This is a genomic window from Oceaniglobus ichthyenteri (assembly GCF_003057885.1).
In the GTDB taxonomy this organism is placed as follows: Bacteria; Pseudomonadota; Alphaproteobacteria; order Rhodobacterales; family Rhodobacteraceae; genus Oceaniglobus; species Oceaniglobus ichthyenteri.
In genome coordinates this window covers 1-56,378 of the sequence record NZ_QAGK01000004.1, presented here as the reverse complement: position 1 = coordinate 56,378, position 56,378 = coordinate 1, and the positions used below count along the sequence as shown (strand labels likewise).

Here is a 56,378-nt window from a genome sequence, read left to right as displayed (position 1 = left end):
GCGCTTGATCCCGATGGAAACACCTCTACTGAAATCGGCGCGAAATGGGGCGCGGCCCTGCTTGATCCGTCGTTTCGCCCCGTGACCCAAGGGTTGGTTGACGCGGGAAAGGTGGACCCCACGTTTGACAATCGCCCCTTCGATTATAATCATCCCAACAGCATGAAAGTGTTGGTGTTGATGACCGATGGCGCCAACACCACCCAATACGAATTGCGCGATGAATTCAGCGGCGGCCTGTCAGATGTCTGGGGTTATCAGGATTCGCGCGGGCGCTGGCGGTTTAGCGTGGATCACCCGGAAAACGGTTGGGAAGACGGCGATTGGACCGCCAATGAACGCTGGTACCTGCCTGCCTCCGACAGCTGGAACAATACCCGCGATGGCGGTGACGCAAACACAAAACAACTGACATATCCCGAACTTTGGGCATCGGCGTCAACGCAATATAACGCTTATTACATGTGGTACCGACAGAACAACAACAGCCAGGTTTATTACGACTGGTACTATGCGCCCTATCGAACAATCAGCGCCCGGACCAAAGATAATCGTCTGGTCGAAATCTGTAACGCGGCCAAGGCCAACGGCATTCTGATCTTTACCGTCGCTTTTGAAATCACCGACGAGGATGCGCGCCTGATGAAACAATGCGCCTCTTCGCCCAATCATTATTTCGACGTCGAAGGTGATGAAATCATCTATGCATTCTCTGCCATCGCCTCGACCATCAACCAACTGAGGCTGATCCAATGATCCAGCGTATGAAAAGGTTTCTGGCCCGCGAAGATGGCATTGCCTCACTCGAATTTTCGCTGATGTTTCCGATTGTCATGGGGATCTTCATGATGTCGGCGGAAATGGGCTCTATCCAACTGCGCCAAGCGATGTTGGAACGTTCAATGGATATCGTGGTGCGTGATCTGCGTCTTGGCAAACCGGAATACCGCGATCCGATCGTGTTGAAACAGGCGGTCTGTGATGAGGCGCTGCTTTTGGGCGATTGCATGGACAACATGAAATTGGAAATGGGCCCGGTCAAAACCCGCGGTTTCAGTTATTGGGAAGGCAACGGCGATTGCGTCGAGCGCAATCAGGTTTCCAACCCGGTGATCAATTTCACCTCGGGGTCAAAAAACGAAATCATGCTGATCCGATTTTGTTACCTGCACGATCCGATCTTTCCGGCAATTGGCCTTGGCGCGATTTTGCCGCCGGTTGTCAATGGCGGGTACAGAATGATGGCATCCACCTTTTTTGTGAATGAGCCGACATGAAAACTCTCACATATATCCAAAAAAAGCTGCGCCTTTTTACTGGCGATGAAAACGGCAGTTATGCGATTGAAACCGCTCTTATTGTTCCGATGTTGTTATGGGGCATGCTGGCCACATATACCTTTGTCGATGGCTACCGCATGCAGGCGCTTAACCTGCGCGCGACCTATACAATCAGCGATCTGCTGACCCGGCAATGGAATCCGGTGGATCAGGATTTCATGACCGGGCTGGGCCGCTATCACGAATTTCTGACCAACGACAGCCATGACACGAAAATGCGCATCACCGTGGTGTATTATCTTTCGGATACGGATGAGCACAAATTGGTCTGGTCCTACAGCAACGATGCGTCAAAACCCAAAACGACCAAGGCCAATCTCAAGCAGTTGAAAGATGCCATTCCGGTTCTGGCCAATGCGGATACGGCAATCATCGTGGAAACCTGGATGGATTATAAACCACCCTTTGCGATTGGTCTGTCGGAAACCGAATTTGCCAACCGTGTCATCACCTCGCCAAGGTTCGTGCCACAGCTGTTGTGGACAGGCAGCACCACATCCTAGGGTTTTTGGCCTCGCGCGGCGATCCGTTCTGTCAACAACTCGGCCATGAATTTCGCCTCGCCCGCGCCGGTCACACCGCCCACCCCGATCCGGCGCGGTGTGCGCCACCACAGCCCCGGTGCCCAGCCCGGTTTGTGCCGGTGCGCCAATTTCAAAACGAATCCGCTTGACGGTTTGGCGGCAAATGTTCCGCGGTCGATGCCGGTGATGTCATCGATCCGGGCCAACAAGATACCGTCGGATGTGCGCAATTCGGTGTCGGTCAGTTCAATCCGGTTCAGGGTCGATTGCCACAGGTGCACCGCCCCCCACAGCGCCACCGTGGCAAACACCAGCAACGCCACCCGCCCCCCAAACGACGCCGCCGAAACCACGCCCATGTAAATCATCACGCCGCCCAGCGCCGTCATGATCCCAACGCCAACCACCCGGCGCATCGGAGAGGGCGAAACAACGGCGATGATATCTGACATGGGCGGGCCTCTGAATTGGGTTCCCCTGCGCCTATCCCATACCAAACCTGAAATCGAGCCGTTTCGCCAGCCACCGCAGTTTCAAAGATATCTGCGCCGCTACGTTTGGCCCTTTTCAAGGCTCAGGCACTTTTCAACCGCGCGCAAAAGATCCGCGCGCGACACGGGTTTCATCAGCCGGATATCGTCGGGCAACAACCCGTTGCCATGCACCGTCGCCTCGGAGGCATAGCCCGACAGAAAAATAAACGGCGTGTCTGGCCGCAAATCCCGGCATTCCCTGGCCAGATCCGGCCCCTGCAACCGCCCCGGCATGACGATATCGGTCACCACAAGATCAAAATCCGGGTCGGCCTGAAACTGCGCAAATGCGATATCGCCCGTGCTGGCGCTGACAATGTCATACCCGGCAGCCAATAACGTGCGCTCAAGCACCATCATCACTTCGGGTTTGTCTTCGGCCAACAATATCCGGGCGCGAGAATCCTTGCCACCTGGGGTCTTTGCCCGTTTTCTGGCGATGGCTGGCTGGGGGGATTCACCGGGCATCTCGGCCTTGAAATACAGTTTGAAACTGGTGCCTTTGCCCGGTTCTGAATACACCCGGATCGTGCCGCCTGACTGCTTCACGAACCCTTCGACCATCGACAACCCCAATCCGGTGCCTTTGCCCACCGTTTTTGTGGTGAAGAACGGATCGTAAATCTGTTCAATCACATCCGGCGCGATGCCATCGCCCGTGTCCGACACGGCCACCATTACATAACGCCCAACAGAAATGGTCTCTGATCTGGTTTCCAGATAGGTATCATCAATGCGCAAATTGGCGGTTTCAATGGTCAGTTTGCCGCCATTTTCCATCGCATCGCGGGCATTTACGATCAGATTGACCAACGTACTTTGTAACGAGCTTTGATCGACACGGATCGGCCAGATGCCAGCCTGAAGCACCGTTTCGATTTCAATATTCGAAGGAATGGTGCGCCGCATCCAGCGTTCGGTTTCGCGCACGGTCTGGTTTGGGTCCAGAACCGAGGGGGCCAGACGGGCCTTGCGGGCATAGGCCAACATGCTGTTGGTCAGATCGGCGCCGTGTTTCACCGCCTGTATCGCCGCACCGATGAAGGAATTGGCATCCTCCATATTCAGCACACCGGTTTCCGCCTCAAGTTGCAGCAGTTCAAGATTGCCCATGATCACGGCAAGAAGATTGTTGAAATCATGGGCGACACCGCCGGTCAGTTGGCCGATCGCCTCCATTTTCTGGGCTTGCTGAAGCAACTTCTGGCGCGCCCGTTCTTCGGTGATATCTTCGATCAGGGAAATGACGCCATTGCCGCTGGTGGGTACTTCGGTGGCTTTTACAATGCGCCCGTCAGGTTGGCTGTGAATCCAGGTGCGCGGCGCAACCCGGGCAGATTGCAACCGATCCTGAATGAAATCCTCTGGATTATCATAGCCAAGTTCGGCCGCAATTTCCGGGGCCGCGTTGCGCAGGATGTCTTCGAACCGGACACCGGGCACCAAAATATGCGCGCTGCGCGGCAACATGTCCTTGTAGCGCGTATTGTGCATCACCAATCTGAAATCCTGATTGTAATAAGCCAGCGCCAATGGCAACGCCGCGCTGCCTTCAAACAGGATTTCCTTTAACCGGCGCAGGGCGCGCTCGTGACGTTTGCGTTCGGAAATATCGACATGGGTGCCAACCATCCGCGCCACCTTGCCATCCCGCACCACCACGAAGGCGCGCGATAAAACATCGACCCAATGACCCAGTTTGTGTCGGATGCGAAATTCAATTTCCCGGGTAACGGATTCATCGGGCGGGGCGTGCAACATTTCCTGTTCAACCTGCGCGCGATCCTCGGGGTGGACCCGTGCCAGGATCGTCGGTTGATCCAGATCTGCGCCACTCTTTTCGTCATAGCCCAGCATTTCCAGCCAGCGCGGCGAAAGATAGGTTTCGCCGGTTTCAAAATCATGATCCCACAGCCCGTCATTGGCCCCGCGCATCGCCAATGAAAACCGTTCCTCGCTGATTCTCAGGCTCTCATTGCGCTCCGACACGCGCCGCTCAAGATCAGAGTTCAACCCTGACAATTCGTTGCGCAACCGGATGATATCTGAAATGTCGTCTTCGCTGACAACGGCCACAACCTCGCCGGTGATCGGATCGCGCCCGCGATGGGCCCGAACCCGGTGCATCCGTTTGCCCGCCAGCGTTGCAACTTCGATTTCGGCGTCGAACACATGGGATTGCGCAATGGCGCCCAACAGATCGATTGCGCTTTCCTGACTGCCAAGGCGTTCAATGATGGCGTCATTGCCGGGGCTGCCGCCGTAACAATCGAAGGCCGGGGCGTTTTGCACCAGCAACGTGCCAGACATCGAATACATGCTGAGCATCACGCCGGAATAGCGCATCGTTTCGCGCAGGCGCACAGAGGCGGCATCGGGGCCGGTGTCATGGGTCTTGATGATTTCGATCAGCATCGCATCGCGGCCATCTTCGATCTTGATCGGTTGATAATGCAGGGCCACGGTCACCGGCTCTTCTCCGGGGTACAATGTCCAGGTTTGCGATGTCATCTGGTCACGCTCGGCCAACCACGCGATCTGGCGCAACCTGCGGCGCACGGTGGTGCTGTCCGATGAAAAATCCCGGGCTTTCAGATCGGCAAGGCTGTCAGCCTTCCAAAACGTCAGGCCAGCCGCGTTGGCCCACCACATGGAATGGCGATCCAGATCGAATATCCAGATCGGGGCGGCGAGCGCCTGAAGAATGGCAAGGTTTGAAAGATCGCCCGCGTTCAATTCCGTCATCAAGTCGCCTTATCGCAATACCAGAAGCGTACAAATCAGTCTTGCCCACCGGGCGCTGCGCCACAAGCCAAAGTTGATTCGAAGATCAAGTTGAATGAGGCGGTGTTCCACTCGCCCTTAACGGCAGCATCCGGTCACATGCAATGGTTGGGGGGCATCGGCCCTTGCCGGGCATACCAACAGGCGGTTAAATGGCACAAAGCCGCGCAAAGGATCACCATGCCCCGCCTTGCCGTTTTTCTGTTGTTGATGGCCTGTTCGGGCTATCCCGATCTTGGGCCGTCGCCATCCGCCACCGCGCGGGCCGATTACCCTCGGTTGATCCCACTGACACCCATTGTGGATGGCGCAAAATCTGGTTGGCTGGCCGATCCGACCCAGTCGCGCGATCTGGTGGCGCGCGCGCAACGGTTGCGCGCCCGCGCTTTGGCCATGCGCGCCAGTGCCGTCAGTCCCGCCGACAAGGCGCGCATGCGCGCCGCCGTCGCGCGCCATTCCCGTTAGCCCCAAACAACCTGCGTTGAAGCGGGGCGCGAAACACGGTAAGCCGCGCCAAACGCCATCAGCCACGGAGCATCCCCATGACGAACCCCACTGGCCCTGGGCCCTTGCGCCTTGGCATTGCCGGTCTTGGCACCGTTGGCACCGGTGTTGTGAAAATCATCCAGCGTCAGGCGGCCCGCCTGACGGCGCGCACCGGGCGTGACATCGTGATCACCGCCGTCGGCGCGCGCAGCCGCGACAAGGATCGCGGTGTGCGGTTGGGTGAATATGAATGGGAAAATGACCCTGTCGCGCTGGCCACACGCGATGATGTGGATGTGTTTGTCGAACTGGTGGGCGGCGATACCGGCCCGGCATTGGAGGCCACCCGCGCAGCGTTGAAAGCGGGCAAGGATGTGGTGACAGCGAACAAGGCAATGCTGGCACATCACGGTCAGGAATTGGCCGAACTGGCAGAATCCAAAGGCAGCGTATTGCGGTTTGAGGCGGCGGTCGCGGGCGGTATTCCGGTGGTCAAGGCCCTGACCGAAGGGTTGGCCGGCAATGAAATGAGCCGGGTCATGGGGGTGATGAACGGCACCTGCAATTACATCCTGACCCGGATGGAAAGTGGCGGCATCGGGTATAACGCGGTCTTTGCCGAAGCGGCGGATCTGGGGTATCTTGAGGCCGATCCAAACCTGGATGTGGGGGGCATTGATGCGGGCCATAAATTGGCGCTGCTGGCCGCCATCGCCTTTGGCACCCGGGTGGATTTTGACAATGTGACGCTTGAGGGCATTCAGCGGATCAGCATTGATGACATCACCCAAGCCGCCGATATGGGATATCGGATCAAACTGTTGGGTGTGGCGCAAATGACAGCCCGCGGGTTGGAACAACGCATGACCCCCTGCCTTGTGCCTACCGCCTCGCCCTTGGGGCAACTTGAGGGTGGCACCAACATGGTCGTGCTGGAAGGCGACAGTGTGGGCCAGACCGTGTTGCGCGGCGCCGGCGCAGGGATGGGCCCCACCGCCAGTGCCGTGTTGTCCGACGTTATCGATATTGCGCGCGGCACCCGTCTGAGCACCTTTGGTCAGCCAGCCCACACATTGACCGTTGCAAAACCCGCAAACGCCCCCACCCCGGCGCCATTCTATCTGCGGATACGGTTACAGGACAAACCCGGCGCGCTGGCTAAAATTGCCACTGTTCTGGGGGATGCGGGCATTTCCATCGACCGGATGCGCCAGTACGATCACAAGGACAGTAGCGCACCCGTGCTGATCGTCACCCACAAAACCACCCGCGATGCGCTGGATGTGGCGTTGGCGGGGATGGCGGGCACCGGCGTCCTGGTGGGTGATCCGGTCGCGTTGCGCATCGAAGAGGTGTAATCGCGGCCCGGCATCGGCGGTTGGTTTGCGCTAACTGCCTTGTCAGGCATGGGCCAACCCATTAGGCCCATGCCAGATGCATTTCACACCGTGACAAGGATTTTCCGATGAACCAGACCACCGAATTTCATGACCGCATGCTGTCCCTCGGCCTGGCCCGTGTATCGGAAGCGGCGGCACTGGCCAGTGCGCGCCTGATTGGGCGCGGCGATGAAAAGGCCGCGGATCAGGCCGCCGTAAACGCCATGCGCGATCAGTTGAACATGCTGGATATTGCCGGCGTCGTGGTCATCGGCGAAGGCGAGCGCGACGAGGCCCCGATGCTGTTCATCGGCGAAGAAGTCGGCACCGGCAACGGGCCCGCCGTCGATATCGCCCTTGACCCGCTTGAGGGCACGACCCTCACCGCCAAAGACATGCCCAACGCGTTAACCGTGATCGCCATGGGCCCGCGCGGTTCCATGTTGCACGCGCCCGATGTGTATATGGATAAGCTGGCCGTTGGACCGGGGTATAAGCGCGGCGTTGTGACGATGGATATGTCGCCCAGCGAACGTGTGTCGGCCCTGGCCGCCGCCAAAGGGTGCAGCACCGAAGACATTACCGTTTGCGTGCTGGAACGTGAACGCCACGAAGAGATGATCGCCGAAATCCGCACCACAGGTGCCGCGATCCGGCTGATCACCGATGGCGACGTGGCCGGCATCATTCATTGCGCCGAGGCCGAAGAAACCGGCATCGACATGTATATGGGCAGCGGCGGCGCGCCCGAAGGCGTATTGGCCGCAGCAGCGCTGAAATGCATGGGCGGGCAGATTTACGGCAGGCTCCTGTTTCGCAATGACGATGAAAAAGCCCGCGCCAAAAAGGCCGGAATCACCAACCTTGATCGGGTATATACCTTGAACGATATGGTGACGGCCGATGTAATTTTCGCCGCAACCGGCGTCACCGATGGCTCGATCCTGGCCGGAATCAAACGCGAACCCGGGATGCTGACCGCCGAAACGATCCTGATGCGCAGCAAAACCGGATCGGTGCGGCGCATGACGTATCGCAATCCCGTGAAATAGCGCCGCTCGCGCCTGCGGCCGACCATCGGATTTGGATATTTTCAGCAAGAAAAAACAGGGGGCGTGGCCCCTTGGATGGTCTGTGACTGCGCGATAGGGTATCGGTTTCTTGACCAATACAGATAATGGACAATAGGCCCGGTGATCCAATGACAACCGCGTTTTTAGGTGTGGAACAGTCAATTCTTGGGCGCCCTTGGGTGGGGCCCAGCGTCGATGAAACCCGTCTGGCCGAAGCGATGGCACAGGAAACCGGGCTGCCGCCCGCGCTGTCGGCGGTTTTGGCGCGGCGCGGCATCGCCCCCACAGATGCCGCCGCGTTTCTTGCCCCTGCCCTGCGCGATCTGCTGCCCGATCCCATGATTCTGCGCGATATGGCCCCCGCGGCCGAGCGGTTTCTGGCAGCCGTAAAACACAAACAACAGATCGCCGTGTTTGCCGATTACGATGTGGATGGCGGCGCTTCGGCGGCGCTTTTGATCACGTGGTTACGGCAGATGAACCTGAGCGCGACCCTTTATATCCCCGACCGGATCGACGAAGGCTACGGCCCGAACGACGCCGCGATGGCCGATCTGGCCCGAACCCACGATCTGATCATCTGTGTCGATTGCGGCACCCTGTCCCATGGTCCGATTGCGGCGGCCAAGGGGGCCGATGTCATCGTGCTTGACCATCACCAGGGCGGCGAAACCCTGCCCGATTGTGTGGCGGTGGTGAACCCCAACCGCCAGGACGAGTCGGGCGATCTGGGCCACCTTTGCGCGGCGGGCGTGGTATTTTTGATGTTGGTCGAGGCAAACCGCAGATTGCGCCAGGACAACATCAAAGGGCCCGACCTGATGGCGATGCTGGATCTTGTTGCCCTGGCGACGGTGGCCGATGTGGCCCCTTTGATCGGCGTGAACCGCGCACTGGTGCGCCAGGGGCTGAAAGTGATGGCGCGGCGCGCCCGCCCCGGTCTGGTTGCCCTGGCCGATGTGGCGCGGATGGACGGTGCGCCAACGCCCTATCACCTGGGGTTTTTGTTGGGTCCGCGGGTCAATGCCGGTGGGCGCATCGGTGCCGCCGATCTGGGCGCGCGGTTGTTGACCACCGACAACCTGACCGAGGCGCAGGCCTTCGCCGAGCGGCTTGATCTGCTGAACACCGAGCGGCGCGATATCGAATCCGCCGTGCGCGCCGCCGCCATGGCCCAGGTTGAGGCCCGCGGCAGTGATGGCCCGTTGGTCTGGGCCGCCGGGGCCGGTTGGCACCCCGGTGTCGTCGGCATTGTCGCCGCCCGTCTGAAAGAAACCTTTGGTCGCCCGGCAGTCGTGATCGGGTTCGACGCCGATGGCATGGGCAAAGGTTCCGGCCGGTCGGTATCGGGTGTCGATCTGGGCGCGGCGATCCAACGCCTGGCCAGCGAAGGAGTGCTGTTAAAAGGCGGCGGGCACAAGATGGCGGCCGGGCTGAGCGTGACCGCCGAGCAATTGGAACCGGCCATGGCCCGACTGGGCGATTTATTGGCCCGGCAAGGCGCCGGAACCGGTGGCCCCGCGGCATTGCGTCTTGATGCGCTTTTGATGCCCGGTGCCGCAACGCCCGAGCTGATTGAACAGATCGAACAGGCCGGCCCCTTTGGTATGGGCGCCCCTGCGCCGCGATTCGCCTTTCCCGATTGCCAGATTCACGCCGCGCGCCGCGTTGGTGACAGCCACCTCAAGGTGACCTTCGGCGACGGCCTGGGCGCCCGAATCGACGCAATCTGTTTTGGCGCATTTGACGGCCCCCTCGGCCCGGCCCTCGAATCGCACGGGGGCGCACGTTTTCACATGGCCGGGCGGCTGGAAATCAACCACTGGGGTGGGAAATCGCGCCCACAGCTGCGCCTTGAAGATGTCGCCAGGCCCTGACCACCAGCCGCCTCACCGAACTTCGATCTTTTTTACAAAAAGATGCAAAATGCCACTTGCCCTCCCCGCGCAGTTTGCCTAAACCCCAACGCATCAACAGTGGCCCGTTCGTCTATCGGTTAGGACGCCAGGTTTTCAACCTGGAAAGAGGGGTTCGATTCCCCTACGGGCTGCCACTTATATGTTTTCCTTTGAAATCAACAGCTTAAAGACCAGCCTGGGCATGGCTGTACCTAGTTTTATACCCAATTTTCAGTCCCACTTATCGCGCCTTCTATGCGCCTGCCGTACGAGATCAATCCTTTTATCGGCACCATAACCCTGGATCACTTGGGTTCTTCCAACATTGCAGAATCGACATGTGGAGGCGGCGGCGGTGTACATGGCGTCACAAGGCCGTTTCTATCGACCTCACAGAACAACTGAACGTCTGTGTTAGCAACTTTGTGCAACCATACGGAGGCCACAGATTTCCTACAGCCGCCACGACAAGCGCTTTGAAGTCCTCCTGAGCCTGCTTGTGCGGCCTACTGGGAAACACCGATACAGCGCGAGGTATGCTTCATATGCTCGCTGGAAGGCCCTCTTTGTGAACCGCCATACCGCCCCAGAGCTGGCATGAACGCCCCGCCAACGAACGATGCACAACCATGATAGATAGCCAAAAAGGTAGGGAAACAGGCAGGTATCGAACCCTCTTAATCAGTGACCGAATTGGGATGTAGCCCCGCCACTTGGGCGAGGGCTTTGGTTTCTTTTGCGGCTTCTCAGAGATAGGGTGTAAAGGGCGACGTCCGGTGGACGCGACAGTCATACTCGTGACGTAACCAAGTTCAATGTTTGGGGTCGGGTTGAATCAGCTTCCCAAGCGGACAGGGATGCCTTCCAGTTGCTTACCGTTTCGAGTCTTCCTGACATAGGTCGAGATCGATACGCCAAAGAACATCTTGGTGTATGCGTCAGCTGCTTTGGCGATGTTCATTCGATGATCCGCACGACGAGGTTTCGAAAGTAACGCCGGATCGGTGAGGATGTTGCGGAGACCGGTATCTGTTGGGACGAAGAGCAGGATGTGTCTCATGACCCCTAATCGTTCACTTGGAGGGGCCTTGTAGATCATCTCGAAGAGACGGCGGGACCGCTCGTAGTGGTGCTTAGAGCGGTCTTGGTGTTCCTGTGAGCGTTTGCCCCGAGTGGCATTTTTCTGGCACGAACGAGAACAGAACTTTTGGTTGGATCGGCGCGGTTCGAACTCGGCGTTACACCGTGGGCATACTAACGCATTGGCCATGGCATCGAGCATGGCGGCTCCTTTCATGAGGGATATTGGGGGTGGTTGATGGCAAGAGCTGAACACCAACGGTGAACCTAATCCGCCTCCGCACATATAATGAGAGGCTTGGGGTCGGCTGTTCGTGTTAAGCAAAGTTGTATGCAGAGATACTCTGAGACAACGACGGGCGATGACCCGTAGTGCTGGTCAGAGATGGAGACCGCAGATCAGGCATGACCAAGATGGATTGATAATGGTGGTCATCACCAAACAACGATCACGCTTAGATAACCATGAATGCACCCCGAGCGATCAGGTGTCGGGGATAAGCTCATGGTAATCACGAACGTAGCGCTACGGATGACATGTCCGGCAAGCAGGCATCGGCCTTCCCACGTTGCAGGATCGTTTGAGAGGGTGGCTTGTGTGTGGCCCTGTGCGCTGCCAAACGGCATCCGATACCGCAGAACCTACATCTGGACTTCAAAGAAACCATGAGCATCTCACAGTGGTAACAAGGTATGGCGTCTTTAGCGGTGTATGTCGGTGTCTGAGGTGGGCCTTGGGTGTGTAGCTGGATTGCCGAAAGACCCCCAAGCCGACTAGGTCGGTGGCGACGCAGGTTCTGTGTCAATCGTATGTGTCGGGTATTCGGGGGAGGACTGAGCGTGTACATTAAGGTGACACTTAGGTTGGCTCAGGTTTTGGCTCTTCGTGGGTGGTCCCTAATTCGGTCTCGCCCATTGAAGAGCTTCGCAGCAACATCATGATAACGACAAGGCGGATCAAGTGGTGAACTCTGGGAGAGATCGTTCATCAAATATATCTAGGGTGGTCCTTAATCTGGCTCTCTGCTGTTCCGCCAACAAACACGCTGGAATATTGCCCTAGCCCTTAGCTTGAAAGCAACCTGCCAGTACAGGCAAACAATGAAGAATGGGGAATGCTGAACGCAAGCCCACCGGTCACCCTAAGATCACCGGCGGGTCTACCTTGCGCCGCCCCCTACGCTGCTTCACCCAGTGCCGCAGCAATACGGCCTCTTAGGTCCACCAGAGTTTCGATCTCAGCTTCACTTGGTGTATCCCCCGGCACCTTGTAGAATGCAGTCCCTGTCATTTCTGCAATCCGGGTGTCGGCAATATCCCAGAGGGATTTGAGGTCTCGTGTTGTCTGTTCGGTATTGGCCATGATGACTGTCCTATGATTGTGATTAAGCCCCTACGGAAATCTAGGATTCACAAAAGCGAAACACAATAAGATGTTGATAACATTGCATTACATACGATTGCCTATGCCTTGCTATGAAGTAACTAATGTCGCCACATTGGAATCGGTCATATGGTGATCCGCCTTTACCTTGAGCTTGCGCATCATGGTTAACTCAGCGTGACTTGCGCTATCAGCGAGCTTTGCAAGCATCCCACGTTCTCTTCACGTAACCGCTCGACCTTACGCTTCAACAAGTCGTGGGCTTTGAGGATCAACTCGTCCTCGTCCATCTCACCAGTGGCGACCTTCTCTTCACCCACGATATACCCACCGTCCTTGCGGATGGCTGGGAGAACCACGTTTGCCACCCAATGTGTGAACTCACGGGCTGCAGGTTTGGTGCTACGGAAGGTCGGTCGGTTCGCGCAAAGCCTTTTGATAACACGGAAAAATCCGTGCCCGTCAGGGCGGTGTGAGTGGTTCGCAATGGGGGATAATGGCGGAGGGGATGGGCCTGAAAGACAACCTTCTCCACCCTAAGTCATTGTTTTCGTTATAGTGACATTGGGATCGTTACCACACTGCAGCTCGCATCAGTCCGCATCCTCCTTTCCTCCATGTCCATAGAGGCTAGCATTCTGGTGGGCCCGATCTTGTCGCTCGAACTCGAGCGTCGAGTGCGTGATGCCGAATTCGCTCTCAAGCGCCCGCTTCATCGCGTGCTTGATGTCCTCGAGGCGATCCCATGCAGTCACCTCGACCACCACATGTGTGTCGAGCGCAGCAGCATGCTCTTCCATCTGCCAGAAATGGGCGTGGTGGATGTCAGCCACCCCGTCGATGCCACGCATCGCGGCGACAACCGCGTCGTTGTCGATGTCCGGCGGGCTGCCGAGCATCAGGGTCCGGATCGGCCCACCGATCTCGGTCAAAGCCAAGTAGAGGATATAGAGCGCGATGCCGATGGTGATCGCCGGATCGACCCACCGCATGTCGTAAAGGATGATCAGCGCGCCACCCACGATCACGGCGACCGATGCCAGGGCGTCCGACAGGTTGTGCAGGAAAAGGGCACGGATGTTCACGCTGCCCTTCTGCATCGAATAGGTGAGCAGCGCCGTCAGCGTGTCCACCACCAGCGCGACACCGCCGAGGATGACCACGGTCCAGCCAGCGACCTGGGGCGGGTCGATCATCCGCATGCCGCCCTCGTAGATGAGATAGAAGCCAACGAGGATCAGCGTGGTGTAGTTGATCAGAGCGGCGACGATTTCGATGCGGCCGTAACCGAAGGTCATCCTCTCGTCAGCGGGCCGCCGCGCGATCTTGCGCGCAGCGAAGGCGATCACGAGCGACGCCATGTCGGAGAAGTTGTGCAGCGCATCGGCGATCAGGGCGAGGCTGCCGGACAGGATGCCACCGACGATCTGGGCGACCGTCAAAAGCGCGTTCGCCCAGATCGCAATGGAAACCCGTCGGTCGCCGGACTTGGGGTCGATATGTGCGTGGCCATGGTCGTGAGACATCGTGTTCTCGCTTAAGTCTTGCCGTCATCTTGATGGACCGCCTTGTGGTGCTCGCCATGCGCGTCGCGCAGGATTTCGATACCGCCCCAGGCGGCGACGCCGGCGACCGCGATACCGACCACCAGATCGGGCCAATTGCTGCCCAGCAACCAGACCAGACCGCCTGCGACGAGAATCCCGCCGTTCGAAATGAAGTCATTGAGACTAAATGTGTTAGCCGCTCGGACGTTCACGTCGGGATCCTCGAGCCGACCAAGGAGCCAGATGCAGATGCCATTAACGACCGCGGCAATGAGCGCCATGGAGATCATGAGCGGGCCGAGTGGTTCGGAACCGGTGTAGAAACGGCGGACGGCATCAATCAGGATACCGGCCGCGAAGATCAGCAGGAGCCCCCCGACACGTTAGCGGCCGCACGCTTCCATTTGTCCGAACGAGACAGGGCGAAAAGGCTGATGGCGTACACGAAGCTGTCGGAGGTGTTGTCCAGACCGTTGGCGATCAGCGCACTGGAGTCGCCCAATGCACCTGTCGCAAAAAAGCCGATGGCGATGGCCGCATTCAGCAGCAGAACCGTCCAGAGCGTACGGCGCTGACGTTCATCCGGATCCTTTGGCAGTTCTTTGGTCATCAGGTTCGCCTCCGTTCGTGCCGGCCGTCGGATCAAGGCGGCCTCATCTGCCCTGCATGCGCAAGCCACTCGATCCTCGCCAGAAAAGAAGCAGGCCTGCTGCCCCAAGAATCGGCCGAGAGGCAGTTCTAATTCCTCTAGTCGCTAGAGGTTCAAGCGCCGCGCGGGGCGAGCAGGATCAGGGCCGCGCCCGCAAGGCAAACGACGCCGCCTGTGAGATCCCAGCGGTCTGGTCGCTCGCCTTCGGCCAGCCACATCCAGGCGACCGACGCCACGATGTAGACGCCCCCGTAGGCTGCGTAGGCGCGCCCGGCGAAGGCCGAGTCAATCTGCGCCAGGAGCCAGCCAAAGGCGATCAGGCTCGCAACGCCTGGAACCAGCCAAACCGCTGAGGCGCCGAGACGCCACCAAGCCCAGATCGCGAAACAGCCCGCAATTTCGGCCAGAGCCGCGGCGGCATAAATCGCCAGGGTCGGCAGCGCCGTCATTCGGCGGCCCCGGACGTCCTGTGGTCCTGCGCGCCGCGTGAATGATCGCTCAGCACCTCGATCACGCGGCAGTCGGCCACGGTGCCCTGTGCGCATTGCGTGATCATGCGCTCGAGCTCTGCCTTCAGCGCCGTCAGCCGCGCAATCCGGGCCTTGACGGCGGTAAGATGTTTCTTCGCAATGACGTCGGCGGCTGCGCAGGATTGATCGGGCTTGTCGGAGAGGCTGAGAAGGTCCCGGATAGCCTCCAGCGGAAACCCGAGCTCGCGCGCATGTCGGATGAACGCCAGCCGATCCAGTGCCGACTGCCCATAGAGCCGCTGGTTTCCGGCGCTGCGCTCCGGCTCCGGCAGGAGCCCGATCTGCTCGTAGTAGCGGATCGTCGGAACCTTTACGCCGGCCGCCTTACCCAATTTTCCGATGGTGAGCATCAGATTGCCTCTTGAAGCTATAGCTACTAGAGATCTTACATTCCCGACTCAGTAAATACAACGTCGCCCGCTGGGCGGGTGGAAGGGCGTGATGACAGCGAGCGACAGTGCAACCTACGAGTGGACGGTTTCCGGGATGGACTGTGCGTCCTGCGCCAACAAGGTCCGGGGTGCGGTCGAACGCTTGCCGGGCGTGAGGGACGTCGACGTGGCGCTTATGACTGAGCGGCTTCGGCTAACCCTCGACGAAGGGCAGACGCCGCGCGATCAGATTGAGGCGACCGTCAAGCGGCTCGGCTACGGGATCGCGACAAAAGGGTCGAGCCCCGACCGGAAACGCTTCGTGCTGCCGACGGGCGACCGGTCGTTGTCGCCAGACGGCGCGCAGGATGGCGCAGGACGCGAGCCCGACACTGCATCGACAGAGCCCGAGAGCCAACCCGCGCCCGGTTCCCGTTGGTATCGGACCGCGAAGGGCAGACTGGTGATCGGCACCGGGCTCCTCCTCGCGGCGGCATGGGCCGTGAAACTGCTCGCTTCCCAGGACGTGGCGACCTGGGCATTCGTCCTCGCCACGCTCATCGGGGTTGCGCCAATCGCGCGCCGCGCCGTGGCGTCCGCCCGAGCGGGTATGCCGTTCACGATCGAGATGCTGATGACCATCGCCGCCACCGGCGCGCTCGTCATCAATGCAGCAGAAGAAGCGGCGCTGGTCGTCTTCCTCTTCGCTGTTGGGGAGGTTCTCGAAGGCGTGGCGGCGAACAAGGCGCGCGACGGGATCCGGGCGCTCGCTCGCCTGGTGCCGAAGACTGCGCTCCTCGAGATCGGCGGCAGGACACGGGTGATACCGGCCGACCATTTGCAAGTGGACCAGATCGTTCTGGTGCGCCCGGGGGACCGGGTCCCGGCAGACGGCGAGGTGATCGAGGGCACTTCGGGCGTCGACGAGAGCGCCGTCACGGGGGAGAGTGTGCCGAAGCTGAAGGAGCCGGGGTCCCCGGTTTTTGCAGGCTCGATCAATTCCGAGGCGGCGCTGCGTGTCCGGGTCACGAAGTCGGCCGAGGACAACACCATCGCCCGGATCATTCGTCTGGTCGAGGAGGCAGAGAGTGCCCGCGCACCGACGGAGCGCTTCATCGATCGTTTCAGCCGTATCTACATGCCCGCAGTCGTCGGGGTTGCGGTGCTGGTGGCGATCATTCCGCCCCTCGCGTTCGCGCAAGCCTGGGATACGTGGATCTACCGCGCGCTCGCGCTCCTGCTCATCGGATGTCCCTGCGCGCTGGTGATCTCGGTGCCGGCTTCCATCGCCTCTGCGCTTTCTTCCGGCGCGCGGCGTGGGCTCCTGATGAAGGGAGGCGCCGTGATCGAGGCTGCGGCGGCGATCACTCATGTTGCGTTCGACAAGACGGGGACCCTGACCCACGGACGGCCGCGAGTCACGGACGTGGTGCCGATCTCGGTATCGGAGACGGAGGTGCTGGCGCTGGCTGCCGCCGTCGAAGCGGGGTCGAGCCATCCTTTGGCGGAGGCGATCCTGGCGCGCGCAGAAGCGGCGGAAATTGCGCCCTTGGTCGCATCGGCCGCCAAAACGCTCCCGGGCCGGGGGGCCGAGGCGGTCGTGGAGGGTGACCAGGCATGGGTGGGCTCGCCACGGTTCGCGGAGGAGCACGGTGTGCTCGACGGCAGCGCGCGGCGGAGGGCGGCGAGCCTTGAAGACGAGGGCAAGACGGTCGTCGCAGTCTTCCGCCGGAGCGAGCTTGTCGGGCTCATCGCGCTTCGGGATGAGCCTCGAGAGGATGCCGCCCGTGCGGTCCAGCAGCTGAAGGCGCTCGGCGTGAGTTCGGTGATGCTGACCGGTGACAACCGACGCACAGCGGCAGCCATATCAGACGGCCTCGGCATTGAGTACCGCGCCGAGTTGATGCCCGAAGACAAGGTCGCTGCGATCCGCGAGATGGCTGCCAAGGGCCAGGTCATGATGGTGGGTGACGGCATCAACGATGCCCCTGCGCTTGCCTCCGCCAATATTGGCGTGGCTATGGGCTCCGGTACGGATGTCGCGCTTGAGACTGCCGATGCCGCGATCCTCCGCAACCGGGTAACCGATGTGGCCGGCAAGATACGGCTTTCCCGGGCGACCATGGCCAACATCAGGCAGAACGTGGTGATCGCGCTCGGCCTCAAGGCGGTGTTCCTAGTGACGACCATCCTTGGCATCACCGGGCTCTGGATTGCAATCCTCGCCGATACCGGCGCGACGGTGCTCGTCACGCTGAACGCGCTGCGGCTTCTTGCGTTTGATCCGGAACGTGAGGCCTGAGATCAGATCATCGGCAGGGCGATGGTTCCGCTGCCATGCCGCAGGGCCGAGCGCTGAGAACATAAACCTCGGGGTACTGTTCCGCCGCGAGTGCTCAACATGCTGCAACTGGAATCGGGCTTCTGCTCGGTTTCGCGCTGGTGGCCGCCATCTGGTCGCGCACCACTACGGGGCTATTGGCCGTCCGGGGCGTGAAGCCGAACTCGAAAGAGAGACCGCAGGCGGCGATCATGGTGGCGTTCGTCGGGCTGCTCGCGCTCCACACGATTGAAATCCTGGCTTTCGCCGCAGAGAAACGCGCGAAAGTTGGTGATGCCCTGAGGGGCGGCATATCATGGCGGTGTTCAGACGCCGTCAATTCTCTGCTGAGAAAGGGATATGCCACATGCAAGAGACTACCATCACCCAGCTATCCGATCCATCGGGATTTAGCTCCGACCCATTCACCGAAGTCCTGCCCGATGGAGCGCGCAAGCTGATCGAACAGGCGATCCATGCGGAACTGGCTGCTCTGATGAACGCCTTTTCTGGGGAAAGGCTCGAGGACGGACGGGCACGCCTGGTGCGCCATGGTCACTTACCCGAACGGGAGGTGATGACTGGCATTGGTCCAGTGCCGGTGAAAGTACCGCGCGTGCGGGACAGGGGCGCTGGCGAAGACAAGATCACCTTCACGCCCAGCATCCTGCCGCGCTATCTGCGCAAAGCGAAATCAATTGAGGAGCTGCTGCCTTGGCTTTACCTCAAGGGCGTGTCCACGGGCGATTTTACCGAGGCGCTGGAGGCGCTGCTGGGTCCGAACGCCAAGGGGTTGTCTGCCAAGACCATCACGCGGCTCAAAGCCGACTGGTGGAAAGACTTCGAGGCCTGGCAGAAACGCGATCTTGGCAGTCGGCGCTTCCTCTATATCTGGGCTGACGGCGTCTACTTCAAACCGCGCATGGCTGAAGAAAAGCAATGCGTTCTGGTGATCGTCGGGGCTGATGAATATGGCCGCAAAGAGCTGTTGGCCATGACTGACGGTTTCCGCGAAAGCACGCAAAGCTGGCGCGAGGTTCTGCTCGATCTCAAGCGGCGCGGCCTGAAACAGGACCCCAAGCTGGCTGTCGGTGACGGCGCACTCGGGTTCTGGACCGCGCTGCGGGAGGTGTTCGCTACGACGCGAGAACAACGCTGTTGGGTTCACAAGGCGATGAACGTGCTGAACGCGATGCCGAAATCCTTGCAGGCAAAAGCCAAGGGCCATTTGCACGACATCTGGCAGGCAGAGACAAAAGCCACGGCCTCTGTCGCCTTCAATTTCTTCGTCGAAACCTATGGTGTGAAATGGGACAAGCCGGTGGCCAAGCTGGTCAAGGACCGCGACGCGCTGCTAACTTTTTACGACTTTCCGGCCGAGCACTGGAAACACGTCCGCACGTCAAATCCGATCGAAAGCACCTTCGCCACCGTCCGGCATCGCACAAAACGCACCAAGGGGTGCCTCAGCCGCAAAACCGGTCTGGCGATGGCGTTCAAGCTGATGATATCGGCGCAGAAGAAATGGCGCAAACTCGACGGCCAAAACCGCCTGCCCGAGATCATCCAAGGGGTTGAGTTCCGCGACGGTCTCCGCCACGTTCAAGATGCCGCCTGATCAAGCGTCACCAACTTTTGCGCATATCTCTTCGCCGCAGTCTACAGGGCGCTGCAGGGCTGGGGCGTGGGAGGCTTCGACGGCAGCTACGACCCATGCTGGAGCGGCCTGATCTACTTCTCCGGCGTCAACTTCGCCACGCTCGGGTACACGCAGATCGAGGCAACCGGGCCGATACGGATGGTCAACATGATGCAGTCGCTCGGCGGCTTCATGGTGCTGACCTGGTCGGCGACGTTCCTCTAACTCGGTCTGCGAACTGGCCTGGCGCGAGTAGCAGCCGACGACCATGGGGAATGTCAGTTTGCCTCCGACAACCTCTCTTGGTATCGGCGCTCGCGCTCTGGCCATGTGCTCTTGATGTAATCGAGAACGGCGCGGATGTCCGCGTCGCTCAGCACGTCTGCGAAGCCGGGCATGTCGCTCTCGTATCCGCCGCCGACCACGGCGGCGGTGCCTTCCCTAACGATGCGGAACAGGACATCGTCAGGATGGTGCCAGGTGTGGCCGCTGGCGTCGTGGGGTGGCGCCGGCAACCGGCCGGACGGAAGCGGCGAGCGCCAGCCCGGCTGGCCCTCCAGTTCCGCGCCGTGGCAGGCGGCGCACTGATCCGCATAGATCTGGCGTCCTTGCGCGATGATGTCCGCCGACGCCACGGCGGTGGATGCGGTACCGGCATAACGCCAGCCAGCAAAGACCGCGAGGATCACACCTCCGACGACCAGACCGATCACGACAGTATTTCGGAGAGCTTTTTTCAAGACGTCTATCCCCGATCACTGCGGAATAACATTCGCGTTTGGTCGAGACCACGTTGTGCCAGCGGCGAGGCGCCTGCGACACTGGACATTCTCGTGAGCAATGCCTATCTTTGCAGCATGCTCGAACGTGTCGTCACCATGCTTGCCATACTCGCGATCACCGTGGTGACGACGGTGACCTCCGCGCATGCGACACGCATGAGCATGAATTCCGGTGTGGATCACGCGATGCATGTCGCCGACATGATGCACTCTCCGGTCATTTCGGGCTTCGACTGTGACGCTGGAGAGCACTGTGGATCGGCCGATGCCGAGATGTGCGAGTTCGTATGCGCAGGCCTCTCTGCCTTCCTGACGTCGGCAGGCGAGGAAGCCGGGCACGCCTACGGCGCCGCCAGTCATGACGTCCCGTCCGCGGCAATCCACGTCAGCCGTGCGCCGGGACTGAACGAACGACCTCCCAAGCTCCGTCTCCTCTGAGCGCGCCCGGGCAGACGCCCGAGGCGCCCCATCGGTATTGATGAACGGGACGGAAGTCCCGAGGAGACGACCATGAACATGCTTTCTCGACGCGGCTTTCTTGCCGCAAGTGCGGCCGCCATTGGCGCTGCACACTTGCCCCGCATCGCCTTCGCGCAAGGGGTGGCGCCGATCAGCCTCTCCGCTGCGACGCGCACGCTCGACATCGACGGTCGCGCTGCCACGGTCTTCGGGCTTGCCGGCCCCGGCGGTCAGGGACTGATCCTCGACCCCGGCCAGAGGTTCCGGGTCGATCTGACCAACGACCTGGACGTCGGTACCATCATCCACTGGCACGGACAGATCCCGCCCAACGCGCAGGACGGTGTGCCGGACATGCCGATGCCCCTCCTCGCACCGGGTGAAACCCGATCCTACGACTTCGAGGCACGGCCCGGCACGCACTGGATGCACAGCCATGTGCCCACCCAGGAGATGCAGCTGCTCGCCGCGCCGCTGATCGTGCGCTCGGCCGAGGACGTTGCTGCCGACCGGCAAGACGTCGTGATGTTCCTTCATGACTTCTCCTTCAAGGCCCCCGAGGAGGTTCTGGCCGAGATCGGCGCAGGTCATGGCGGCGGGCACGGCGCGGGCCATGGTGCCGGTGCATTGCCCGATCAGGGCGCTCCCATGGGAGGCATGGGGGCGATGCAGGGCATGGATCACGGGGCCATGGGCCATGGCGCCACGGGCGGCATGCCGATGGGCAACATGCCCCGAATGGGCGGGATGATGGGTATGGGCGGCCAGATGGGCGGCATGGCCATGGACCTGAACGACTATGACTGGGACGCCTATCTCGCCAATGACCGGACCCTGTCGGACCCGGAGGTGGTCCAGGTCGAGCGCGGTGGCCGTATCCGGCTTCGGGTCATCAACGCCGCTGCGGCGACGGTATTCTGGATCGAGACCGGCGGTGCCGAGGCGCGGCTGGTCGCGGTAGATGGGCACGCGGTCGAACCTCTCGCCGGCACGCGGTTCGGTCTGGCAATGGGCCAGCGTCTGGACATCGAGATCGACCTGCCGCACGAAGGCGGCGCCTGGCCGATCCTCGCCCTGCGCGAAGGCGCGCGCGAGCGCACCGGCCTGATCCTCGCCACGCAGGGTGCCGAAGTGCGGCGTCTCGATGCAATGGCGGATGCCGAAGCGCCCGCGTTCGACACCGATCTGGCGCAGGAGGCGCGCCTCATCGCGCTGGACGCTCTGCCGGATCGACCCGTGGACCGCAGCCAGATGCTGATGCTGGGCGGTTCGATGCAGCCGTACGTCTGGACGATAAACGGGGCAGTCTGGGGCCAGCACCAGCCGATCACCGCACGCAGCGGTGAGCGGGTCGTGCTGTCGTTCCACAACATGTCGATGATGGCGCACCCGATGCATCTGCACGGCCATGTGTTCCAGGTCGTCGGGCTGAACGGGCGTCGGGTCGCCGGTGCACTACGCGACACGGTTCACGTGCCACCGATGTCGATGGTCGATGTCGCCCTCGATGTCGGTGAGGCCGCCCGATGGATGCTGCATTGCCACCACATGCCGCACCTTACGACGGGGATGATGACCGAATTCGCGGTCACGGCGTCCGTCTGATCCCAGCGGGTCGTCCGGACATGGCGCCCCGCCCGGCACCGATCCTGGTCTGTCCTGCCCCATGTTGTCGTGAGGGCCGGCCAAAAGACGCACCCTGCGGGTAAAAATCAGGAGGATGAGATGATGAACTGGAACGACATGGGCCCCGGAATGGGTTTCGGAATGGGGTTTGGCTGGCTCTTCGGCCTGCTGATCCTCGTGCTGCTGGTTTTGGCCATAGCAGCGCTGATCAAGTATCTTCGGAAATAGAAAAAAGGAGTTGGCAATGACCTACACGATCAATCGAATGTTCCCCGACGCCGGTATCGACGACGTCGACGCTCGCGCGCGGAAGGCCCTCACCGACCACGGCTTCGGCATCCTGACCGAGATCGACGTCAAGGCGACGATGAAGAAGAAGCTAGATGTCGAGATGCCCGCCTACCGCATCCTCGGCGCCTGCAACCCCAAGATGGCGCATCAGGCCATCGGGATCGAACCGCGCGTCGGTGCGATGCTGCCATGCAACGTCATCCTGCGCGAGGTCGACGGTGGCGTGGAAGTCAGCGCCATCGATCCTGTGGCGTCGATGCAGGCGATTGAGAACGCCGAACTGACGGCCGTGGCGGGCGAGGTGCGCGACCTCCTGGCGAAGGCCGTCGCGGCGGTCTGAGATGAGCCTGCGCGTCACCATTCTCGCGGGCCTTGCGATCCTCGGCATCGGACTGCTCGCTGTCTGGCAGTTCGCGCCTTCGGTGTTCGCCGAGGCGCGCAGCCTCCTGGAGCCCGAGCGTCTGGAAACGCTGGTGGCGCGTGCGGGTCTCTGGGGGCCGGTCCTGATCGTCACGCTTATGACCATCGCGGTCGTGGCCAGCCCAATCCCGAGTGCACCCATCGCACTGGCGGCCGGAGCGGCCTACGGACATCTCTGGGGGACCGTGCAGGTCGTCATCGGCGCCGAGCTCGGGGCGCTGATCGCCTTCGGTCTCGCACGGGTTCTGGGGCATGACGTCCTGCGGCGGGTGTTCGGGGACCGCGTCGATGCCGGGCTGCTCGGCTCGCAGAACGCGTTGACGGCGATGATCTTTGCCAGCCGCCTGATGCCCTTCGTGTCTTTCGACATGATTAGCTATGCGGCAGGGCTGAGCCGCCTGCACGCCTGGCGGTTCGCCGTCGCAACACTGGCGGGGATCATACCGGCAAGCTTCCTGCTGGCCCATTTCGGCGGTGAGGCGGTGAGCGGTGACCTCGGGCGCGCGACATGGGCGGTGCTCGGACTCGGGCTTGTGACGGGGTTGCCGCTGCTCTGGGTGGCGCTGCGACAAAAGCCTGAAAAGGAAAATCCATGACGAAAAGCGATTACGAGAAGAACAGCATTACCCTCCCGGGTGCTGTGGCCATGGGAACCGGCGTGATGATCGGCGCGGGCATCTTCGCGCTGACCGGCCAGATCGCCGAGCTTGCCGGGCCGCTCTTCCCGCTCTCGTTCGTCGTGGGCGCCATCGTGACCGCCTTCAGCGCCCACACCTACATCAAGATGTCGAACGCGTATCCGTCAGCGGGCGGCATCGGGATGATCCTGAAGAAGGCCTACGGCCCGACGACGATCGCGGCGGGCGCCGCCCTGCTGATGGCGCTGTCGATGGTGATCAACGAAAGCCTCGTCGCGCGCACCTTCGGCACCTACACGCTGCGGGCGTTCGGCGGCGATCCGGACAGCATTCTCGTGCCTATTCTCGGTGTCGGGCTGATCGTCTTCGCCTATCTCGTGAACGCATCGGGCACCCGGTCGGTTGGGCTGTTCTCCATCATCATGGCCGTGCTCAAGGTGGGCGGCATCGCGCTGTTCGGCGCAGCGGGTCTTTGGGCAAGCGGCATCTCGTTCGAGGCGACGGGTGATGATTTTGCAGCCACAGGTTTCGTGGCGTCGGTTGCGCTGTCGATCCTGGCCTTCAAGGGCTTCACGACCATCACCAACAGCGGCGCAGAGGTCACCGACCCGCACCGCAACGTGGGCCGGGCCATCATCTGGTCCATCGCGCTCTGCGTCGTCGTCTATCTGTTGGTGGCCTTCGCGGTCGGCTCCAGCCTGCCGCTAGACCGTATCGTGGCGTCGAAGGACTACGCGCTGGCCGAGGCCGCCGAGCCCGCGCTCGGCAAGACTGGCTTCTACCTGACGGTGGCGCTGGCGCTGGTGGCCACCGCGTCGGGTCTGATCGCCAGCGTGTTCGCGGTCTCGCGGATGCTGGCGATGCTGACCGACATGAAAATGATCCCGCACAGCCATTTCGGGATGCAAGGCACGATCAAGGATCACACGCTCGTCTATACCGTCGTGATCGCGGGCTTCCTGACGGTCTTCTTCGATCTCAACCGCATCGCCTCGCTCGGGGCCTTCTTCTATCTGGTGATGGACATGATCATCCACTTTGGCGTGTTCCGGCATCTGCGCGAAGAAATCGGCGCTCGGGGCTGGGTGTTGCTGACGGCAATCGCACTTGATGCCGTGGTGCTGGCCGCCTTCGCCGCGATGAAATGGCAGTCCGACCCCTTGATCGTCGTCCTGGGTGCGATCGGCATGGCGCTGGTGTTCCTGTTCGTCGGAATCTTCCTCGCACGGAATCCCGCCCCGGAAGGCGCTCACGACCACCATTGAAAAGGGCTTGAGCTTCCAACGGCTGGAGGCCGCAAGCTGAAACGAGATACCGAAAGGCTGGCAGACCATGGAACATGATCATCATCACGCAACGCACGACATCCCGACGGGGACCGAGACGGCAAAGGACCCGGTCTGCGGGATGACGGTCGCGGTCAATACGGACGGGCGTCACGCCGAGTTCGAGGGCGAGACCTTCCATTTCTGCTCGGAGAAGTGCCAGACGAAGTTCAAGGCGGATCCGTGGTTCTACGCCTCGGGCCGGGCTGCCGGGCAGAAGAAGGCGGCACCGGCCAATGTCCAGTACACCTGTCCGATGCATCCGGAGATCGTCCGCGATGCGCCGGGGGCCTGTCCGATCTGCGGCATGGCGCTGGAGCCAATGGTGCCGTCCGACGAGCCCAGCGAGGAATTGACTGACTTTACACGGAGGATGTGGATCTCGGCTGCCGCCGCAGTGCCACTCGTCATCCTGACAATGGGCGAGTTGGTGGCGCTGCCGGTGCGCGACTGGATCGGGCATCAGACAGCGAGCTATCTGGAGTTCCTGCTCGCGACACCGATCATCCTCTGGGCCGCCTTGCCGTTCTTCCGCCGCGGCTGGGACTCGATCGTGAACCGCAGCCCCAACATGTGGACGCTGATCAGCCTCGGCGTGGCGGCGGCTTACCTGTATTCGATCGTTGCCACCTTCCTACCCGGGATTTTCCCCGAACAGTACCGGATGGGACACGGCGTCGGCACCTATTTCGAGGCGGCCGTGGTCATCGTCACTTTGGTCTTCGTGGGCCAGGTACTGGAACTCCGCGCACGAGAGCGCACAGGCGACGCGATCCGCGCGCTGCTGGACCTCGCACCCAAGACGGCACGGCGCATCCTGCCCGATGGCACCGAATATGATGCGCCGCTCGAGAACATCATGGAGGGCGACCGGCTGCGCGTGCGCCCCGGCGACGCGGTCCCGGTCGACGGGACGGTGATCGAGGGCCGGTCTTCGCTGGACGAGAGCATGCTGACTGGTGAGTCGATGCCAGTGGAAAAAGGTCTGGGCGATGATGTGACCGGGGCCACGATCAACAAAAACGGCAGCCTGGTAATCGAGGCGGGCAAGGTTGGCGCGGATACGGTGCTCGCACAGATCGTGGCCATGGTGTCGAACGCGCGACGGTCCCGCGCTCCCATTCAGGGGTTGGCGGACCGGGTGTCGGCAGTCTTTGTGCCAACCGTTGTCGCCATCGCCATTGTCGCCTTTGTAGTCTGGCTGATCTTCGGCCCAGAGCCCGCGCTGGTCTTCGCCATCGCATCTGCCGTGTCAGTGTTGATCATCGCCTGCCCCTGCGCGCTCGGGCTGGCGACCCCAATCTCGATTACCACGGCGGCGGGGCGCGGCGCGCAGGCGGGCGTGCTGATCAAGGACGCCGAGGCGCTGGAGCGCATGGCGGGTGTCGATACGCTCATCGTCGACAAGACCGGCACCCTGACCATGGGCAAGCCCAAGCTCACGGATACGGTCGCGCTTGGGAATTTGACCGAGATGGAGCTGCTGTCGCTGGCTGCTGCGCTCGAGCGCGGCTCGGAACATCCGCTGGCCGAAGCCATCGTCGAGGGCGCCGAGGCACAGGGCTCCCCGCGTCAGGAGGCCACCGACTTCGAGGCTGTCACCGGCAAGGGGGTGCGCGGCAGAGTTGGCGGACGCGCCGTGGCGCTCGGCAACGCCGCGATGATGCGAGAGATGGAGCTGGACACGGGTGCGGCCGACGTGAAGGCTGACACCCTGCGCGCCGACGGCAAAACGGCGATGTTCATTTCCGTTGATGGCGCGCTTGTTGGCATCATAGCGGTAGCTGACCCGATCAAGGACAGCACCGCGCAAGCGATCAAGGAACTGCACGCCCAGGGCCTGCGCGTGATCATGGCCACGGGCGACAACGAACGCACGGCACAGGCGGTGGCAGGTAAGCTTGGCATTGACGAAGTCCGCGCGGGCGTCCTGCCCGAGGCCAAGAAGGACCTGATCGACCAGTTGCGCCGCGATGGCCACAAGATCGCGATGGCCGGTGACGGAGTGAACGACGCCCCGGCGCTCGCCGCAGCCGATGTCGGCATCGCCATGGGCACCGGCGCGGATGTGGCGATGGAAAGCGCAGGGATTACCCTGCTGGGCGGCGACCTGATGGGCATCGTCCGGGCGCGCAAGCTGGCGCGTGCGACTTTGCGCAACATCAAGCAGAACCTGTTCTTCGCCTTCGCCTACAACGCGCTTGGCGTCCCCATCGCCGCCGGGCTGCTTTACCCTGTCACCGGACTTCTGCTCTCGCCGATGATCGCGGCGGCGGCGATGAGCCTGTCGTCGGTCTCGGTGATCACCAACGCCCTGCGGCTCAGGCGGGTCGACCTCTGATCTGCCAGCCCACACATCCAACCTCGAAAGGAACATCAGATGACCCAAGACATGTTTTCCCGCCGCAAGCTCCTGATCGGCACAGCTGCGCTGGCGGCTGCGTCGCCCTTGAGGGCTCTGGCGCAAGGCGCCGGTCCGGCGATCCACGTGATGAAGGACCCCAACTGCGGCTGCTGCTCGGCCTGGATCGAGATCCTCGAGAACGACGGCTTCGCCGTCACGACCGAGGCGAGCGCCGGGACGCTTCTGATGCGCTACAAGCTGGACAACGGCATCCCGCAGGAGATGGTCTCCTGCCATACGGGTCGTGTGGATGGTTACATTATCGAGGGTCACGTCCCTGTTGCCGACATTCGCCGTCTCCTGCTGGAACGCCCCGACGCGGTCGGCCTCGCAGTGCCAGGCATGCCCTACGGCTCGCCCGGGATGGGACCGGAAAGCCAGCGCGAGGCCTACGACGTGTTTCTGATCCGGCGCGACGGATCGAACGAGGTCTTTACCAGCTACGCTGCTGCCTGACCTTGAGGCTCCAATTCGGCTCTTGATCAGGGGCGAGAACACATACGGACCTGATCCCGGATCACGGCGTAGTCGCTCAGCATCTCGGCGATGGCCGACCCGTGCGGCAGCCGCGCGAGCTCCTCGGCTGCGCGCGCCTGGAACTCGCGGCTGTACTCTACCACGGGCGGGCAGACGGTCGCGATGCCGGGCTCAGAACCGACCGTTGCGCAGCCGCTCAGCAAGCTCGTCGCGAGACCTAGGACGACGAGCCGTCGCCTCGAGCATCTGGCGTTGGACATCATTGGCTTTCTCCGTGGTCTGAAGGCGTTCAGCGAGGCGTCCCGCTCGCTCGCCGGACCGCCGAAGCGAAAGCAGGAACAGGAGCAGGGCGAGGATGATGGCGCCGTAGCGCAAAGCGGCCCGCATCCATGGGCTGGCGGCGAACCCGATCAGGAGCGGGGCCATCACCGCTGCCCTCGGCGCCAGTCATCGAGACGCGCGTAGATCGTGACCGCGATGCCGCCGAGCGCCACTGCGATGAACACCCAGCGCAGGGTGTCGAGATACGGCACCAGCGGCAGGACGGCGCTTTGCGTCTCCGCCAGCACCTGCTGGGCGACTTCCACCCCGGCTGCGCCGAGCGTCGCGACACCCGCCGCCCCGCCACCCTTCATCGTGCGGCTGTCGGCCAGCGCCTCGCGCGCGGGCGGCGTCTCGGCTGCAAATGCCGTCGCCCGGACCGGGAAGCGCTCGCCCCACTGACGCGCCGGGCCGAGGTCGACGTGGATGAAGCCCGAGCGCGGGTAGAAGCCGAAGCCGAGGAACCCGACCTCGCGGGCCGCCGCCTCGAAGGCCACCGGGTCGTGGTTCGCCATGGCGATGTCGAAGGCGGCGCCGTCGAGGTGCTTGGAGCGGGTGGCGCCACCCACGGCGCGATTGTGCTCGGGGCTGCGATAGGCCGAGCGGACGATCAGCGGCTTGCCCAGCCGGTCGCGCAACGCCTGCAGCCTGTCGAGGGCGGGTTCGTTGACCAGCAGCTTGCCGGTGCCCCGGCAGGCGATCTCGGCGGGGCTGAAATTCCGCAAGCGCCATGCGCTCTCCGGAACGTCGCGCCAATGGCGATGGAATGTCGTGGTCATGAGGGTCCTCCGAAACGAAAGAACCCGCCTCAAAGGGCGGGTCATTGCGGACTGATGAATGGGGATGGGGCGCGGCTACGGGCCGCCGCCGAAGATCTTCAGCTTGATGGCGATGCCCGCGAGCAGCGCCAGCATGACGCCCGTGGTGATCATGCGGACGGCGGTTTGCATCGCGGTGCGGCGGACCAGGCGGATGCAGTCCACCAGGGAGCGCAGATCGCGGATGTCGAGCGCGGCCTCGTCGCCGTCGAGCCCGACATTGGCCAGCGCGCGCTTCGCGCCTTCCTCGGCGGCGCGTGTCAGGATCGCCTCGAACTCGGCATCGGGCATGCGCACGAAGCCCTCGGATCGGGGTGGGTTCATTGGGTCCTCCTTCCGCTCAGCCGACCTTGCAGCCCCAGAACGAGGTGTGATCGGCGGCGAAGTAGCCGTCCGCGACCCGGAAATACCCCTGCAGCTCGACGGTATCGCCTGCCGTCAGCGGCACCATGGTCTGAAGCCAGATCGCGGTAGCGAGCGAGACATGGGTGGCGGAGATTTCGCCGAGGGAGCCGCGGATTTCGGTCGTGCCGTTCAGGACGAGCCGCCCGCGCATGCGGGCCGTGGCGCTGGCGTTGATCTTGTAGAGCAGCGTCGCGCCGAAGAGATAGGTGCCGTCGACAGGCGCCACGAAGTGGTTGTTCGCGGCGTCGAAGGCCCCCTGATCGTTGTAGTCGGTGTTGTTCAGGCCGATCTTCGTCCAGGTCCCAACGCCCACGTAGTTGTCGTAGTTGGTGTACGCCTTGAACCGCGGCAGCCGGGGCTGATCGACAATGCCGGTGGCGTTGTCGACGCTGAGGCCGTCGAAGAAGGTGCTGCCGTCAGCGGAGACCGCGAGCCGGAAGCGGTCCGACCCGAACAGCCCCACCAGCGCCTTGGTCACGAAGCCGGTCTGCAGCGTGAGCCCGAGATCGTCGCCAGCGGCCTCCTTGTTCATGGTGTAGAACAGATCTCCGGTGCCGCCCTCGGCCGCGGTCTTCGCCGTCCAGAGCGCGGCGTTGAGCTTGGCCGAGAACGGGTTCGAGGCATCCGCTGTCGTGCCCAACCCGAGCAGCGCGATGTTCTGCAGCGCTGCTGGTGTGGTCCCGATCCAGCCCGCGCCATCGTAGACGAGCAGTAGGCCCTCGTCCTCCACCCACACACGCCACCCGCTCCGCGGCGGCAGGCGCAACCAGGCGCCATCGGTCCAGAGCGCGACGTTCAGGTCCCACCCCGCCCAGTCGCCGGTCGCGCCCGAGGCGACGATGTAGCGGTCGCCATCGACGGGGCTGCCGGGCGGCGCGGTAAGTTCCCGGTCGAGGACGGAGAGCTGGACGAGCCCGTCGAGCAGCCGCAGCGCCTCGTTGTGGGTGACATGCTTCTGGGCCTGCGCCGCGAGGATGTAGGGCAGCAGGAGATGGGTCGTGGCGTCGGACATGGGATGGCCTCAGAACGTGAGCGTGACGGTCTTGGGCGCGCCCCGCCCCACGAGGGCGGAGAGCTGGACGATGCGGATGTCGAGCGTGTCGCCGGGGCCAAGCGGCGCGCCCCAGTCGGCGGTCTGCACGGCGGCGGTGTAAACCGCACTGGTGGTGGCCGTGCTCAGCACCCGCTTCACGGTCGCGCCGTCGAGGATCTCGACCTCGTAGGCTTCGTTCGCAGGGCTTGCCTGGCCCCACTGGGGCCAGGGTCCCTGCTCACCCTCGGCCAGCGGCACCTCCACCGCGCCCCAGCTGTCGGCCGCGAGCGCGCGGGACCGGCGCGTCCAGCGGATGGTCAGGTCGCCGGGCGTGCGGGCGCGACGCCACGGCTGATCGACATGTGCGACGGAGAAGGGCCGCAGCCCGACGCCCTCAGGCGTGAAGGTCTGCCCCACATAGGTCTCGTCGCTGACCGGACGGCTGGCTGGTCCGATGCGCCAGTTCCACGGGATGCTGAGATCAGCCTCGGTGATGGGCAGCGATGCGAGGCTGTCGTCGAGTACGACGACCCGCGCGCCAGCAGGCGCCGGGTTGCCCATGGCACCCTCGGTGCCGCGCTGGCCCCGCAGGAGCCGGGTCAGACGATACCGGCCCGGCGCCAGAAGCTCGGCCGCGCCCGCCTGGACGATCTCCCAGACGCCGGGCGCGCTCTCGATGGCCAGCGCGTTCGCCCGGCCGAACAAGGTCAGGTCCGTGACGCTTTCCAGCGTGCCGGTCAGCAGATCGACCACCAGAGCATTGCCGAGATCGAAGCGCGAGGTGGGGCCCGGATAGAGGTCGGAGACCAGCACCCCGATCCGGGCGCGACTGCCGAACGTGGTCAGCAGCTCGAAGCCATCGGTCGAGGGGCTGCGGAACACCGCCATCTCGCCGGGCCAGGGTACGGCATTCGCCACGACAAACGGCCGATGCGCGGGCTGGTCCTCGGTCAGCTGCGGCAGATCCATCAGCACCGCATCCGGTGCGCCGAACACCACGGCGCGCGTCAGCGACGCCGCGCGGGGATCGCCGGGCGGCATGTCGTAGGTCGCCCGGTCCTGGCGCACCGCCTCGATGCCCCGCGCCTCGGCGTCGGCAATGGAGACGAGCCGCAGATCGACCAACCGCCCGTCATGCTCCAGCCGGATCGCATCGGCCGGGTCAAGCGCGAGGCGCGAGGGCGGCAGACGAAACGCCGCGGTCTCGCGCCCCACCCACGCCTCCATCAGCGCGCGGCGGCAGCGGCGTTCGGCCTCCTCGGGCGGTACGGCCATCGGGAAGGACTCGGACGCGATGCGCGTCGTGTCCACCGTGATGCGCCGGGCCTCGACGAGGGCCGCGTCGTAATCCTCATCGGCCCGCGCGATCTGCCACTTCAGCGCCTGCGGCAGTTCGGTTTCCTGGCCGCGCGTCAGTTCCAGCACGTCGCCTTCGCGAGCGGCAACAAGATCGTCAGGTACGATGGTGGTGACGGATCCACGGCCGCGCATGACAAACCGGATCACCCCCTCGGTCTCGACCGCGTCGAAGCCAAAGTGCCGCGACAGCGTGGTGATCGAGGCGCGCGGGCTTTCCAGCGCGCCGATGGCGTAGCCCTCGACCGCGCCCCAGAGGCCAGTGACGTCGACCCTCGCCTCCGGCATTCCGGCCCGCAGGCAGAGGTGGCGGGCAAGCGCTGCCAGCGACACCGCGCCAAGCCGTCCGGTCAGCCAGTGGCCGAGCCGCCAGTTTGGCCCATCGGCCCAGACATCGGTGAGTTCGGGAAAATACGGATAGGGTCGCGCGTCCCAGGTCCAGGCGGCACATTCAGGCAAGTGCACCATCCGGCCGCCGTAGACTGACGAGACCGGGTTGTTCGCCGCGTCACCCCACCAGAGATATGTCGCCTCGAGGTAGGCGCGCTGGATCGCATCATCCCGCCAGCCCCGTGAGAAATGCGGCGTGAAGCTCTCGGACGACTTCGGGTCGAAGAAGACGTTGGGCTGGTTGGTGCCGCGGTCAATGGCGGGGCAGCCAAGCTCGGTGAACCAGATCGGCTTGGATTGCGGCACCCAAGCCGTCGGCGTGCTGCCTTCCATCCCACCCGGGCGGTTGTAATGTGCGTTCGACCACCAAGCTTTCAGATCCTTGTTGCGGAACACCCAGGGCTTTCCTGCCGTGCCGTCGGTGATCGGCGTCCGGATCTGCGCTGAACGTTCGGCGGCGCTGGCATAGAACCACTCGAAGCCTTCGCCGCCTACAATGTTCCCCTGCAGGTAGGCACGGTCGTAGATCGCGGGCCAACCCTCCTGCGCATCGGCATGGTCAAACCCATCCCGCCAGTCCGACAGCGGCATGTAATTGTCGATGCCGATAAAATCGATCTCCGGATCGGCCCAGAGCGGATCGAGGTGGAAGAACACATCACCGCTGCCGTCACCCGGCTGGTGCCCGAAATATTCCGACCAGTCGGCCGCATATCCAATCTTCGTCGACGCCCCAAGGATCGCGCGCACATCCGCCGCCAGGTCGCGTAACGCCTGCACCGCCGGATAGGTGGAGGCACCCGAGCGGATCGTCGTCAGTCCCGGCATCTCCGACCCGATCAGAAAAGCATCAACGCCGCCCGCCGCCGCGCAAAGAAAGGCGTAATGCAGCACCATGCGGCGCAGGCCCCAGTCGCCGGACGCGCCGGTCCAACTGACGCTTTCGCCCGATATGGCAAAATCTGCAGGGCTGGCGCTGCCAAAGAGCGCTGCGACCTGAGTGGCGGCCGGAGCGGTCTTGTCCATCGATCCGACATAGCCCGCAGCCGGAGAACAGGTGATCCGTCCCCGCCAGGGGAACGCAGGCTGGCCGGTCTCGGCGGCGTTGTCGGAATATGGGGTGGGCAGCGTGTTGCCCGGCGCCACGTCCATCATCAGAAACGGATAGAGTGTCACCCGCAGCCCGCGCGACCTCATCTCCTGGATCGCCTGCACCACCGTGAAATCCGCAGGCGTGCCGCCAAAGTTGGGACGATTATCACCATCGCGACTGACCAGATGTGCCGATGCCCGGTTCACGCCGTTGACAGACCAGGCTTTTGGCTTGGCGGTCTTGTCGGCCAGTTCGACTTTCGGCCGGACCTGGCAGTGCCCGGCGCGCAGATCATCGCCAAACCAGGACACCACGAGGCTGACGCTCTCGACCTTCGGCACCATGGCCTGCAACCGGTCCAGCGCCACCACCATGTCGGCAGTGTCGGTCAATGCGTTAAGATTGTCAGCGGTCTGCGATCCGCTGCTGCCTTTCCGGATGCCCTGCGTGGCATAGGCGAACTCGCCAGAGGCCGGGATCATGGTGACGGCGCGGGTCAGACCCTCGGCGGTGTCGGGATCGGCCAGAGGGCGAAACACCTCGAAGCTCAGCTGCGGGATGCGGTTGCCGTAGGTTCCCAGCGGAAGGTCTTCAAAGATAACATAGGCCGTGCCGCGATAGGCAGGCGTGTTGGCCGCGCCCATCTTGGCCGAAATGAACGGATCGGCCGCCTGGCTCTCATCGCCCGGATACCAGCGCCAGGTGATTCCGGCGGTGTCCAACGGCTTGCCGTCCGCCCAGATACGCCCGATGCCGGTGATCGGCCCCTCCGACAGCGCCACGGCAAACGAAGCATAGTAGATATATTCGGTCGTTGTGACTTTGGGTCCGCCGCCTTTGCCGCCGCCCTGCCGGGTCGTGCTGGTCTCTTCGCGGAAATCCGTCGCCCATAGGATATTGCCGCCGACCCGCATGCGGCCATAAAGCCGCGGGATCACTGCCCCTTCAGTCGACGATGTGATCCGCAAATTATCAAGCCGCGCGCCTTCGATGCGCTGGGTCGGTGCGAGCGACGAGATGATCCAGCTGTCGACCACCGAGCCGATGGTTGAGCCGATAAAACCGCCGATGGTGACGGCGCTGACGCCGAGAATTGCGCCGCCAATGCTGCCGCCAATGGCGGCACCTGCGGCACCAAGAACGAGTGTGGCCATGGCGAGATCTCAGCGTTGCGGAAACAGGAAAGCGAAGGCGATGCGCCGCCGCCAGGACGGGGTGAGCGGTTCTTCGATCACGCCGAGGCGCTCATAGGCGTGCAAAAAACTGTCAGGCCCGGTCAGGATCCCGACATGTTTGGCGATGGCGCGCGGCCTCATGCGGAACAGGACCAGCGCGCCGGGACCAGCCGAGACAAGGTCCACCTCGATCATCACGCGCCGCGCGCCCTCCGCGAGAACCTCGTGCGGCCCGGTCTCGCCCCAGTCGCGGCTGTAGGGCGGAATCGGGAATGGTTCGGGGCCGACGATTTCGCGCCAGACGCCCCGCGCCAACCCAAGGCAGTCGCAGCCGACGCCCCGGAGGCTGGCCTGGTCGTGATACGGCGTGCCCAGCCAGGATCGCGCTACCTTGAGAACGCACTGTGATTTGGCAGCATTCAAAGCACCGCCCCCTCATGTCCGCCGTCCTTAGTGGCGTAGCGCAGGACCGCGTCCTGCCCGGGGATATGCGGGAAGCCCCGGAAATTGGCGGTGTTGGAGAACTTCATTCCACAGGTTTCCATGCGCTTGTCGCAGCCAGCACGGATGGTGAAGCCGTCACTCTCGGCGATGGACCGCACCGGCGCTTCGAGCAGCGTCAGCACCCCAATGCCGTCCGCGACATCATGTGCGATGACCTCCGCTCGCCGCCCGGCATTGGCCCCGCTGGTCCATTTGACGGTGCCGAAGGTGAACCAGCCAGAGGTAAAACTGCCAAGCCCCGAGGCAGTGAATGTCCGGTCGCGCAGGACATCGAGGACGGCCCCAGTGCCCTTGTAGGCGGGGTCCTCCAGATCGATACCACAGCGCGTATCGCCAAGGTCGGCGTCGCAGGTCGCCTGGAAGGTGCGCCCCACCGTCTGACTCAAGGTATGGGCCAGTGATCGCACCTCGGCGACGAAGGCGAGCCGCCCTCGCCGGATCTGGCCGATGGCCCCGCGGCGCATCAGAACCCGTTGCGCGGTGTCGGCCCAGTTCACGCGCCAGACCTCGACCTCAGCATTGTCCCAGCGGCCATCGAGAATGTCGGTCTCACTGATCCGGTCGGAGGTCAGCACACCCTCGGCATCCTGGGCATCTACGGACAGGTCCGAGCCGGACCGGACCTCGGAGGCCGTCAGCCCGCTTTCCGGCTCGAAGTCGGTGCCGTCAAAGCGAAGCGTCAGATCATGGTCGGTGAACCCGAAAGTCACGCCATCGGCGCGGAGGATCCGCCAGCACCAGGCGAGTGTCGTGGTGCCCTCATCGAGATGGGCCTGCAGGTCGGGCGAAAGAGCTTTCATCGGCGTGGCTCCGGAATGGTCATGAGGATCAGGCCGGGATCAGCGTGATGGCGACATCGGCCGCATCGATCACCGGCGTGTAAGAGGCATCATGGGTGACGCTCAGCGCCCCGGAGCCGGTGCTGACCTGGCGGAAGACATGCGGTGTATTGGCTTCCAAGTTGTTGATCGTGATGCTGCCGGAAATACCGCTGGTGCGGGTCGCGCGGATGCCGCGCTCGCCGCCCTGCTGGAAGCAATCAGTGATGGTCAGACCCGCCACGTCCTCGAAATGCCAGGCATAGTGGTATTGCTGTGTGTGGATGGCTTCGAGCCGAACATTGTCGAGCACCAGATCCTCGATCCAGAACAGCCGGAAGTTCAGGATGCCCGGATCGTCGATGGTGCCAAGGCCAGAGCCGCCCACCGTCCAACCTTCCAGCGTCAGGCGTTTGACGTGGGTGCTGTTCGACGTGTTGTCGACCTCCGCCAGCCGGTCTCGCACATCATCGGCACTGACATTGCGGATCACGATGTCACTGGAATAGAGGCCCGGGTGGCGGCTGTTGCGACCGATCGACAGAATTCTGTCGATGTCGTCGCAGTCCAGCCCGTCGACAGTCACGTTGCGCGATCCCGGCACGATGCTGATCGCAGTGCCCCGGTAGCCGGTCACGGTGTTGTTCAGAACCTGGATATCTTCGTCCAGCCAGAACTTGTTGTTGCCGATCCGGATTGCATCGGGCCGGTCGCCAAGGTCCGGTGAGAGCAGCAGCCCGTCGTTCGAGATCGTATTGTTGCGGATCACCACCCCCTTGTTCCAGCTGCCATGGGTGTCGAGGCTGCTGGAGGTGTCGTTGCGAACATTGTTGTGCTCGATGATGCAGCCTGCCGTCGTGCTCCAGAGCTCAATGCTGTGACGGCATTTCTCGATGTCATTGTGCGAGACGATGGTGTTGCGTTCACCGCGACGCAACGAGACGCCGTAGCCCTCGCCCGCGGCGATGCTGCCCCCTTGGGCGATGGTCAGACGGGTGATCAGGTTGCCCGCGCCGGTGTCCGAGCGCACCGCTTGACCGATACGCCGCTGCGCAAGGCTGCGAGCAGGATCGGTGTCGAACGCGGCATCACTGATCGTGCAACCCACGCAATAGCGCGCCCAGATATACTGATGCTCCCAGGCTTCAGCCGAACTGCCGTCTTCCTGGCCGAGGAATTGCCCGCCCTTGATCGTGGCATTCTCGATCGGATCGATCTTGACGCAGGCGGCGTTCCAGGCGGTCAGCTTGTTCTTGCCGAGCGGTTCGGCCAGCGTCAGCGTGTTGCCGGAAATCGCCGTGATGCGGTGGATTTCCTCGTTGATCAGGATGTCGCCAAACTCCTGCCCGGGGTCGAGGAGTGCCCCCAGCGTACCGGCAAACTGGTTGCCGGTCGGCGTGGGTAACTCGGAGGTCGAGGGATAGACCCAATCGCCGACCGCGAGCCCCCCTGCGTCGACGAGCGTGATCTGGGTGGCACCTTCGGCCGCGTCACCTGCCAGCAGGGAGCCGACCAGCAGGGTGACTGTCGAGGGATCGCTGACCTCGCTGGGATAATCCAGCGGGTTGGACACCGGCACGTCGATGCTCAGCGGCCGCGACAGGGTCAGAGTGCGCTGATTGACCGAGGAAATATAGATCACCTCCCGGCTCTCTGCCGGGTGATAATCCGGGGCGGTCGCATTGGTGCGCACCACGGCGATGGCGCCGGGACCCGCAGTGGCGAGGAACATCGTCGTGTCAGCATCATCTTTCAGGGTCAGCTGGGTGTCACCGATGGCCGCCGCGACGCTGACCGAGGGCGGCGAGGCCGATGGCGCTTCGACCACGTCGCCCCAGAGATGGATCTGGCCCCAATAGGTGCCCGCCCTGCCCCGCTCGACCACGGTATCGGCCAGATCCAGCGTCCAGTTGGCCAGCACAGAGCGCGGCGGCGGCTGCATGCGGCCGCGCAGGTGCATCACACCCGTGGGGCTTTCCAGGACAAGCACCGCCCCGTCCGGCTGCAGCTCCGGCAAAACGCTGCGCAGGAAGAACTCCAGCGGCACCTCGGCAGGCTGCGCGGTGCTGGTGCCCCAGCCGGTCCAGTCAGCGCCGCCTGCCATCGCCCTGTGATCGGTGAACACATCCTCCCAGGTGAAGATTGCCGGTTCAGGCTCAAGCGCAGCGACAGGCACCGGGATGCGGATCTCCACCAGCGGAACGGAGGTGATCGAGCCCAGCCGCTCGACGTCGAGGGTGACATCCAGCAGGTCGCTGTCAAACCGCACCGGCACGTCGAACTTAAAGCCTGCCGTGATAGCCACGCCCAGTGCAGGGGCCGTGCCAAAATTGACCATCCCGGTCGTGGCGTCGAGCGACCAGCCCGTGGCCGTTTCGACGCCTCCCAGGGCAATGCGCACCGACCCCGCCACCGGCTTGCTGATCGTTCGGATCCAGGTCTGTGCGCCAGAGGTGTAATTCTTCAGCAACTGAAATGTCGTCGTCGTGCCATCGCCGATGCCGATCACCTGATCGAGGGGCGATGGCGCTCCCGAGGGCTGACAGGATTTGTAATCCGACCAGTCCTTGAACCGAAAGCCGTGCAGCCGCCCGTTGCGCGCCTCGAAGAAGGCCACGACCGCCGCCAGATCGTCGGCGCGGCGGATGCCGTAAGCGACATCGTAGCGCCGCCGCGAATTGGCCCAACTGGCGTTGCGCTCCTCACTGCCCGAGGCCAGCTCAACGATCTGCGTGCGCCGCTCCGGCCCGCCGCGTGCGCCACGGCTGATGTCATCGGGAAACCTGATTTCGTGGAACATCACATGCCCCTCCGCCCGAGCGACACGGCGCGGGCAATATCTGCGGCGAGCCGCCGCGTCAATTGAACGGTCGCCTGTTCAACCTGACCCATGGATACTCCGGCAAGATCGCCCGCGCGTTCGAGCACCTGGATCGAGGCCACCGTGGTGGCAAGGGAGGCCGCGAGCTTGGCCTGCGCATCCACGGTTTGCAGCCCGGAGCGCACCATGGCGACACCGGCGGCGGTGGCAGCAGCAACCGCGGCCGCGGCCGCAACTTTGACCCGACGCGAGAACGCCGCCATCCGGGCATTGGCCGCCTCCATCTCGCGGCTGAGCCGCCCGAAGCCGCGCGACCCGGCCTCGCCGACACCTTCCAACTCCGCGCGCACCTGCCGCCCACCCACGGCCGCAAGGCGGACGCTAACCCGTTTTTCCGCCATGGGAATGATCCATCTGTTCGTTGAGTTTGGCGACCATCACCGCCTCGATGACGGGCAGCAGTTCGGCCATGGCCAGAGGCGGGATGCCGAGGGCATCACCAAGTGACAGTGCCGCCGACAGGTCCCAACCGATCACCGCGCCGGGCAGCACGCGCAGTTGCCCGCCGAGACGACCGACGAGGTCCCAGGCCTGCCAGCCCTCATGGGTGAGCGGTCGGTTCAGCCGCGCCGGGCAGTCTGCGCAGACCTCTTGGCAACCCTCGCAGTAGCGCTCGCCCCCGCCGAAGGACCAGTCGGCGAGAGCGCGGAGACGTTTTTTTCCTGTTCCAGCAGCAGGCCCTTGGAGACATAGGTCAGCTGGAAAGCCTCGAAGATCGGCCAGATATCGAGCAGCGCGTCGATGGCGTCCGGGCTGGGGTCGAGGGGATTGCCGTCGGCGTCGCCAATGCCCTCCCAGACCAGCACGGCACGGCGCGCCAGCGCCTTGGCAAAGGCAACGGCGCGTTCTTCGTCGCTGGCCTCCTCTGGCAGGCTTTCCACCACCGGGTCACTGCGCGTTGCCACCATCAGCGCCGTGGTCAGTGGCCGCAGTTGCACCCGGACGCCCGGCGCGAGGTCATGCCACCTTGGCGCATTCGTCAGATCGAGTGTCAGCATCAATAGGACTCCACATCATTCACGAGGGTTGCAGTGCACATCCGGCCAACAAGGCTGTCGCGCGCAGCCTGCCAGTCGAACGTCGCCTGGCGTGCCTCATGGATCTGATCGCGACGCAGGCCGAGATCGGCGGCCGTCGCCGGGGGCATGTTGTGATCGCCGACATGCCCCACAGAACCGGGATTGCGCTGGCGGGTGGCGACGTCGCCGCGCGCCTGCGCAGCATCGTATTCATCAGCCAGGCGCCGCTTGGCAGCGGCCTCGATTTCCAATGCATCTGCCTGGGCGCGGTGCGCGGCGGCGATCAGATCATCATGAGCGCTCTTCGCGCGTTGCAGTCGAGCGGCGCGTTTCGCAACATCGTAGGCCAGACCGGCAACCTCCCGCGCCTCGAGAACCTCGGCGGCGGTTTTCGCACCCGACAGCATGCTCGCGGCACGATCGATCAGGCTGGGCAGGTCCTGCGACGGGGCCGATGCATGGGCGAGCAGGCTCATTGATCGGCCCCTTGAGCGACGATCTCGATCTTCAGCGTGCCGGGCCTCACGGTGCGCGCAGGCTCGAAGCCCTGCCGGATGGCCTCGGGCCAGGCCGCGTATTTGCGCTCGGGCACCTTGTAAGCGAGATCGACATATTCGGCGGGGTCGTCGCCTGCATCGCTGATACGGGCGACCATGGCGGCCAGCCGGTCCTGATCCCATTCCACCCGCTTCGGCAGATCGGCGACCACGGTGAAATCGCCGTCATCGAACCGGACCGTACCAGTGTCCTTGGCCTGAGCCTGGCGTTCTTCAGCGGCGCGGTTGGCGTAGCGGACGGCCAGTCCGGCATCGAAGCGGGTCTTGGCCGCCTTGTCGCGCTTCAGACGCTCATCGATCTCGCGCTGCAGGATTGCCAGCAATTCGACTGGCAGGGCCGCGATTTCGCCTGCGCTCAGGGATGGCAGATCGTCGGGCGTGGGCGTGTTCTCTGGGAATGGCATGAGTTGGTCTCCGTGATCGGTGAAAAAGGATTGGAAGGCGGCCATCACGCGGCCTCTGGCTCGGCGAGCAGCAGCTCGGACAGGGAGGCAGCGGCGGCTTTGGGCTTGGGCCGGGCGACGGCGATATAGGCGAACTGGTCGGGCCCCACGCGCTCCTGGACGAGATGCACGAGACCCAGCTCGGCGGCCCAGAAGGCCCGCGACCCAAGCCTGCTCAATTCGGCCCGCGCCGCATCCGATAGCCCTGAAAACACAGGGAAGATGTCGAGCACCAGAAAACCGCGGTGGTATTCCAGCCGGTCTCCGGGAACGGCCTGCGCCACCCAGGCGCAGAACTCGATCTCGGACAGCGGTCGGCTGGCGCGAACGGTGATAAAGGGTGTGGTTCCCATGAACATGATCTCCTCCTTTCCCCTCTACTCAGGCCGCTGCGAAATCGTCCCAGGAGGGACCGAGGCCATGTGCGGTGAGGACGTGGCGGAGATCGGCAAGGCGGCGGTAGAGCCCGGACCGGCTGCCGAAACCTTCGGAGGCGAGCGCCGAAATCGGGCGATGCGCCAGCGCTGCGCAGAGGCGACGATCCTCGAGCGGCAAATGTGAAATCGCGGATTGCACGGCCTGATGCTGCTCAGTGGAGGCATGCGCGGTGGTCGCCTGGCCATGCCAGGCCGACAGGCCCTCATCCTCACCGATTGTCTCGGCAAGCGGACGCTGGTCGTCCGGTCCGGAGGGCGCATCGAGCGACAGCAGCCCGCCACCCTGCGCACTGCGATCACGCATCATCCGGATCGCGATCCGTGACGATTGATTGCGCAAGACCAGACCCGCGAATGCACCGAGGCTGCCGCGTGCCGGATCAAACGCTGGCAAGCGGCGCAGAAGATCGATCAGAAGATCCTGACCCAGATCCTCGCGATCGCAGGCGGGCAAGCCCAGCCGCCGCCGCAGCCGCCGGGCCGCGGAGTCAGCCTCGGAGATGATGGTTTCAATGTCGTCGGGGGAGAGCTTGATCTGCATCGCTGTGCGCCTCGGTCATCGTTTCTGATGAGCCCAAGATGCCGGATGCGGTCGGTGTGCAGGTGGGAACGGTGTGGGAAGAAGGTGGGGGTTTGGTGGGCCGAGACCTTTCCCACGGCCAGTCAGGCTGAATGAAGATCACGCAGTTCAGGCAAGGGCAGATCCCGAGTTCACAGCGGGTGGACGGGCCGGCCCACCGGCCATGGGTGCTGCGAGCACAGCGGACCGGTTTCCTCCCTAAGCGAACGCATGGCTGCTGCGCAGTCAGGTGGGCCAGCATATGTAGGTCGGGCGGAAATCGGTAGTTTGTCGCAAGCGCACGGGCCTTGCATCAGTAAGGCGAGAGCGGCCATTTACTACCGAAACGCCGGTCGCTCGCGCTGTGGCCTCTGCAAATAACAGCCATGCGCAGGACGCGGACACTGCTGAGTAAAAGTGGCACACCAGATCGCGTGGGCGTGATTGCACCAAGGCCGTCATGGGGCATGCTCATCTGTCGCTTGGCGCGGCTCTTGTTTCCGGACACTCGCTGCGTTATCGGGATCGTGTCGGAGGCGCACCGACTATAAAAATACCGTAAGGGCTTCCGTGCTTTCCAATGGCGGAAGTGAAAACGGTTGGATATGCTCCCCTCGGAGGCACCCGCAAATGGATTTCGAACAAGATACTTTCTTTGGCTTGCATTTTGAGACACGACATGAGGGCGATGGCGCTCATGTTCTTCCGGCGTATAATCTTGTTCAAGCTTTGGAGGGATTGCAGCGAACCATCCATTTGGTCGCGATGATGAGAGAAGGACGAGAAGTAAAGACGCGAGCTCGCGTGACACGCGATATTGAAGATCGGTTTCAGCTTCATTGCGAAATTCCAAAAGAAGGGAGCTTTTATCAGCCGACCTTCATTGCGGAAAGAGATCAAACCCTCTTCAGCACGGACGAAGCGAGGGAAGTGGCACAGATAACTCGAAGCTTGCTGAGTTCGATCGAGGCGGGGGATGAGCGAGATTTTAAGAAGACAGTAGTGGATTCTGCTTTCAGAACACCAATCATTGCATCTCTCGGAAAGATGTTTGGTGGGCAAGGCTCGCACTACCGCCTTGCGATTGAGGACAAGGCGGGCAACGTGATCGTTAACAGTGTATCTGCGACCGATGCACTGGAACGGCTACGGCAGGCGCGTTTGTCGCCGGGCACCCATTCGATTGTCACAGGGTATTTCAATAAGATTGACTTCAAGGAGCGCAAACTCTCCTTGCTTATACCAAGCACAGGACGTTTGATCAGCTGCTTATATGAGGAAGATATTGAGCCTGCACTTCTCGAGAATGCACGAGATCTTATCCAGGTCGTTGGGACCATCGAACTTGATGAAGACGGAAATCCGCAAAGAATTACTGACGTTCAGGAGGTGCATCCAGTCAACACTGATGATATCGACCTTATCGAGCTTCTCCCAGATTACCTCAAAGCTAATCAATTGAATAATCTTCAGGTATCCGTGGAATTGAGCGAGGATAAGCAGACCTATTTTGCGAAGCTGGACGAACTCGGTATTGATCACGCCGCATATACCCGCTCCGATTTGGTAGATGCACTGGAAGCCGAGATTGATTTTCTGTGGAAAAATGTAGCTCAGGAAGACGACGCCAACCTTGCGCCAAAGGCTATTTTGCTTAAGGCAGAGCTTAAGATACTGTTCAAGGAAATTTCTTCATGAATCTGGAGCGCACTAAAGTGCGGGATAACCTGCCGAAAAAGGGTTTCGTTGAACAAGACGACCGGAAGCATATTTTCTATCACTTCCATCACAACGGGAAGAAAACTCATATCCGCACCCACGTTAGCCATGGAAGCAAATACAAGACACTGGGCGATGATCTTGTTTCCCAGATGGCTAAACAGTGCAAGCTAACTGCCAAGAATTTCAGAGGTCTTGCGGAATGCACCGTATCCCAAGAGGAATATATTGAGCTTCTCAAAGAGGCGGGTGAGGTTTAACCAAGTTCCACCGAAAAAAGTAAAAAATCTGGCGGCGATGGAGAAATTAAAGAGCCGCCGAGTTTCTACCTGCGTTGCCACGGCAGAATGATCATTGCTCCGCTAACGCGAACGGACAAAATGGGCTACTTGCAGTCATCGGTGTCCCTCAGATGAACGCAAGCTTCGTCCGCGCCTTCGTAACTCGCCTGTCCAGAATGCTGCGCTCAGCGCGAATGGCCGGTCTCGGGAAGCTGCGCCGCAGAGGCAGGCGAAGTGGCCAAGGTCCGGTCTAGGCCGGCCACGTCGAGAACAACGACCAAGGTTCCCAACTTTACTGATTCCGCTTCCTGCGCACTGCCGATTGCCGATCTCCGCCGCAGTGCAGCTGCGGCAAATGTCGCTAGGATCGGCTTGCCGGACTTCAACAGAGAGCGGCTGGTCAGCCTTCGACCACGATTTCGGATGCCGGAACGCCGAGCCGGTAGCCCCGGTTGCGCACCGTCTCGATCAGGGCCTTGCTCTCGGCATCGGTAAACCCCGCATTCCTGAATGCAGCGCGCAGCTCGCGGATCAGATCCTTGGCCTCGCGCGCCGTCGTGCCTTCGACATGGGCTTGGGAGGCAACCGGATCGCGCGACAGCGCCTTCTCCAACAGGCGCTCGAATACGGGGAAAATCTGGCGCGACAGAATGACGGAGCGACCATCCCACTGAACCTCGGCCGTTGCCCTTCGCACACGAAGCACGGGCGCCAGTGGGACCGGCGCCAAAGCCGCGTCGTCGATTGCAGCGCCGAGGACGTTCGAGGCAGGCTTCAGCAGCTCGAGGGTTTCGATCAGATGAAAGCCCGCATCGTAGTGTCGCCGCGTAGCCTCCGCTGGCAAATTCGGTGCGAGGATCGTGATGTCCGAGCCCTGCGCCGCCTGGCGCAACGATGCGGCAATGCCCTCGCCGGTCAGGGCTGCAGGCTCCAGCGCAAGAAACACTGCGCGCCCCGATGGCGTATCGCCGAGCCGCCAGACCTTCTCTGCCGCCAGCTTCGTGGCGGCGCCAAATCCCGCAGCCGCGCCGATCACGGACGCCAACGCCGCAGCGCCGATGCCGAACACGCGCAGATCCTCCTCGGTGAGATCAGTGTCCTGTCGGCAATCGAGCGGACACTCAGCCCGAAATGCATCGCCTGCTTTCCGAATCGGCCGACATGGCAACCCGCATTCGCAGGCATCGCAGACCTCCCAATCGGAGAGCGGCGCCAGTTCGACGAGGACACGTTTCGCCAGCAGCCGGTCAAAGACCGGACCAAAGAACGGCGCGGCAAGCTCACCGGGCAGGATGGCGTCGTCGCCAGCCTCACTCAGCCGCGTCAACAACCTCAAAATCGTCTCGGTCATTGACCAGCCCATTCCGTTCGATCAGTTTCATCACCCGCGCCTCATGCTGAGTGCGCCGGAACTGCACGACACCGGGCGGGCGCAGTTTGACCGTCACCTGCGGTTGGCGCTTACCATCGCCCTTGAACAGGATCCGAAAGACGATTTCACCAAGGCGCCATGATCCCGCAAATGACACCGGCGTGCTGACAAAATGCCGAAGCGCTTCGCCGCCAAGGTCGCGCGACCGCAGCGTCCGCGCCACGCGCAGATACCCCTTCTTGCCAGGCACCATCAGGTCTGCCGCCGCCTCGATGATCAGGGCACGATCAATCATGGGATCGTAAACATGATCAAATGCGAAATCGGGGCCCGCGAGTTCAACCGGTCGCAGCGTGTAGAGGTCTTGTGCATCATCACCGTCGAAAAAGCCCGGCCGCTCCAGGATGATCGCGGCGAAGAGTTCGGCGACCTCCGGCTGGTGGGCTTTTCTGATCCGGGCGAGCCGGAGCATGCCGGTGTTCTCGGAATAGCGCAGCACGGCATGGGCAATCTGCCGAACGCTGATAACCCGCTCCTGCAGGCCCTCGACGACCGGCATGGTCGAGACCATGGAGCCGTGACTGACCACGAGGTTGACCTCGTCGCCGTCGGCGTAATCGCCGACCCGGCAGTAATCTCCCAGGAACGCATCGCGGAACAGATCGGCAACAGCCTTCCGGAACGCCTCGACCTTCTCTTGCGTCAGATCGATCGTAACACCCCGTTCCCGTCCGGCGTACTCATACAGGCGATCTGCGGCGAGCATCGCCATGTGATCGGCGGCGGCGTCAAACAAATCGGGATGTTCAAGAAACACGCGGACCGCAATGTGTTTTGGATCATGTGCCCTGTTGGGAGCATCCTCATCACCGGTCTTCATGTCCGGAAACAGATCGATGCCCTGACGGGCGGCCTGAGTCTGGATGACTTCGAGGCCCCGCCTGTCGCCCAGTTCGGCAATCCGATGGAGATCGGCCCGCAGCCCTTCCGGATAACTGTCCTCACTTCCCGTCAGGAGGTCGTGTAGCGCACTGCGCGCCGCATCGTCGTCCTGATCAAGCAGATCGACGGAGAAACTGGTGAATTTGCTCTCGTGGCGAGCCAACAATGCCTTCATCAGAACCAGATCAATTGTCTTGATGAACCTGGGGTTCACGAACTTTTTCAAATTTCCGGCCATCGCGAATCCCCTTTTCCATGAAATGAATGTTCATAATATGTTCTCACCCATATTGCCGCAACAGTTTGGTGAACAGTTGGGACGGATTCTGAGACCGATGAGTAGAAGCCAAGGGAGACCACCGCCCCGAGGTTTGCATGAAACGACCCAATCCGCTCCCGCCCGACCAGATGACGCCCATTGAGCGCCGCGCCGATTTGTGTGGCTTTCTGGCTCTCGGGCTGGTTCGCCTGCGGATGCGGGATCGGGGGGAAGTATCTGACGAAAATGGAGAAAGTTGCCTACACTTTCCGCCCGACCAATGGCGTCATGCAACTCCAACAAAAAAGAGAAACGCATGACCAAACAAGATCCAATTCCCGCCCGCCTGGCCGCGCTCAAGACCACGTCGACGCCAGACCTGAAGCAACAATGGCGCGAGTTGTTCGACAGTGAGCCACCACCGTTCAATCGGCGCTATCTGGAAAGCAGGCTGGCATACCGCATTCAGGAGTTGGCCTATGGCGGGCTGAAGCCGGAAACGGTGAAACGGCTGGAAGCTCTCGGCGAGCAGCTCGACGGTGGCGACCGCAAGAAGAGCCGCATCCGCGCTGACCTGAAACCTATCGTCGGAACACGGCTGATCCGTGAATGGCAGGGCGTCGAGCATCTCGTCACCGTCACTGCTGACGGTTTCGACTGGCAGGGTCGCCCTTACAAATCGCTGTCGGCCATTGCCCGCGCCATCACCGGCACGCGCTGGAACGGCTGGGTGTTCTTCGGCCTGAAAAACCACAGGAGGGGCGCATGACCAAACCCATCGTCCGCAAACTGCGCTGCGCGGTCTACACCCGCAAATCCTCCGAGGAAGGGCTTGAGCAGGAGTTCAACAGCCTTCACGCCCAGCGGGAGGCCTGTGAAGCCTATATCGCCAGCCAACGGTCGGAGGGTTGGGTGCTGGTCCGCGATCAATATGATGATGGCGGCATATCCGGCGGCACGCTGGAACGCCCGGACCTGAAAAGGCTGCTCACAGACGTCGAAGATGGCTTGGTCGATGTGGTCGTGGTCTACAAGATCGACCGCCTGTCGCGCTCGTTGATGGATTTTTCCAAGCTGGTCGAGGTATTTGACCGGAATGGGGTGAGCCGCACCACGGCACGGCTTTCTTTGACCTGCTGGACCGGGTGATGCCGGATTGGGAGCGCCGGAAGCAACGCCTAGAGAGGATAATGGCCTGAGAAATTCCGACGCTAGTCGCCGCTGAACCAAACGAGACCGCTGTCCAAATGAAGCCATGTGACCGGAATATCATAATAATATCATCCACTTGTGGAACTTCACTAAATCAGCGCAGTCAACAGGTCCGGAGAATATCAGCCCGTAGAGAACGCTTTGGGCCCTCTTCGCACCGGGGCCGGTGAACAGCTCCTCGTGCATAACCCTCGAAAACAACGGAAAAATCCGGCCACAGCCGGATCGGGAGAACGCTTTCGTGGGGGCAAGTGGCGGAGACGAAGGGATTCGAACCCTCGAGACCCTTCCGGGCCTACTCCCTTAGCAGGGGAGCGCCTTCGACCACTCGGCCACGTCTCCACCGACGCGTATAGCCAAGCAAACATAGGGAATACAAGGCCAAATTGGGATTTATTGAAAAAACCTCCCTGCGCCCAAAAACGTGCTCAAATGGCACTGAGAGGCACAGAATGGCACCCGGTTTGGGCAAGATTTGGTCAATTTCCCTTCCAGCGAAAGCGCCCTGAAAGCGTGGACGCGACGCAGCCAAGACTGACTTGCTGGCGTCCCCAGCCCGCTCAGCGATCGAGGGCGAGTGCCCGCATTATCGACTGTATCTTGACGGATTTCTGCGGGCCGAAGAACGAACCAAGGTTCTTGGCATGTTGAACTCACTTCACACATCGACGTCCGGCCACGCCACGATGTCCGAGATCGACTCCTTCTTGCGGGTGAAGGAGGACAAGCGTCGCGAACTGCTGAGATCATGGGGGCTTAGTGGCAGGCAGACGCTTGCCTGGAGCGAACTTTGGTCTGCAATCGGACTCGGTCCTCACCAGGATGAGAGCCTTTGGAACGCCCTGAAGCTTCCGCTTCTTCTTCCACCCGACGTGGCTCCAATGGTCGGGATATCGGTTGAGACCTTGAATGCGTGGTGTCGATCACACGAAACGCACAAAGGGCTGCCTCAGCCGCAAGACCGGTCTGGCCATGGCCTTCAAGCTGATGATGTCCGCGCAGAAGAAATGGCGCAAACTTAACGGCCAAAACCGCCTGCCCGAAACCGTCCGAGGGGTTGAGTTCCGCGATAGCCTCCGCCAATTTCGAGCTGCCGCCTGATCAAGCGTCACCAACTTTTGCGCATTATTTGTGGGCGCTGCCCCCCATCGGATCGAGAGGTGAGACTGGAATGACCTCGACGTTATTCTCCATGGCAATCGACAGGATGGGTGATGGCAGTTGGTCGTTGGTCACGACAACGTCGATCTCGCCGAGATCACAGAGTTTCACCAATCCGCCGGTGCCGATCTTGTCCGTGGTCAGGGCCAGGAGGATCTGTCGGGCGTGGGCCATGGCTGTGCGAACACGAAGCACCTCGAACTCATCATCGTCGCGCAGCGTTCCGTGCATGTCGATTCCGCTAACGGCGAGAATGGCATAGTCGAAACGAAACTGGGAAATGAAATCGTCGCCCCCCGCGCCCAAGATTGCGCCATCGATATGTCGGACAATCCCGCCGGGAATCGCCACTGTGAAATCTTCGCGGTTGTCAAAAATGGCGGCGCTGCGGATGCTGTAGGTCACGATTTTCAGGTTGCGCCGCGCAAGCAGGGCGACGGCGACTTCTTCGCAGGTGGTGCCGATATCAAGAAATACCGTGGCGCCATCAGTGACAAGATCTGCGATCTGTTCGGCAATGACCTTTTTCTCGACTGTCTGACTGCGCTGGCGCTGGTGCCAGGCCCGCTGATCAAGCGCGCCGGTAAATGTGATGCCTCCGTGGGTGCGCTTTACCCGGCCCAGCTTTTCCAGCTCGGTCATATCGCGGCGGATTGTCTGGGCAGACACACCCAAGGCTGCCGCGACTTCGGAAAGCGTGATATATCCCCGCTCTTCGACGATCGCCATCAGCGCCGCGCGTCGCTTGTCCTTCTTTTCGGGTTCCGCAGCCATAAAGCGCCGTCCATTCTGTGCTGTTTCCCGCCCCCAGCCTCGTGACCGACGGCAGCGTAATTCCTTTATTCTATACCGAAAAACCGCCCGTGATCCAGAAGAATGGAAGAAATCTCACAAATAACTTGTAAAATACCTCACATTCCGTAGGTTGGCGGCGAGACCACAAAACGACAATCAAGGGGACAGACCATGAAATTTCATACCGCCACTTTGACCGCCGCTCTATTGATGGGCACTTCGGCCTTTGCCGGTGAGATAACAATCTATACCTCCTACGAAGAAGACGAGGCAGCCGCATTTCTTGATCTGGCGCGCGCGGCGCTGCCCGATGTCGAGATGAATATGTTGCGCCTGTCGACGGGTGATCTGGCCGCGCGAATCATCGCTGAAAAAGGCAATCCGCAGCATGATGTGATCTGGGGCTTTGCCGCGTCCACCATCGTTAACCCCGAGATCGAGAAAACGCTTGAACCCTACGCGCCCAAGGGTGTCGAAGGTATTCCGGCGGCCTTCCGCTCGGATGAGGACAAATGGTTTGCCGTGACAGGGTATATGGCGGCCTTCTGCGTCAACAATGAGCGCCTAAAGGACAAGGGCCTTGAAATGCCGACATCCTGGGCCGATCTGACCGACCCCGCCTTCAAGGGTGAGGTGGTCATGCCAAACCCCGCATCCTCTGGCACCGGCTATATCCAGATCAGCTCGCTCTTGCAGATGATGGGCGAGGATGAAGGCTGGGCGCTGTTGGACAAGCTTGACGAGAACGTTGCGCAATACATCAAATCCGGCTCCAAGCCCTGCCATGCGGCATCGGCAGGTGAATATGTCGTGGGCGCCTCTTATGACATGCGCGCGATCAAGAACATCGCCGAAGGCTATCCAATCACCATGGTCATCCCCTCCGAAGGGTCCGGCAACGAGTTGGAGGCAAACGCACTGGTTGCCACCTCTGACAACAAGGAAGATGCAAAGCGGTTCCTTGATTGGACAGTAACGCCCGAAGCCGCCACCGCCTATGGCAAGTGGAAGGCCATCGTGACAATGCCCGGCGGTGAAAAGCCCCAGCAGTTCCTTGATGCCGGTCTGCCGCAAGACACATCTGACGTTCTGCACCCGACCGATTTCACCGCCGCCGCCGAAGACCGCACCGCGATCATCGAAGAATGGCAAAATCGCTACGAAAACTGATTGCATGGCAATCGGCCCGGGCGGTGCTCTGGCCTTGATCGCCCCCGGCCCGATCTGGCCGGGGGCGAAATTACCTTATAGTTTGAAGGCGCTTCATGGATCTCGACGTCAAGAATATCTCGAAAAGCTATGGTCGTGTCACAGCGTTGAACGATCTGTCGCTGACCATCCCCGCTGGCAGCCTGACCTGTTTTCTCGGCCCCTCGGGCTGTGGCAAAACCACGCTGTTGCGGGTCATCGCCGGGCTGGAAACGCCCGAGCGCGGACAGATCATGCTGGGGGATGACGATCTGTCGGACACTGCGCCGTCGGATCGAAACTTTGGTGTCGTGTTCCAATCCTATTCGCTGTTTCCCAACCTGACAGCCTTGCGCAATGTGCAATACGGGCTGGAATGCCGGGGTTGGGGCCGCACGCGGCGCCGGGAACGGGCGGAAGAGATGCTTGACCTTGTGCATTTGCGCGATCAGGCAAACAAACTGCCCGAGCAGATGTCGGGCGGGCAACAGCAGCGCATCGCCATCGCCCGCGCATTGGCACCCGAACCATCGCTTTTGCTGCTCGACGAACCGCTTTCGGCGCTAGATGCAAAGGTGCGTGCCGAACTGAGAAGCGAAATCCGAAGCATTCAACAAAAATTCGGAATCACCACCATCATGGTGACCCACGACCAGAACGAAGCGCTGGAAATGGCCGATCAGATTGTCGTTCTGCGCGAAGGTCAGATTGAACAGGTCGGCGCCCCACGCGATCTTTATACGCACCCGGAAACCCGGTTTGTTGCTGACTTTATCGGCGCGATCAATTTGTTGAACGTCACCAGTGATGCACAGGGCAAGGCGCAATTGGGCACACACTCCCTTGCCATGACAGGCAAGCTTAATGGCGCCACAACGCTGGGTCTGCGCCCCGAGGCCATCACCCTGTCACAACAGCCGATTGGCGCCGCGAATGAACTGTCTGGCGTGGTGACCCAAACCCGTTTCATGGGCAATCTGCAGCATATCGAGATACAGCCCGACTGCGCCCCCGAACAGCGACTTCAGATCGAGATGAACGGTCTGGCCACCACCCCCGCTTCGGGGGCCAGGGTTGTTGCCAGTTTTCCTGCCGACGCACTTATGGTGTTGCGCTGATGGCCGAGGTTGCCCCCACCCCGCGTCGCCGCCTGCCGAAATTTGGCGATAGCACGATTTCGCTTGGCCTTTCGATCATCGTGATCCTTGCGATGGCGGTGTTTTTCATCGTTCCGGTCATTGCGATCCTTTGGCGCAGCTTTGATACCGATACCGGCATCGGCTTTGGCAACTACGCCACCGCGCTCAACGATGCGCGGATCTGGGAATTGGTGCTCAACAGTCTTGCCGTGTCTGGTCTTTCGGCGGTCTGTGCCGTGACCCTTGCCTATTTCTATGCCTATGCGCTCCAACGAACCAATGTCGTCTGGAAATCTGCGCTGCGGATGGTTGTGATGCTGCCGCTGTTTGCACCGTCGTTGATTCAGGCACAGGGCCTAATCTTTCTTTTGGGCCGCAACGGCGTCTTCAACCGTTTTCTCGGTTTCGATATCGAAATTTATGGCTTTTGGGGGGTGGCAATCGCCAACACGCTGTACACTTTTCCCTATGCCTTCCTGATCCTGTCGGCGGCCCTCGCCGTGGCCGATGCGCGGCTTTATGAAGGGGCCATTGTAATGGGTGCACGACCGTGGAAGATTTTTCGCACAGTCACACTGGCATCCACCCGGTTTGGCATCGCGGCGGCGCTTTTTGTTGCGTTTTCGCTGTCAATCACCGATTTCGGCAATGCCATCGTGATTGGCGGCAACTTCGATGTGCTCGCAACTGAGATTTACAACAAGGTCATCGGCCAGGCGCAATTCCACCTTGGGGCGGTGATCGGCGTTGTCCTGCTGGTGCCTGCCGCCGTATCGAAACTGATCGTTGAGCGTATTTCGAAAAAGCAGCATGCGCAGGTTACTGACAAATCGACGGCCCTGCAGATCAGGCCCAATCGCCGCCGCGATCTGATGTTCGGCATCTATGTTGGTCTGATTGTTCTGATCTTTCTGGCGGTTCCGCTGATCGTGGTCTTTGCCAGTCTGGTCAAACTCTGGCCTTATAACATGACCTTTACACTGGAACATTACCGTTTTGATGTTCAGAATGGAACCGAACCCCTGTGGAACTCCATTGGCGTGGCATTGGCGACCGCTTTTTTCGGGGTGATTGCCGTTTTCGCAGCGGCCATCGTCACCCTCAAATTCCGCACACCGCTGAGCGGGCCAATATCGTTCCTTGCCACCCTGCCGGCGTCGATTCCGGGCATGGTGCTGGGGCTGGGTTATGTGCTGGCATTCAACAGCCTCGCGAATCCGCTGAACTTTCTTTACGGCACCTTCCCGCTGATCATCCTGCTTTATATCTATTACAACCATGCGCAGGGCTATCTTATCACTGCGACCAGCCTGAAACAGATCAGCACAACCTTTGACGAAGCGTCGACCATGTTGGGCGGCAGCGCGCTGCGCACCCTGATCAAGGTCACCTTGCCCTTGCTTTGGCCAACTTTGCTTGGTGTTGGGGTGTTCTTTTTCATGCGTGCGATGGTTTCACTTTCGGCTGTGATTTTTCTCATCACACCACAAACCCAAGTGGCGGCCGTGTCGGTTCTGCAATTGGCAGACCGCGGGGCCACCAATCAGGCCGCGGCGTTTTCGGTCTGCATCATGGGAATTGTGATCCTGATGCTTTTGGTCGTGCGCAGCGTACTTTGGGCCGCAGGCGCGCGCGGCGTCACTCTTATTCGATAGGGCAGTGCAACAATGACAATCAAGGCAATCCTGTTCGACAAGGATGGAACACTGCTGGATTACCATGCCACATGGACCGAGGTGAATCTTCAGGCCGCCAAAGTGGGCGCACGCGGCAACCCGGCACTGGCGCGACAACTGCTTGCGCTGGCGGATGCCGATCCCGATACGGGAATGGCCAAGGCCGGCGGGCTTCTTGCCGCCGGAAACTCTGCGCAGATCGCGCAGGCATGGATCACGCATGGCGTCGCGTGGACCCTGGAAAGCTTGGGGGCGCAGATCGATGAAATCTTTGTCGATGCCATGCACCGCGCCATTCCCATCCCCGGCGGTGCGGGATTGATCCGCACGCTTGCGGCGCAGGGAATTATCATGGGCGTCGCCAGCAGCGACAGCGCCGCCGCGATTCGTGTCTTTCTCGACAGTGTGGGCCTTGCCGAGTATTTTCAGTTCATCGCGGGCTATGATTCCGGATATGGCCACAAACCCGACCCCGCCGCACTCTTGGCCTTTGCCGACGAAATCGGCGCCGCACCAAACGAAATCGCAATGGTCGGCGACAACATACAAGATCTGCAGCTTGGCCGCGACGCAGGGGCCGGCATGGTCGTTGGGGTGCTCAGCGGCACTGGCAGCGCCGTGGAACTGGCCCCGCTGGCAACCGTCGTCGTGCCCGACATCAGCCACCTTGCCCAATTGTTATCCAAGGGCGTGGTGCAGAACGGGCCATAAGGTAAAAATGCTGTCGGCGACTGGAGCATGGAAAGGTTGACTGGCACAGCAACGCGCCGAAAACGCCAGTTTGCCGAAAGTTCAACTGAAGGCACAAGTGCTCAATATTAAATGAGAATCTGCCCCACAACCTAAGCCACCCACGCCCACATTCCAGTTTCGCCAAACTGTATCCACACGCCAAAAAGAAGATCTGAACCTGAACAGAGCGAACCCAGTATAGTGGCCTCTATGGCAAGCAGATCATCTGATGCAATGTGTCGAATCTCGCGCCGGATATGGGCAATCAGCGACCGCGCCATGCTACATCTGCGCGGCTGCAACCTCAAAGCGCCTGACAATGCTGATGTTCGCGTCGGTGGGAAGCTTTTTGATGCCGCTGATCCGGATAACCCGCCATCGTCAAGCGCACCCCGAACAATAAAATTTCCCGCAATAGAGCTATGGACAATATGTATCGGCGCAGTTAAACGGCACATCGAGCATCGGAATTGGCGGAAATCAAAGCCGATGCTTCAATGGAGGTGAAAACCGCTCGTACATTGCAAGCCCCTATAGCTCAGCTGGTAGAGCAACTGATTTGTAATCAGTAGGTCCGCGGTTCGAGTCCGTGTGGGGGCACCAATTCTACTTGAAATCGTTATGTTTTCATGGTGTTAGTGGGAAAACCACTACACAAACGCTACACCGAACCGGGTGGCGACCATGAGGTTCACTATGGAATTGCCGCATCTCAAGATCGGGAAAACTGGCAACGCCAAGTATCGGCGGCGTGTCACGTCACCCCAAATGCGGGCTTTGTTGGGCAAGTCAGCGGTGGAGTGGTCGCTCAAGACCCGTGACCCGGTTAAGATCGTTGAGGCTTGGAAAGAAGCCAATGAACGGTTTAAGGCTTTGCTGGCCAAGGCAGAGGGCAAGACCACCGATCAAGTTGAATGGAGTATCTTGCACAAGGCCGCTGTGGCCCATGGTTTGGTGCGCCCGGATGCCAGCAAGATCGGCCCCATTGATAGCGATCTGGAGGGTGGGCGGTTCGATGCCTTCACCAAAGCCGCCTTGGAAGAAGCCGCAAAGCTGACCCCGCAAACCCTCAACACGTCATTCGCCAACAAGCCCCCAGAAACCGCCTTTGGTTTGCTGGCCAAAGCCCAGATGTTCGGGGTTGAGCGGCCCCCCATCCTATTGAGCGCCGTGGTTGAGGCGTATCTCAAGGATCGTGAGCGGCGTTCGTCCTATGACGATCTGTCGAAACAGGTGAAACTTGTGGTGGAGGGTCTTGAGCAAGCCATGGGGCGCAAAGACCCGCCCATTCAAAGTATCAACCGTGAGGCCGCTTATGCCTATCGTGATAGCCTGACCGCAAAGGGAAACGCCCATGGCACCGTGCGGCGGCGTATCACGACCATTAAGGCAATCCTAAACCACGGCGAAAGGCGGTTTGATCTGCCCGATTGGCGCAATCCGTTCAACGGCATTGAGATGGCGCAAGACGATGATGCAGCGGGCGAAATGAAGCGTGACCCGTTGACCCTGGACGATATTTGCAAGGTGCGGGATAAGTTAGCCGGATCTAATGACGATATGCGCGACATTTGGCACCTGATGATGTTCACCGGGCTGGGGCCGAATGAGGCGCGGGGTCTGCAATGGGATGAAATCCACCTGGGCGATGCGACCCCACACTTTGAAGTCAAACCCAATGGGCGGCGCAGGTTGAAGGTGGGTGAGAGGCGGCGGCGTGTTCCCCTTGTCGGCACGGCTTTGGCCATGATGCAGCGGCGGCGTGACAGCGCCCTTGGGGGTTCGTCTGACGTGTTCCCGCGCTATGCCCATCAACGCAACGCCAACGCCCTGTCGGCCACCCTGGTGAAGCCTATGAAGGCCGCTGGGGTCTGGGTGAAAATCCGTAAGGTGCCGTATTCGCTGCGCCATTCGGTCAAGGATTGGCTGCGCCGCACGACCCCAACCAACATTCAGTTGCTTATCATGGGCCATGGTCACGGCGAAGGACGGGCGGCGGGTGGATATGGCGGCGATGATCTGTTGGATATCGCGCCTATCGCAATCGTCCGCTCAGCCAAAGCCAGCGAAAGGATATGGTGGTCCTCGCGCACATTCGCGAGCAGTTTGCCCTGTCTTTAGGGAGCTATGGCCG

At 61.6% G+C, this 56,378-nt stretch carries 54 protein-coding genes, 3 tRNA genes and 4 pseudogenes (1 of these 61 running past the window's edge); 31 read left to right on the top strand and 30 right to left on the bottom strand.

Annotation, left to right across the window (positions count from 1 at the left end):
• The 3 genes in view from C8265_RS07590 to C8265_RS07580 are tightly spaced (at most 8 nt apart) and all read left to right on the top strand, a layout consistent with a single transcriptional unit that may run on beyond the window.
• A protein-coding gene (locus C8265_RS07590; protein WP_164512298.1) for a TadE/TadG family type IV pilus assembly protein crosses the window boundary here: on the top strand, positions 1-756 show its end. 852 nt of this gene lie to the left of the window's left edge; the window shows 756 of its 1,608 coding nt (coding positions 853-1,608); the start codon falls outside the window, past its left edge; its stop codon occupies positions 754-756.
• Positions 757-764: 8 nt separating this feature from the next.
• On the top strand, positions 765-1,277 hold the full coding sequence (locus C8265_RS07585) for a TadE/TadG family type IV pilus assembly protein (protein ID WP_108483404.1): 513 nt from the start codon (positions 765-767) through the stop codon (positions 1,275-1,277).
• Complete coding sequence (locus tag C8265_RS07580; RefSeq protein WP_108483403.1) at positions 1,274-1,843, top strand: TadE/TadG family type IV pilus assembly protein; 570 nt, start codon at positions 1,274-1,276, stop codon at positions 1,841-1,843. Before C8265_RS07585 ends, C8265_RS07580 begins: the two co-directional genes overlap by 4 nt.
• Here the strand turns inward: C8265_RS07580 and C8265_RS07575 are convergent.
• Both C8265_RS07575 and C8265_RS07570 read right to left on the bottom strand, forming a co-directional pair.
• Positions 1,840-2,316: a hypothetical protein gene (locus tag C8265_RS07575; protein ID WP_108483402.1), complete on the bottom strand. Its 477-nt coding sequence runs from the start codon at positions 2,314-2,316 to the stop codon at positions 1,840-1,842. The two genes, C8265_RS07580 and C8265_RS07575, sit on opposite strands and share 4 nt — an antisense overlap.
• Before the next feature lie 99 nt (positions 2,317-2,415).
• Positions 2,416-5,142, bottom strand: coding sequence for an ATP-binding protein (locus tag C8265_RS07570; RefSeq protein WP_108483401.1), 2,727 nt, complete (start codon positions 5,140-5,142; stop codon positions 2,416-2,418).
• A gap of 219 nt (positions 5,143-5,361) precedes the next feature.
• Here C8265_RS07570 and C8265_RS07565 point away from each other — a divergent pair, with 219 nt between their 5' ends.
• From C8265_RS07565 to C8265_RS07545, 5 genes are all read left to right on the top strand, one after another.
• The gene (locus C8265_RS07565; RefSeq protein ID WP_108483400.1) at positions 5,362-5,646 is read left to right on the top strand and encodes a hypothetical protein; all 285 of its coding nucleotides are present in this window, start codon (positions 5,362-5,364) and stop codon (positions 5,644-5,646) included.
• Positions 5,647-5,723: 77 nt separating this feature from the next.
• Positions 5,724-7,025 carry a homoserine dehydrogenase gene (locus tag C8265_RS07560; protein WP_108483399.1) on the top strand — a complete coding sequence of 434 codons (1,302 nt, stop codon included), beginning with the start codon at positions 5,724-5,726 and terminating at the stop codon, positions 7,023-7,025.
• 107 nt (positions 7,026-7,132) lie between these two features.
• Positions 7,133-8,098, top strand: coding sequence for a class II fructose-bisphosphatase (gene glpX / locus C8265_RS07555; RefSeq protein ID WP_108483398.1), 966 nt, complete (start codon positions 7,133-7,135; stop codon positions 8,096-8,098).
• A 149-nt stretch (positions 8,099-8,247) separates the two neighbouring features.
• On the top strand, positions 8,248-9,996 hold the full coding sequence (gene recJ / locus C8265_RS07550) for a single-stranded-DNA-specific exonuclease RecJ (RefSeq protein WP_108483397.1): 1,749 nt from the start codon (positions 8,248-8,250) through the stop codon (positions 9,994-9,996).
• A 101-nt stretch (positions 9,997-10,097) separates the two neighbouring features.
• A tRNA-Glu gene (locus tag C8265_RS07545) sits at positions 10,098-10,172 on the top strand.
• Between the two features lie 680 nt (positions 10,173-10,852).
• On the opposite strand, the gene C8265_RS07540 is transcribed toward C8265_RS07545, so the two are convergent.
• From C8265_RS07540 to C8265_RS07510, 7 genes are all read right to left on the bottom strand, one after another.
• A complete protein-coding gene (locus C8265_RS07540; RefSeq protein ID WP_108483396.1) occupies positions 10,853-11,299 on the bottom strand; it encodes a hypothetical protein in 447 nt (148 codons plus the stop codon).
• A 975-nt stretch (positions 11,300-12,274) separates the two neighbouring features.
• Positions 12,275-12,460, bottom strand: coding sequence for a hypothetical protein (locus tag C8265_RS07535; RefSeq protein WP_108483395.1), 186 nt, complete (start codon positions 12,458-12,460; stop codon positions 12,275-12,277).
• A gap of 614 nt (positions 12,461-13,074) precedes the next feature.
• A complete protein-coding gene (locus C8265_RS07525; RefSeq protein WP_108483394.1) occupies positions 13,075-14,007 on the bottom strand; it encodes a cation diffusion facilitator family transporter in 933 nt (310 codons plus the stop codon).
• Positions 14,008-14,018: 11 nt separating this feature from the next.
• Positions 14,019-14,369 (bottom strand): cation efflux transmembrane domain-containing protein, encoded by a 351-nt coding sequence (locus tag C8265_RS20045; protein WP_476703834.1) that lies wholly within the window; start codon positions 14,367-14,369, stop codon positions 14,019-14,021.
• 20 nt (positions 14,370-14,389) lie between these two features.
• The gene (locus C8265_RS20040; protein WP_476703833.1) at positions 14,390-14,638 is read right to left on the bottom strand and encodes a cation efflux transmembrane domain-containing protein; all 249 of its coding nucleotides are present in this window, start codon (positions 14,636-14,638) and stop codon (positions 14,390-14,392) included.
• A gap of 152 nt (positions 14,639-14,790) precedes the next feature.
• A complete protein-coding gene (locus tag C8265_RS07515; RefSeq protein WP_108483393.1) occupies positions 14,791-15,126 on the bottom strand; it encodes a YnfA family protein in 336 nt (111 codons plus the stop codon).
• Entirely contained in the window at positions 15,123-15,557 is a 435-nt protein-coding gene (locus tag C8265_RS07510) for a MerR family transcriptional regulator (protein ID WP_108483392.1), read from the bottom strand. The genes C8265_RS07515 and C8265_RS07510 overlap by 4 nt, the downstream gene beginning before the upstream one ends.
• Positions 15,558-15,648: 91 nt before the next feature.
• Here C8265_RS07510 and C8265_RS07505 point away from each other — a divergent pair, with 91 nt between their 5' ends.
• From C8265_RS07505 to C8265_RS07495, 3 genes are all read left to right on the top strand, one after another.
• Positions 15,649-17,880, top strand: coding sequence for a heavy metal translocating P-type ATPase (locus tag C8265_RS07505; RefSeq protein WP_240611010.1), 2,232 nt, complete (start codon positions 15,649-15,651; stop codon positions 17,878-17,880).
• A 385-nt stretch (positions 17,881-18,265) separates the two neighbouring features.
• A complete protein-coding gene (locus tag C8265_RS07500) occupies positions 18,266-19,516 on the top strand; it encodes an IS256 family transposase (protein ID WP_108483390.1) in 1,251 nt (416 codons plus the stop codon).
• Between the two features lie 66 nt (positions 19,517-19,582).
• Positions 19,583-19,762: an ion channel gene (locus tag C8265_RS07495; protein ID WP_208998929.1), complete on the top strand. Its 180-nt coding sequence runs from the start codon at positions 19,583-19,585 to the stop codon at positions 19,760-19,762.
• A 53-nt stretch (positions 19,763-19,815) separates the two neighbouring features.
• On the opposite strand, the gene C8265_RS07490 is transcribed toward C8265_RS07495, so the two are convergent.
• Positions 19,816-20,223, bottom strand: a complete 408-nt coding sequence (locus C8265_RS07490; RefSeq protein ID WP_420818853.1) for a c-type cytochrome — start codon at positions 20,221-20,223, stop codon at positions 19,816-19,818.
• A 147-nt stretch (positions 20,224-20,370) separates the two neighbouring features.
• Here C8265_RS07490 and C8265_RS07485 point away from each other — a divergent pair, with 147 nt between their 5' ends.
• The 8 genes from C8265_RS07485 (at position 20,371) to C8265_RS07455 (ending at position 27,938) form a co-directional block, all read left to right on the top strand.
• The gene (locus C8265_RS07485) at positions 20,371-20,757 is read left to right on the top strand and encodes a hypothetical protein (RefSeq protein WP_240611009.1); all 387 of its coding nucleotides are present in this window, start codon (positions 20,371-20,373) and stop codon (positions 20,755-20,757) included.
• Positions 20,758-20,829: 72 nt separating this feature from the next.
• Positions 20,830-22,383 (top strand): multicopper oxidase family protein, encoded by a 1,554-nt coding sequence (locus tag C8265_RS07480; protein WP_062563567.1) that lies wholly within the window; start codon positions 20,830-20,832, stop codon positions 22,381-22,383.
• Between the two features lie 120 nt (positions 22,384-22,503).
• Complete coding sequence (locus C8265_RS19905) at positions 22,504-22,632, top strand: hypothetical protein (protein ID WP_264224588.1); 129 nt, start codon at positions 22,504-22,506, stop codon at positions 22,630-22,632.
• 16 nt (positions 22,633-22,648) lie between these two features.
• On the top strand, positions 22,649-23,035 hold the full coding sequence (locus tag C8265_RS07475; RefSeq protein WP_045681285.1) for a DUF302 domain-containing protein: 387 nt from the start codon (positions 22,649-22,651) through the stop codon (positions 23,033-23,035).
• A 1-nt stretch (position 23,036) separates the two neighbouring features.
• Positions 23,037-23,711 (top strand): TVP38/TMEM64 family protein, encoded by a 675-nt coding sequence (locus tag C8265_RS07470; protein WP_108483389.1) that lies wholly within the window; start codon positions 23,037-23,039, stop codon positions 23,709-23,711.
• Complete coding sequence (locus C8265_RS07465; protein ID WP_108483388.1) at positions 23,708-25,018, top strand: APC family permease; 1,311 nt, start codon at positions 23,708-23,710, stop codon at positions 25,016-25,018. Before C8265_RS07470 ends, C8265_RS07465 begins: the two co-directional genes overlap by 4 nt.
• A gap of 67 nt (positions 25,019-25,085) precedes the next feature.
• Positions 25,086-27,419: a heavy metal translocating P-type ATPase gene (locus C8265_RS07460; protein ID WP_108483387.1), complete on the top strand. Its 2,334-nt coding sequence runs from the start codon at positions 25,086-25,088 to the stop codon at positions 27,417-27,419.
• Positions 27,420-27,458: 39 nt separating this feature from the next.
• Positions 27,459-27,938 carry a DUF411 domain-containing protein gene (locus tag C8265_RS07455; RefSeq protein WP_045685040.1) on the top strand — a complete coding sequence of 160 codons (480 nt, stop codon included), beginning with the start codon at positions 27,459-27,461 and terminating at the stop codon, positions 27,936-27,938.
• Positions 27,939-28,130: 192 nt separating this feature from the next.
• On the opposite strand, the gene C8265_RS07445 is transcribed toward C8265_RS07455, so the two are convergent.
• The 16 genes and pseudogenes from C8265_RS07445 to C8265_RS07380 form a co-directional block, all read right to left on the bottom strand.
• Positions 28,131-28,385: a hypothetical protein gene (locus C8265_RS07445; protein WP_203561091.1), complete on the bottom strand. Its 255-nt coding sequence runs from the start codon at positions 28,383-28,385 to the stop codon at positions 28,131-28,133.
• Positions 28,385-29,059: a YcbK family protein gene (locus tag C8265_RS07440; protein WP_108483620.1), complete on the bottom strand. Its 675-nt coding sequence runs from the start codon at positions 29,057-29,059 to the stop codon at positions 28,385-28,387. The genes C8265_RS07445 and C8265_RS07440 overlap by 1 nt, the downstream gene beginning before the upstream one ends.
• A 75-nt stretch (positions 29,060-29,134) precedes the next feature.
• Positions 29,135-29,422 carry a DUF6127 family protein gene (locus C8265_RS07435; protein WP_108483386.1) on the bottom strand — a complete coding sequence of 96 codons (288 nt, stop codon included), beginning with the start codon at positions 29,420-29,422 and terminating at the stop codon, positions 29,135-29,137.
• Between the two features lie 16 nt (positions 29,423-29,438).
• Complete coding sequence (locus C8265_RS07430) at positions 29,439-30,515, bottom strand: DUF2793 domain-containing protein (RefSeq protein WP_108483385.1); 1,077 nt, start codon at positions 30,513-30,515, stop codon at positions 29,439-29,441.
• Positions 30,516-30,524: 9 nt separating this feature from the next.
• The gene (locus C8265_RS07425) at positions 30,525-34,529 is read right to left on the bottom strand and encodes a baseplate multidomain protein megatron (RefSeq protein ID WP_108483384.1); all 4,005 of its coding nucleotides are present in this window, start codon (positions 34,527-34,529) and stop codon (positions 30,525-30,527) included.
• Positions 34,530-34,538: 9 nt separating this feature from the next.
• Positions 34,539-34,973 carry an NlpC/P60 family protein gene (locus C8265_RS07420; protein WP_108483383.1) on the bottom strand — a complete coding sequence of 145 codons (435 nt, stop codon included), beginning with the start codon at positions 34,971-34,973 and terminating at the stop codon, positions 34,539-34,541.
• Positions 34,970-35,854 (bottom strand): DUF2163 domain-containing protein, encoded by an 885-nt coding sequence (locus C8265_RS07415; protein WP_108483382.1) that lies wholly within the window; start codon positions 35,852-35,854, stop codon positions 34,970-34,972. The genes C8265_RS07420 and C8265_RS07415 overlap by 4 nt, the downstream gene beginning before the upstream one ends.
• Before the next feature lie 28 nt (positions 35,855-35,882).
• The gene (locus tag C8265_RS19730; protein ID WP_240611023.1) at positions 35,883-37,604 is read right to left on the bottom strand and encodes a right-handed parallel beta-helix repeat-containing protein; all 1,722 of its coding nucleotides are present in this window, start codon (positions 37,602-37,604) and stop codon (positions 35,883-35,885) included.
• A 447-nt stretch (positions 37,605-38,051) separates the two neighbouring features.
• Positions 38,052-38,675, bottom strand: a pseudogene (locus C8265_RS19725) (phage distal tail protein, Rcc01695 family); the annotation flags it as partial.
• Positions 38,676-38,716: 41 nt separating this feature from the next.
• Positions 38,717-39,094: pseudogene (locus C8265_RS07405) on the bottom strand (phage tail tape measure protein); the annotation flags it as partial.
• Positions 39,075-39,245, bottom strand: coding sequence for a DUF7697 family protein (locus tag C8265_RS19475; RefSeq protein ID WP_164512295.1), 171 nt, complete (start codon positions 39,243-39,245; stop codon positions 39,075-39,077). The pseudogene C8265_RS07405 and the gene C8265_RS19475, both read right to left, overlap by 20 nt.
• Before the next feature lie 68 nt (positions 39,246-39,313).
• On the bottom strand, positions 39,314-39,751 hold the full coding sequence (locus C8265_RS07400; RefSeq protein WP_108483380.1) for a hypothetical protein: 438 nt from the start codon (positions 39,749-39,751) through the stop codon (positions 39,314-39,316).
• Positions 39,751-40,248: a hypothetical protein gene (locus C8265_RS07395; protein ID WP_108483379.1), complete on the bottom strand. Its 498-nt coding sequence runs from the start codon at positions 40,246-40,248 to the stop codon at positions 39,751-39,753. The genes C8265_RS07400 and C8265_RS07395 overlap by 1 nt, the downstream gene beginning before the upstream one ends.
• The gene (locus C8265_RS07390) at positions 40,245-40,778 is read right to left on the bottom strand and encodes a hypothetical protein (protein WP_206050308.1); all 534 of its coding nucleotides are present in this window, start codon (positions 40,776-40,778) and stop codon (positions 40,245-40,247) included. Before C8265_RS07390 ends, C8265_RS07395 begins: the two co-directional genes overlap by 4 nt.
• A complete protein-coding gene (locus C8265_RS07385; protein ID WP_206050307.1) occupies positions 40,778-41,131 on the bottom strand; it encodes a hypothetical protein in 354 nt (117 codons plus the stop codon). Before C8265_RS07385 ends, C8265_RS07390 begins: the two co-directional genes overlap by 1 nt.
• A 22-nt stretch (positions 41,132-41,153) precedes the next feature.
• Positions 41,154-41,750 (bottom strand): sigma factor, encoded by a 597-nt coding sequence (locus C8265_RS07380; RefSeq protein ID WP_108483378.1) that lies wholly within the window; start codon positions 41,748-41,750, stop codon positions 41,154-41,156.
• Between the two features lie 648 nt (positions 41,751-42,398).
• Between C8265_RS07380 and C8265_RS07375 the strand changes: the two genes are divergently transcribed.
• Both C8265_RS07375 and C8265_RS07370 read left to right on the top strand, forming a co-directional pair.
• On the top strand, positions 42,399-43,466 hold the full coding sequence (locus C8265_RS07375; protein ID WP_108483377.1) for a hypothetical protein: 1,068 nt from the start codon (positions 42,399-42,401) through the stop codon (positions 43,464-43,466).
• A complete protein-coding gene (locus C8265_RS07370; protein WP_108483376.1) occupies positions 43,463-43,747 on the top strand; it encodes a hypothetical protein in 285 nt (94 codons plus the stop codon). The genes C8265_RS07375 and C8265_RS07370 overlap by 4 nt, the downstream gene beginning before the upstream one ends.
• A 421-nt stretch (positions 43,748-44,168) precedes the next feature.
• On the opposite strand, the gene C8265_RS07365 is transcribed toward C8265_RS07370, so the two are convergent.
• Both C8265_RS07365 and C8265_RS07360 read right to left on the bottom strand, forming a co-directional pair.
• Positions 44,169-45,119: a helix-turn-helix domain-containing protein gene (locus C8265_RS07365; protein WP_108483375.1), complete on the bottom strand. Its 951-nt coding sequence runs from the start codon at positions 45,117-45,119 to the stop codon at positions 44,169-44,171.
• On the bottom strand, positions 45,079-46,320 hold the full coding sequence (locus C8265_RS07360; RefSeq protein WP_108483374.1) for a hypothetical protein: 1,242 nt from the start codon (positions 46,318-46,320) through the stop codon (positions 45,079-45,081). The genes C8265_RS07365 and C8265_RS07360 overlap by 41 nt, the downstream gene beginning before the upstream one ends.
• Before the next feature lie 337 nt (positions 46,321-46,657).
• Between C8265_RS07360 and C8265_RS07350 the strand changes: the two genes are divergently transcribed.
• From C8265_RS07350 to C8265_RS19960, 3 genes and pseudogenes are all read left to right on the top strand, one after another.
• Positions 46,658-47,110, top strand: coding sequence for a DUF2924 domain-containing protein (locus C8265_RS07350; protein WP_108483372.1), 453 nt, complete (start codon positions 46,658-46,660; stop codon positions 47,108-47,110).
• Positions 47,107-47,484 (top strand): annotated as a pseudogene (locus C8265_RS07345) (recombinase family protein); the annotation flags it as partial. The gene C8265_RS07350 and the pseudogene C8265_RS07345, both read left to right, overlap by 4 nt.
• Complete coding sequence (locus C8265_RS19960) at positions 47,475-47,540, top strand: hypothetical protein (RefSeq protein WP_108483617.1); 66 nt, start codon at positions 47,475-47,477, stop codon at positions 47,538-47,540. The pseudogene C8265_RS07345 and the gene C8265_RS19960, both read left to right, overlap by 10 nt.
• Positions 47,541-47,805: 265 nt before the next feature.
• On the opposite strand, the gene C8265_RS07335 is transcribed toward C8265_RS19960, so the two are convergent.
• Positions 47,806-47,895 (bottom strand) — tRNA-Ser (locus C8265_RS07335).
• Positions 47,896-48,480: 585 nt separating this feature from the next.
• Here C8265_RS07335 and C8265_RS07330 point away from each other — a divergent pair.
• Positions 48,481-48,654: pseudogene (locus C8265_RS07330) on the top strand (IS256 family transposase); the annotation flags it as partial.
• 24 nt (positions 48,655-48,678) lie between these two features.
• Here C8265_RS07330 and C8265_RS07325 read toward each other — a convergent pair.
• Positions 48,679-49,488, bottom strand: coding sequence for a DeoR/GlpR family DNA-binding transcription regulator (locus C8265_RS07325; protein ID WP_108483371.1), 810 nt, complete (start codon positions 49,486-49,488; stop codon positions 48,679-48,681).
• A 192-nt stretch (positions 49,489-49,680) separates the two neighbouring features.
• On the opposite strand from C8265_RS07325, the gene C8265_RS07320 reads away from it, so the two are divergent.
• The 6 genes from C8265_RS07320 (at position 49,681) to C8265_RS19470 (ending at position 56,365) form a co-directional block, all read left to right on the top strand.
• Positions 49,681-50,679: an ABC transporter substrate-binding protein gene (locus C8265_RS07320; RefSeq protein ID WP_108483370.1), complete on the top strand. Its 999-nt coding sequence runs from the start codon at positions 49,681-49,683 to the stop codon at positions 50,677-50,679.
• A gap of 95 nt (positions 50,680-50,774) precedes the next feature.
• Positions 50,775-51,815 carry an ABC transporter ATP-binding protein gene (locus tag C8265_RS07315; protein ID WP_108483369.1) on the top strand — a complete coding sequence of 347 codons (1,041 nt, stop codon included), beginning with the start codon at positions 50,775-50,777 and terminating at the stop codon, positions 51,813-51,815.
• Entirely contained in the window at positions 51,815-53,491 is a 1,677-nt protein-coding gene (locus tag C8265_RS07310) for an ABC transporter permease subunit (protein ID WP_108483368.1), read from the top strand. Before C8265_RS07315 ends, C8265_RS07310 begins: the two co-directional genes overlap by 1 nt.
• Before the next feature lie 12 nt (positions 53,492-53,503).
• Complete coding sequence (locus tag C8265_RS07305; protein ID WP_108483367.1) at positions 53,504-54,223, top strand: HAD family hydrolase; 720 nt, start codon at positions 53,504-53,506, stop codon at positions 54,221-54,223.
• 548 nt (positions 54,224-54,771) lie between these two features.
• A tRNA-Thr gene (locus C8265_RS07300) sits at positions 54,772-54,847 on the top strand.
• A gap of 81 nt (positions 54,848-54,928) precedes the next feature.
• The gene (locus C8265_RS19470) at positions 54,929-56,365 is read left to right on the top strand and encodes a site-specific integrase (RefSeq protein WP_164512296.1); all 1,437 of its coding nucleotides are present in this window, start codon (positions 54,929-54,931) and stop codon (positions 56,363-56,365) included.
• Positions 56,366-56,378 lie beyond the last annotated feature (13 nt).

Excerpts from the sequence above, each read along its gene's own strand:
- C8265_RS07585 (WP_108483404.1), top strand. The coding sequence starts at position 765 with ATGAAAAGGTTTCTGGCCCGCGAAGATGGCATTGCCTCACTCGAATTT.
- C8265_RS07580 (WP_108483403.1), top strand. The coding sequence starts at position 1,274 with ATGAAAACTCTCACATATATCCAAAAAAAGCTGCGCCTTTTTACTGGC.
- C8265_RS07575 (WP_108483402.1), bottom strand. The coding sequence starts at position 2,316 with ATGTCAGATATCATCGCCGTTGTTTCGCCCTCTCCGATGCGCCGGGTG.
- C8265_RS07570 (WP_108483401.1), bottom strand. The coding sequence starts at position 5,142 with ATGACGGAATTGAACGCGGGCGATCTTTCAAACCTTGCCATTCTTCAG.
- C8265_RS07565 (WP_108483400.1), top strand. The coding sequence starts at position 5,362 with ATGCCCCGCCTTGCCGTTTTTCTGTTGTTGATGGCCTGTTCGGGCTAT.
- C8265_RS07560 (WP_108483399.1), top strand. The coding sequence starts at position 5,724 with ATGACGAACCCCACTGGCCCTGGGCCCTTGCGCCTTGGCATTGCCGGT.
- glpX (WP_108483398.1), top strand. The coding sequence starts at position 7,133 with ATGAACCAGACCACCGAATTTCATGACCGCATGCTGTCCCTCGGCCTG.
- recJ (WP_108483397.1), top strand. The coding sequence starts at position 8,248 with ATGACAACCGCGTTTTTAGGTGTGGAACAGTCAATTCTTGGGCGCCCT.
- C8265_RS07540 (WP_108483396.1), bottom strand. The coding sequence starts at position 11,299 with ATGCTCGATGCCATGGCCAATGCGTTAGTATGCCCACGGTGTAACGCC.
- C8265_RS07535 (WP_108483395.1), bottom strand. The coding sequence starts at position 12,460 with ATGGCCAATACCGAACAGACAACACGAGACCTCAAATCCCTCTGGGAT.
- C8265_RS07525 (WP_108483394.1), bottom strand. The coding sequence starts at position 14,007 with ATGTCTCACGACCATGGCCACGCACATATCGACCCCAAGTCCGGCGAC.
- C8265_RS20040 (WP_476703833.1), bottom strand. The coding sequence starts at position 14,638 with ATGACCAAAGAACTGCCAAAGGATCCGGATGAACGTCAGCGCCGTACG.
- C8265_RS07515 (WP_108483393.1), bottom strand. The coding sequence starts at position 15,126 with ATGACGGCGCTGCCGACCCTGGCGATTTATGCCGCCGCGGCTCTGGCC.
- C8265_RS07510 (WP_108483392.1), bottom strand. The coding sequence starts at position 15,557 with ATGCTCACCATCGGAAAATTGGGTAAGGCGGCCGGCGTAAAGGTTCCG.
- C8265_RS07505 (WP_240611010.1), top strand. The coding sequence starts at position 15,649 with ATGACAGCGAGCGACAGTGCAACCTACGAGTGGACGGTTTCCGGGATG.
- C8265_RS07500 (WP_108483390.1), top strand. The coding sequence starts at position 18,266 with ATGCAAGAGACTACCATCACCCAGCTATCCGATCCATCGGGATTTAGC.
- C8265_RS07480 (WP_062563567.1), top strand. The coding sequence starts at position 20,830 with ATGAACATGCTTTCTCGACGCGGCTTTCTTGCCGCAAGTGCGGCCGCC.
- C8265_RS19905 (WP_264224588.1), top strand. The coding sequence starts at position 22,504 with ATGATGAACTGGAACGACATGGGCCCCGGAATGGGTTTCGGAATGGGG.
- C8265_RS07475 (WP_045681285.1), top strand. The coding sequence starts at position 22,649 with ATGACCTACACGATCAATCGAATGTTCCCCGACGCCGGTATCGACGAC.
- C8265_RS07470 (WP_108483389.1), top strand. The coding sequence starts at position 23,037 with ATGAGCCTGCGCGTCACCATTCTCGCGGGCCTTGCGATCCTCGGCATC.
- C8265_RS07465 (WP_108483388.1), top strand. The coding sequence starts at position 23,708 with ATGACGAAAAGCGATTACGAGAAGAACAGCATTACCCTCCCGGGTGCT.
- C8265_RS07460 (WP_108483387.1), top strand. The coding sequence starts at position 25,086 with ATGGAACATGATCATCATCACGCAACGCACGACATCCCGACGGGGACC.
- C8265_RS07455 (WP_045685040.1), top strand. The coding sequence starts at position 27,459 with ATGACCCAAGACATGTTTTCCCGCCGCAAGCTCCTGATCGGCACAGCT.
- C8265_RS07445 (WP_203561091.1), bottom strand. The coding sequence starts at position 28,385 with ATGGCCCCGCTCCTGATCGGGTTCGCCGCCAGCCCATGGATGCGGGCC.
- C8265_RS07440 (WP_108483620.1), bottom strand. The coding sequence starts at position 29,059 with ATGACCACGACATTCCATCGCCATTGGCGCGACGTTCCGGAGAGCGCA.
- C8265_RS07435 (WP_108483386.1), bottom strand. The coding sequence starts at position 29,422 with ATGAACCCACCCCGATCCGAGGGCTTCGTGCGCATGCCCGATGCCGAG.
- C8265_RS07430 (WP_108483385.1), bottom strand. The coding sequence starts at position 30,515 with ATGTCCGACGCCACGACCCATCTCCTGCTGCCCTACATCCTCGCGGCG.
- C8265_RS07425 (WP_108483384.1), bottom strand. The coding sequence starts at position 34,529 with ATGGCCACACTCGTTCTTGGTGCCGCAGGTGCCGCCATTGGCGGCAGC.
- C8265_RS07415 (WP_108483382.1), bottom strand. The coding sequence starts at position 35,854 with ATGAAAGCTCTTTCGCCCGACCTGCAGGCCCATCTCGATGAGGGCACC.
- C8265_RS19730 (WP_240611023.1), bottom strand. The coding sequence starts at position 37,604 with ATGTTCCTCGCCACTGCGGGTCCCGGCGCCATCGCCGTGGTGCGCACC.
- C8265_RS07400 (WP_108483380.1), bottom strand. The coding sequence starts at position 39,751 with ATGCTGACACTCGATCTGACGAATGCGCCAAGGTGGCATGACCTCGCG.
- C8265_RS07395 (WP_108483379.1), bottom strand. The coding sequence starts at position 40,248 with ATGAGCCTGCTCGCCCATGCATCGGCCCCGTCGCAGGACCTGCCCAGC.
- C8265_RS07390 (WP_206050308.1), bottom strand. The coding sequence starts at position 40,778 with ATGGCCGCCTTCCAATCCTTTTTCACCGATCACGGAGACCAACTCATG.
- C8265_RS07385 (WP_206050307.1), bottom strand. The coding sequence starts at position 41,131 with ATGTTCATGGGAACCACACCCTTTATCACCGTTCGCGCCAGCCGACCG.
- C8265_RS07380 (WP_108483378.1), bottom strand. The coding sequence starts at position 41,750 with ATGCAGATCAAGCTCTCCCCCGACGACATTGAAACCATCATCTCCGAG.
- C8265_RS07375 (WP_108483377.1), top strand. The coding sequence starts at position 42,399 with ATGGATTTCGAACAAGATACTTTCTTTGGCTTGCATTTTGAGACACGA.
- C8265_RS07370 (WP_108483376.1), top strand. The coding sequence starts at position 43,463 with ATGAATCTGGAGCGCACTAAAGTGCGGGATAACCTGCCGAAAAAGGGT.
- C8265_RS07365 (WP_108483375.1), bottom strand. The coding sequence starts at position 45,119 with ATGACCGAGACGATTTTGAGGTTGTTGACGCGGCTGAGTGAGGCTGGC.
- C8265_RS07360 (WP_108483374.1), bottom strand. The coding sequence starts at position 46,320 with ATGGCCGGAAATTTGAAAAAGTTCGTGAACCCCAGGTTCATCAAGACA.
- C8265_RS07350 (WP_108483372.1), top strand. The coding sequence starts at position 46,658 with ATGACCAAACAAGATCCAATTCCCGCCCGCCTGGCCGCGCTCAAGACC.
- C8265_RS07325 (WP_108483371.1), bottom strand. The coding sequence starts at position 49,488 with ATGGCTGCGGAACCCGAAAAGAAGGACAAGCGACGCGCGGCGCTGATG.
- C8265_RS07320 (WP_108483370.1), top strand. The coding sequence starts at position 49,681 with ATGAAATTTCATACCGCCACTTTGACCGCCGCTCTATTGATGGGCACT.
- C8265_RS07315 (WP_108483369.1), top strand. The coding sequence starts at position 50,775 with ATGGATCTCGACGTCAAGAATATCTCGAAAAGCTATGGTCGTGTCACA.
- C8265_RS07310 (WP_108483368.1), top strand. The coding sequence starts at position 51,815 with ATGGCCGAGGTTGCCCCCACCCCGCGTCGCCGCCTGCCGAAATTTGGC.
- C8265_RS07305 (WP_108483367.1), top strand. The coding sequence starts at position 53,504 with ATGACAATCAAGGCAATCCTGTTCGACAAGGATGGAACACTGCTGGAT.
- C8265_RS19470 (WP_164512296.1), top strand. The coding sequence starts at position 54,929 with ATGAGGTTCACTATGGAATTGCCGCATCTCAAGATCGGGAAAACTGGC.